The sequence below is a fragment of the Amycolatopsis tucumanensis genome (assembly GCF_021654135.1).
Classification (GTDB): domain Bacteria; phylum Actinomycetota; class Actinomycetes; order Mycobacteriales; family Pseudonocardiaceae; genus Amycolatopsis_E; species Amycolatopsis_E tucumanensis.
This window is the reverse complement of record NZ_JAKGSD010000017.1, coordinates 39706-95150: the sequence shown is the minus strand read 5'-3', so window position 1 is coordinate 95150 and position 55445 is coordinate 39706. Positions and strand designations below refer to the sequence as shown.

The 55445-nt window shown below is 72.7% G+C and carries 55 protein-coding genes; 32 read left to right on the top strand and 23 right to left on the bottom strand.

What is annotated here, in order from left to right:
* Positions 1 to 305 precede the first annotated feature (305 nt).
* Positions 306 to 923 carry an FMN reductase gene (locus L2C96_RS18695; protein ID WP_237337160.1) on the top strand — a complete coding sequence of 206 codons (618 nt, stop codon included), beginning with the start codon at positions 306 to 308 and terminating at the stop codon, positions 921 to 923.
* Here the strand turns inward: L2C96_RS18695 and L2C96_RS18690 are convergent.
* From L2C96_RS18690 to L2C96_RS18675, 4 genes are read right to left on the bottom strand one after another with little or no spacing between them, the layout of a single operon-like run.
* Positions 907 to 2067, bottom strand: a complete 1161-nt coding sequence (locus L2C96_RS18690; protein WP_020421342.1) for an acyl-CoA dehydrogenase family protein — start codon at positions 2065 to 2067, stop codon at positions 907 to 909. The genes L2C96_RS18695 and L2C96_RS18690 overlap by 17 nt on opposite strands.
* Before the next feature lie 14 nt (positions 2068 to 2081).
* Positions 2082 to 3584 carry a 3-hydroxyacyl-CoA dehydrogenase gene (locus tag L2C96_RS18685; protein WP_237337159.1) on the bottom strand — a complete coding sequence of 501 codons (1503 nt, stop codon included), beginning with the start codon at positions 3582 to 3584 and terminating at the stop codon, positions 2082 to 2084.
* Positions 3581 to 4336 (bottom strand): CoA-transferase subunit beta, encoded by a 756-nt coding sequence (locus L2C96_RS18680; protein ID WP_020421340.1) that lies wholly within the window; start codon positions 4334 to 4336, stop codon positions 3581 to 3583. The genes L2C96_RS18685 and L2C96_RS18680 overlap by 4 nt, the downstream gene beginning before the upstream one ends.
* A gap of 1 nt (position 4337) precedes the next feature.
* Positions 4338 to 5267: a CoA transferase subunit A gene (locus L2C96_RS18675; protein ID WP_020421339.1), complete on the bottom strand. Its 930-nt coding sequence runs from the start codon at positions 5265 to 5267 to the stop codon at positions 4338 to 4340.
* 107 nt (positions 5268 to 5374) lie between these two features.
* Between L2C96_RS18675 and L2C96_RS18670 the strand changes: the two genes are divergently transcribed.
* Entirely contained in the window at positions 5375 to 6268 is an 894-nt protein-coding gene (locus L2C96_RS18670) for a LysR family transcriptional regulator (RefSeq protein WP_020421338.1), read from the top strand.
* Here the strand turns inward: L2C96_RS18670 and L2C96_RS18665 are convergent.
* A complete protein-coding gene (locus L2C96_RS18665) occupies positions 6255 to 6893 on the bottom strand; it encodes a TetR/AcrR family transcriptional regulator (protein ID WP_237337158.1) in 639 nt (212 codons plus the stop codon). The genes L2C96_RS18670 and L2C96_RS18665 overlap by 14 nt on opposite strands.
* Before the next feature lie 112 nt (positions 6894 to 7005).
* Here L2C96_RS18665 and L2C96_RS18660 point away from each other — a divergent pair, with 112 nt between their 5' ends.
* The 9 genes from L2C96_RS18660 (at position 7006) to L2C96_RS18620 (ending at position 13886) form a co-directional block, all read left to right on the top strand.
* Positions 7006 to 8019 carry a quinone oxidoreductase family protein gene (locus L2C96_RS18660; protein WP_237337157.1) on the top strand — a complete coding sequence of 338 codons (1014 nt, stop codon included), beginning with the start codon at positions 7006 to 7008 and terminating at the stop codon, positions 8017 to 8019.
* Between the two features lie 56 nt (positions 8020 to 8075).
* On the top strand, positions 8076 to 9386 hold the full coding sequence (locus L2C96_RS18655) for an MFS transporter (protein WP_237337156.1): 1311 nt from the start codon (positions 8076 to 8078) through the stop codon (positions 9384 to 9386).
* A 14-nt stretch (positions 9387 to 9400) separates the two neighbouring features.
* On the top strand, positions 9401 to 9859 hold the full coding sequence (locus L2C96_RS18650; protein WP_237337155.1) for a MaoC family dehydratase: 459 nt from the start codon (positions 9401 to 9403) through the stop codon (positions 9857 to 9859).
* A 278-nt stretch (positions 9860 to 10137) separates the two neighbouring features.
* The gene (locus tag L2C96_RS18645; RefSeq protein WP_237337154.1) at positions 10138 to 10530 is read left to right on the top strand and encodes a M15 family metallopeptidase; all 393 of its coding nucleotides are present in this window, start codon (positions 10138 to 10140) and stop codon (positions 10528 to 10530) included.
* A gap of 48 nt (positions 10531 to 10578) precedes the next feature.
* Complete coding sequence (locus L2C96_RS18640; RefSeq protein WP_020421332.1) at positions 10579 to 11253, top strand: response regulator transcription factor; 675 nt, start codon at positions 10579 to 10581, stop codon at positions 11251 to 11253.
* The gene (locus L2C96_RS18635) at positions 11246 to 12310 is read left to right on the top strand and encodes a sensor histidine kinase (RefSeq protein WP_237337153.1); all 1065 of its coding nucleotides are present in this window, start codon (positions 11246 to 11248) and stop codon (positions 12308 to 12310) included. The genes L2C96_RS18640 and L2C96_RS18635 overlap by 8 nt, the downstream gene beginning before the upstream one ends.
* 36 nt (positions 12311 to 12346) lie before the next feature.
* Complete coding sequence (locus tag L2C96_RS18630) at positions 12347 to 12820, top strand: GNAT family N-acetyltransferase (protein ID WP_237337152.1); 474 nt, start codon at positions 12347 to 12349, stop codon at positions 12818 to 12820.
* A 79-nt stretch (positions 12821 to 12899) separates the two neighbouring features.
* The gene (locus L2C96_RS18625; RefSeq protein ID WP_237337151.1) at positions 12900 to 13415 is read left to right on the top strand and encodes a lytic polysaccharide monooxygenase auxiliary activity family 9 protein; all 516 of its coding nucleotides are present in this window, start codon (positions 12900 to 12902) and stop codon (positions 13413 to 13415) included.
* 60 nt (positions 13416 to 13475) lie between these two features.
* Entirely contained in the window at positions 13476 to 13886 is a 411-nt protein-coding gene (locus L2C96_RS18620) for a RidA family protein (RefSeq protein WP_237337150.1), read from the top strand.
* A 3-nt stretch (positions 13887 to 13889) separates the two neighbouring features.
* Here L2C96_RS18620 and L2C96_RS18615 read toward each other — a convergent pair whose 3' ends face one another.
* Positions 13890 to 14624 (bottom strand): IclR family transcriptional regulator, encoded by a 735-nt coding sequence (locus L2C96_RS18615; protein ID WP_237337149.1) that lies wholly within the window; start codon positions 14622 to 14624, stop codon positions 13890 to 13892.
* Between the two features lie 83 nt (positions 14625 to 14707).
* On the opposite strand from L2C96_RS18615, the gene L2C96_RS18610 reads away from it, so the two are divergent.
* The 6 genes from L2C96_RS18610 to L2C96_RS18585 all read left to right on the top strand — a co-directional run bounded on the left by L2C96_RS18610 (position 14708) and on the right by L2C96_RS18585 (position 24793).
* Positions 14708 to 15781 (top strand): cupin domain-containing protein, encoded by a 1074-nt coding sequence (locus tag L2C96_RS18610; protein WP_237337148.1) that lies wholly within the window; start codon positions 14708 to 14710, stop codon positions 15779 to 15781.
* Complete coding sequence (locus tag L2C96_RS18605) at positions 15778 to 16605, top strand: fumarylacetoacetate hydrolase family protein (protein WP_237337147.1); 828 nt, start codon at positions 15778 to 15780, stop codon at positions 16603 to 16605. Before L2C96_RS18610 ends, L2C96_RS18605 begins: the two co-directional genes overlap by 4 nt.
* A complete protein-coding gene (locus L2C96_RS18600; RefSeq protein ID WP_237337146.1) occupies positions 16598 to 17179 on the top strand; it encodes a maleylpyruvate isomerase family mycothiol-dependent enzyme in 582 nt (193 codons plus the stop codon). Before L2C96_RS18605 ends, L2C96_RS18600 begins: the two co-directional genes overlap by 8 nt.
* 9 nt (positions 17180 to 17188) lie before the next feature.
* Entirely contained in the window at positions 17189 to 18361 is a 1173-nt protein-coding gene (locus tag L2C96_RS18595) for an FAD-dependent monooxygenase (protein ID WP_237337145.1), read from the top strand.
* A gap of 97 nt (positions 18362 to 18458) precedes the next feature.
* Entirely contained in the window at positions 18459 to 19064 is a 606-nt protein-coding gene (locus L2C96_RS18590; protein ID WP_237337144.1) for a dihydrofolate reductase family protein, read from the top strand.
* Positions 19065 to 19309: 245 nt separating this feature from the next.
* Positions 19310 to 24793 (top strand): ATP-binding protein, encoded by a 5484-nt coding sequence (locus tag L2C96_RS18585; protein ID WP_237337143.1) that lies wholly within the window; start codon positions 19310 to 19312, stop codon positions 24791 to 24793.
* A 232-nt stretch (positions 24794 to 25025) separates the two neighbouring features.
* Here L2C96_RS18585 and L2C96_RS18580 read toward each other — a convergent pair whose 3' ends face one another.
* A complete protein-coding gene (locus L2C96_RS18580) occupies positions 25026 to 26579 on the bottom strand; it encodes an alpha/beta fold hydrolase (RefSeq protein WP_237337203.1) in 1554 nt (517 codons plus the stop codon).
* Positions 26580 to 26938: 359 nt separating this feature from the next.
* Between L2C96_RS18580 and L2C96_RS18575 the strand changes: the two genes are divergently transcribed.
* Positions 26939 to 27361 (top strand): hypothetical protein, encoded by a 423-nt coding sequence (locus L2C96_RS18575; RefSeq protein WP_020421319.1) that lies wholly within the window; start codon positions 26939 to 26941, stop codon positions 27359 to 27361.
* 52 nt (positions 27362 to 27413) lie between these two features.
* On the opposite strand, the gene L2C96_RS18570 is transcribed toward L2C96_RS18575, so the two are convergent.
* Complete coding sequence (locus tag L2C96_RS18570; RefSeq protein WP_020421318.1) at positions 27414 to 28061, bottom strand: response regulator; 648 nt, start codon at positions 28059 to 28061, stop codon at positions 27414 to 27416.
* Positions 28058 to 29239 carry a sensor histidine kinase gene (locus tag L2C96_RS18565; RefSeq protein WP_020421317.1) on the bottom strand — a complete coding sequence of 394 codons (1182 nt, stop codon included), beginning with the start codon at positions 29237 to 29239 and terminating at the stop codon, positions 28058 to 28060. Before L2C96_RS18565 ends, L2C96_RS18570 begins: the two co-directional genes overlap by 4 nt.
* 646 nt (positions 29240 to 29885) lie before the next feature.
* Here L2C96_RS18565 and L2C96_RS18560 point away from each other — a divergent pair.
* Positions 29886 to 30902, top strand: a complete 1017-nt coding sequence (locus tag L2C96_RS18560) for an NAD-dependent epimerase/dehydratase family protein (protein WP_237337142.1) — start codon at positions 29886 to 29888, stop codon at positions 30900 to 30902.
* On the opposite strand, the gene L2C96_RS18555 is transcribed toward L2C96_RS18560, so the two are convergent.
* The 4 genes from L2C96_RS18555 to L2C96_RS18540 all read right to left on the bottom strand — a co-directional run bounded on the left by L2C96_RS18555 (position 30892) and on the right by L2C96_RS18540 (position 34959).
* Positions 30892 to 32979: a bifunctional polysaccharide deacetylase/glycosyltransferase family 2 protein gene (locus tag L2C96_RS18555; RefSeq protein WP_237337141.1), complete on the bottom strand. Its 2088-nt coding sequence runs from the start codon at positions 32977 to 32979 to the stop codon at positions 30892 to 30894. The two genes, L2C96_RS18560 and L2C96_RS18555, sit on opposite strands and share 11 nt — an antisense overlap.
* The gene (locus L2C96_RS18550) at positions 32976 to 33470 is read right to left on the bottom strand and encodes a hypothetical protein (protein WP_237337140.1); all 495 of its coding nucleotides are present in this window, start codon (positions 33468 to 33470) and stop codon (positions 32976 to 32978) included. The genes L2C96_RS18555 and L2C96_RS18550 overlap by 4 nt, the downstream gene beginning before the upstream one ends.
* Positions 33471 to 33550: 80 nt before the next feature.
* Positions 33551 to 33847 carry a MoaD/ThiS family protein gene (locus L2C96_RS18545; protein WP_020421313.1) on the bottom strand — a complete coding sequence of 99 codons (297 nt, stop codon included), beginning with the start codon at positions 33845 to 33847 and terminating at the stop codon, positions 33551 to 33553.
* Positions 33844 to 34959: a WD40/YVTN/BNR-like repeat-containing protein gene (locus tag L2C96_RS18540; protein ID WP_237337139.1), complete on the bottom strand. Its 1116-nt coding sequence runs from the start codon at positions 34957 to 34959 to the stop codon at positions 33844 to 33846. The genes L2C96_RS18545 and L2C96_RS18540 overlap by 4 nt, the downstream gene beginning before the upstream one ends.
* Before the next feature lie 125 nt (positions 34960 to 35084).
* On the opposite strand from L2C96_RS18540, the gene L2C96_RS18535 reads away from it, so the two are divergent.
* Positions 35085 to 35375: a 4a-hydroxytetrahydrobiopterin dehydratase gene (locus L2C96_RS18535; protein WP_237337138.1), complete on the top strand. Its 291-nt coding sequence runs from the start codon at positions 35085 to 35087 to the stop codon at positions 35373 to 35375.
* A gap of 42 nt (positions 35376 to 35417) precedes the next feature.
* On the opposite strand, the gene L2C96_RS18530 is transcribed toward L2C96_RS18535, so the two are convergent.
* The gene (locus L2C96_RS18530; RefSeq protein ID WP_051123626.1) at positions 35418 to 36245 is read right to left on the bottom strand and encodes an SDR family oxidoreductase; all 828 of its coding nucleotides are present in this window, start codon (positions 36243 to 36245) and stop codon (positions 35418 to 35420) included.
* Between the two features lie 29 nt (positions 36246 to 36274).
* The gene (locus L2C96_RS18525; RefSeq protein ID WP_237337137.1) at positions 36275 to 37438 is read right to left on the bottom strand and encodes a S1C family serine protease; all 1164 of its coding nucleotides are present in this window, start codon (positions 37436 to 37438) and stop codon (positions 36275 to 36277) included.
* Positions 37439 to 37559: 121 nt separating this feature from the next.
* On the opposite strand from L2C96_RS18525, the gene L2C96_RS18520 reads away from it, so the two are divergent.
* The 5 genes from L2C96_RS18520 to L2C96_RS18500 all read left to right on the top strand — a co-directional run bounded on the left by L2C96_RS18520 (position 37560) and on the right by L2C96_RS18500 (position 41204).
* Positions 37560 to 37997, top strand: a complete 438-nt coding sequence (locus L2C96_RS18520; RefSeq protein ID WP_237337136.1) for a hypothetical protein — start codon at positions 37560 to 37562, stop codon at positions 37995 to 37997.
* The gene (locus L2C96_RS18515) at positions 37994 to 39226 is read left to right on the top strand and encodes an NRAMP family divalent metal transporter (RefSeq protein WP_237337135.1); all 1233 of its coding nucleotides are present in this window, start codon (positions 37994 to 37996) and stop codon (positions 39224 to 39226) included. Before L2C96_RS18520 ends, L2C96_RS18515 begins: the two co-directional genes overlap by 4 nt.
* A complete protein-coding gene (locus tag L2C96_RS18510) occupies positions 39223 to 39618 on the top strand; it encodes a hypothetical protein (RefSeq protein WP_020421307.1) in 396 nt (131 codons plus the stop codon). Before L2C96_RS18515 ends, L2C96_RS18510 begins: the two co-directional genes overlap by 4 nt.
* Positions 39605 to 39883 (top strand): PRC-barrel domain-containing protein, encoded by a 279-nt coding sequence (locus L2C96_RS18505; protein ID WP_020421306.1) that lies wholly within the window; start codon positions 39605 to 39607, stop codon positions 39881 to 39883. The genes L2C96_RS18510 and L2C96_RS18505 overlap by 14 nt, the downstream gene beginning before the upstream one ends.
* An 832-nt stretch (positions 39884 to 40715) precedes the next feature.
* On the top strand, positions 40716 to 41204 hold the full coding sequence (locus L2C96_RS18500) for an AMIN-like domain-containing (lipo)protein (protein WP_237337134.1): 489 nt from the start codon (positions 40716 to 40718) through the stop codon (positions 41202 to 41204).
* A gap of 30 nt (positions 41205 to 41234) precedes the next feature.
* On the opposite strand, the gene L2C96_RS18495 is transcribed toward L2C96_RS18500, so the two are convergent.
* From L2C96_RS18495 to L2C96_RS18465, 7 genes are all read right to left on the bottom strand, one after another.
* The gene (locus L2C96_RS18495) at positions 41235 to 42464 is read right to left on the bottom strand and encodes a styrene monooxygenase/indole monooxygenase family protein (protein WP_020422164.1); all 1230 of its coding nucleotides are present in this window, start codon (positions 42462 to 42464) and stop codon (positions 41235 to 41237) included.
* Positions 42457 to 43071: a GTP-binding protein gene (locus L2C96_RS18490; protein ID WP_020422163.1), complete on the bottom strand. Its 615-nt coding sequence runs from the start codon at positions 43069 to 43071 to the stop codon at positions 42457 to 42459. Before L2C96_RS18490 ends, L2C96_RS18495 begins: the two co-directional genes overlap by 8 nt.
* Entirely contained in the window at positions 43046 to 43426 is a 381-nt protein-coding gene (locus L2C96_RS18485; protein WP_020422162.1) for a DUF742 domain-containing protein, read from the bottom strand. The genes L2C96_RS18490 and L2C96_RS18485 overlap by 26 nt, the downstream gene beginning before the upstream one ends.
* 26 nt (positions 43427 to 43452) lie before the next feature.
* On the bottom strand, positions 43453 to 43884 hold the full coding sequence (locus L2C96_RS18480; RefSeq protein ID WP_020422161.1) for a roadblock/LC7 domain-containing protein: 432 nt from the start codon (positions 43882 to 43884) through the stop codon (positions 43453 to 43455).
* Positions 43881 to 45092 (bottom strand): sensor histidine kinase, encoded by a 1212-nt coding sequence (locus L2C96_RS18475; protein ID WP_237337133.1) that lies wholly within the window; start codon positions 45090 to 45092, stop codon positions 43881 to 43883. The genes L2C96_RS18480 and L2C96_RS18475 overlap by 4 nt, the downstream gene beginning before the upstream one ends.
* 203 nt (positions 45093 to 45295) lie before the next feature.
* The gene (locus L2C96_RS18470; RefSeq protein ID WP_237337132.1) at positions 45296 to 46042 is read right to left on the bottom strand and encodes an MSCRAMM family protein; all 747 of its coding nucleotides are present in this window, start codon (positions 46040 to 46042) and stop codon (positions 45296 to 45298) included.
* Positions 46039 to 48573 carry an MFS transporter gene (locus tag L2C96_RS18465; RefSeq protein ID WP_237337131.1) on the bottom strand — a complete coding sequence of 845 codons (2535 nt, stop codon included), beginning with the start codon at positions 48571 to 48573 and terminating at the stop codon, positions 46039 to 46041. The genes L2C96_RS18470 and L2C96_RS18465 overlap by 4 nt, the downstream gene beginning before the upstream one ends.
* A 196-nt stretch (positions 48574 to 48769) precedes the next feature.
* Between L2C96_RS18465 and L2C96_RS18460 the strand changes: the two genes are divergently transcribed.
* Complete coding sequence (locus L2C96_RS18460) at positions 48770 to 49645, top strand: amidohydrolase family protein (RefSeq protein ID WP_237337130.1); 876 nt, start codon at positions 48770 to 48772, stop codon at positions 49643 to 49645.
* A complete protein-coding gene (locus tag L2C96_RS18455; protein WP_237337129.1) occupies positions 49642 to 51177 on the top strand; it encodes an AMP-binding protein in 1536 nt (511 codons plus the stop codon). The genes L2C96_RS18460 and L2C96_RS18455 overlap by 4 nt, the downstream gene beginning before the upstream one ends.
* A gap of 4 nt (positions 51178 to 51181) precedes the next feature.
* Here L2C96_RS18455 and L2C96_RS18450 read toward each other — a convergent pair whose 3' ends face one another.
* Complete coding sequence (locus tag L2C96_RS18450; RefSeq protein ID WP_237337128.1) at positions 51182 to 51739, bottom strand: carboxymuconolactone decarboxylase family protein; 558 nt, start codon at positions 51737 to 51739, stop codon at positions 51182 to 51184.
* A 75-nt stretch (positions 51740 to 51814) separates the two neighbouring features.
* Here L2C96_RS18450 and L2C96_RS18445 point away from each other — a divergent pair, with 75 nt between their 5' ends.
* From L2C96_RS18445 to L2C96_RS18425, 5 genes are all read left to right on the top strand, one after another.
* Positions 51815 to 52153 (top strand): winged helix-turn-helix transcriptional regulator, encoded by a 339-nt coding sequence (locus L2C96_RS18445; RefSeq protein WP_237337127.1) that lies wholly within the window; start codon positions 51815 to 51817, stop codon positions 52151 to 52153.
* An 87-nt stretch (positions 52154 to 52240) separates the two neighbouring features.
* A complete protein-coding gene (locus tag L2C96_RS18440; protein WP_237337126.1) occupies positions 52241 to 53287 on the top strand; it encodes an aromatic ring-hydroxylating dioxygenase subunit alpha in 1047 nt (348 codons plus the stop codon).
* Positions 53284 to 53502, top strand: a complete 219-nt coding sequence (locus L2C96_RS18435; RefSeq protein ID WP_020422152.1) for a hypothetical protein — start codon at positions 53284 to 53286, stop codon at positions 53500 to 53502. Before L2C96_RS18440 ends, L2C96_RS18435 begins: the two co-directional genes overlap by 4 nt.
* Positions 53499 to 54461 carry a PDR/VanB family oxidoreductase gene (locus L2C96_RS18430; protein WP_237337125.1) on the top strand — a complete coding sequence of 321 codons (963 nt, stop codon included), beginning with the start codon at positions 53499 to 53501 and terminating at the stop codon, positions 54459 to 54461. Before L2C96_RS18435 ends, L2C96_RS18430 begins: the two co-directional genes overlap by 4 nt.
* 24 nt (positions 54462 to 54485) lie before the next feature.
* Positions 54486 to 55271 carry an IclR family transcriptional regulator gene (locus L2C96_RS18425; protein ID WP_237337124.1) on the top strand — a complete coding sequence of 262 codons (786 nt, stop codon included), beginning with the start codon at positions 54486 to 54488 and terminating at the stop codon, positions 55269 to 55271.
* Positions 55272 to 55445 lie beyond the last annotated feature (174 nt).

Here is a 55445-nt window from a genome sequence, read left to right as displayed (position 1 = left end):
CCCCACTGTCAGGGCGGGCCCTTCTCGTCCCACTCGATGCGGGGATCCCACCTGAACCGGTTCGGTTCGTCGGACCCGATGGGAAAGTGCCGGACCACGCGACCGACCGGTCCGGCCGCTTTCGGGTCGCCGCTCCGCTTGGCCACCGCCTCGCCCCGGCCTCGGCGCAGGCGCTCGTAGGTCTGGGGTGATCAGGCACGAGTCGGCGGTGCGTGCCGAGCACCCGTGACCGCCGGAATATCCGACCCTGCCCAGCCGTTGGCGTATCTAGTTGAACGCACAACTACCTGAGCAGGGTGAGGTCCATGTCCCGCACACTCGTGGTCGTTTCGGCCGGCCTGAGCAGCCCTTCCTCGACGCGGCTGCTGGGTGACCGCCTGGCGCAGGCCGCCGCACGCGAGACCGGCGCCGCCGTCGAGGTCGTCGAGCTGCGCGACCTCGCCACCGAAGTCGCGAACAACCTGGTCACCGGCTTCCCGAGCCCGAAGCTGGGGGACGCCGTCGAGACCGTCACCCGCGCCGACGGGCTGATCTTGGTGACGCCGATCTTCAACGCCTCCTACAGCGGCCTGTTCAAGTCGTTCTTCGACGTGATCGAGGCCGGCTCGCTGCAGGGCAAGCCGGTCCTCATCGCCGCGACCGCGGGCACCGCCCGGCACTCGCTCGCGCTGGAGTTCGCGCTGCGGCCGCTGTTCGCCTACCTGCGCGCCGACGTCATGCCGACCGCCGTCTTCGCCGCCTCGGAGGACTGGGGCGCCTCCGACGGGCCGGACGGCGACCTGACCGCGCGCATCGAGCGCGCCGCCGGTGAGCTGGCCGCCGCGGTGAGCGGGCGGCCCGCCACGCCGGCCGTGGCCGCGGAGGACGAGTTCGTCCCCTTCGACCAGCAGCTGGCGCGGCTGGGCATCACGTCATCGCGTTGACACCGGTCAGGTCCCGGCCGATGATCAGCTTCTGCACCTGGCTGGTGCCTTCGTAGAGGGTGAGCACGCGGGCGTCGCGGACGTACTTGCCGACCGGGTACTCGTCGATGAACCCGTACCCGCCGAACACCTGCAGGCAGTTGTTCGTCACGCGCACCGCGGTCTCGCTCGCGTGGTACTTCGCCGCCGAAGCGTCGGTGGCGTACTCCTTCGGCTTCATCCCGGCGTCGGCCATGCGCGCGACCTGGTGGGTGAGCAGCCGCGAAGCCTGCACGTCCACCGCCGCGTCCGCGAGCAGCTCCTGGACCAGCTGGAACGACGCGATCGGCTTGCCGAACTGCTCCCGCTCGGTCGCGTAGCGGGTGGCCGCGTCCAAGGCCGCCTGCGCCACGCCGACCGCGCCCGCGGCCACCGAGATCCGGCCGCGGGACAGCGTGCCGAGCGCGATGCCGAGGCCCTTGTCGACCTCGCCGAGCCGCGCCGAATCGGGCACGCGGACGTTGTCGTAGGTCAGCTCGGCGGTCGCCTGGCCGCGCAGGCCCAGCTTGCCCTTGATCTCCGTCGCCGTGAAGCCGGGGGAGTCGGTGGGCACCAGGAACGCGGTGATGCCGCGGTCGCTGGTGCGTGCGAAGGTCAGCGCGACCTTCGCCCACGTGCCGTTGGTGATGAACATCTTGCTGCCGTTGATCACCCAGTCGGAGCCGTCGCGCTTGGCGCGGGTGCTCAGCGACCCGGCGTCGGAGCCGGTGCCCGGTTCGGTGAGGCCGAAGCAGCCCAGCGCCTCACCGCTGATCAGCCGCGGCAGCCACTCCTGCTTCTGCTCGTCGGTGCCGTGCGCGGCGATCGTCTTCGACACCAGGCCGAGCGACACCGACACGATCCCGCGCACCGCGGAGTCGCCGCGGCCCAGCTCCTCGGTGACCAGGACGTAGGACAGCATGTCGGCGTCCACCCCGCCGTACCGCTCGTCCAGGGTCAGGCCGAGGAACCCCAGCTCACCGAGCCGCCGCACCACGGACTGGTCGACGTGCTCGGCGCGGTCCCACTCCCGGGCGTTGGGCGCGATCTCGGCGTCCACGAACTCCGCCGCCATCCGGCGGAAGTCGCGCTGGGTCTCGGTGAGACCGAAATCCCGTGCCAGCATTGGCTTTCTCCTCCTCAGACGTCTTCGGGCGCGGTGCCCGCGGCGGTCAGCGGCAGGCCGAGCTGCGCGCGTTCGGCCAGCCACCGCGTCGGGCGGTAGCGCGGGTCGCCGGTGGCTTCGTGCAGCGCGCGCTGCAGCGTGAGCAGCCGGGCCGGACCGACCTCGTCGCCCCAGGCCAGCGGCCCGCGCGGGTAGCCGAGCCCGAGCCGCACGCCGAGGTCGATGTCGGCGGGCGCGGCGATGCCCTGCTCGGCGATCGAGGCGGCCACCGAGACGATCGACGACACCAGCCGTTGCGCCACACCGCCTTCGACGTCCCGCACCACCGACACGGCTTTGTCCCCGCGGGCCAGCACGGCTCGCGCGTCCCGGGCCGCGGCCGGGTCGGCGGCCGGGGTGATCGCCAGCACCCGGCGCGCGGTCCGGATCGACAGCGGGTCGACGCCGAACGTCCGCTCCGGCGGCAGCCCCTGCGCGGCGATCGCGGTGGCGACCGTGGTGCCCCACGTGGTGACGAGCGCGACCGCGTCCTCGGCGAGCGTGTCGGCGACCTTCGCCCCGGCCTCGCTCAGCGCGGCGCGCAGCTCGTCGTCGTCCGTCCACACCGGACGATCCGCGTCCCCGGTGATGGGCTTCTCGACGGGCTTTTCGGCGCCCTCGGTGTAGTCGAACCAGCCCTGCTTCGTCTTGCGGCCGTGCAGGCCGGCGGCGACCCGGTTCGGCGTCAGGAAGGACGCGCGCAGACGGTCGGAGTAGCGGAACCCGGCCCAGATCGACTCGATGACCGTCGCGGTGACGTCCAGCCCGGTGAGGTCCATCAGCTCGAACGGGCCCATCTTCAGGCCCAGCACGTCACGCGCGATGCGGTCCAGCTCGGCCGGCTCCGCGGCCTGGCGCTCCAGCAGCGCGAGCGCCTCGGTGACCAGCCCGCGGCCGGCGTGGTTGATCAGGAAGCCCGGCGTGTCCGACACGACGACCGCGCTGTGCCCGGTGTCCCGGACCAGGGCGGACACCGTGTCCACCACCTCAGGCCGGGTCCGGGCGCCGGGGATCACCTCGACGATCTTCATCAGCGGCGCCGGGTTGAAGAAGTGCAGCCCGACCAGGCGGGACGGATCGGACAGCCGCGCCGCGATCTGCGTGACCGGCAGCGATGAGGTGTTCGTCGCGAACACCGTGGTGGCGGGCAGCGCCTTCTCCAGTTCGGTGAACAACGCGGCCTTGGTGTCCAGGTCCTCGCGGATCGCCTCGATCACCAGGTCCGCCTCGCCCGGCTGGGCGGGGGAGTCCAGCGGCACCAGGCGCGCGCCGATCGCGGCGGCCTCCTCGGCGGTGCTGCGGCCCTTCGCCACGGCCCGGTCGAGCATGCCGCGGACGAACTCCACGGCCTCGCCGACCGACTCCGGCCGGGCGTCGGCCAGCTCCACGGTGTGCCCGGCGGTCGCGGCCCACTGGGCGATCCCGCGGCCCATCACCCCGGTCCCGACGATCCTGATGCGCACGGTCCTCTCCTTCATCGCAGATACACCCGCTCCGGGTCGACATCTTCGCGCAGCAACCGTAGTTCGGCCTCGCTCGGCGGTTCGATCACCGTCAGATCGCCGCCCACCTCCAGCGGCCAGCCGGTGCACTCGCGCGCCTGGTCCACGGTGACGCCAGGGTGCAGCGCGACCAGCTTCAGCTCCTCTCCCGGGCCGCTGCGCGCGAGGATGCCGAGTTCGGTGATCACCCTGGTGACGCCGAGCCCGGCCGGCCGCACACCGTCGGCGAGGGCGCGGTCGGGGCCGGGCGAGGTGCAGAAGTCCAGCTCGTCCACAAAGGACCGGGGGTCGTGGCGGCGCATCACCACGAACACCTCGCGCGAGTTCGCCATGACCTCCATCGCGCCGCCGGAACCGGGCAGCCGCACCTTCGGGGAGTGCCAGTCGCCGATCACCGAGGAGTTCAGGTTGCCCCAGCGGTCGATCTGCGCGGCGCCGAGGAACCCGACGTCGATGTGCCCGCCCTGCAGCACGTAGCCGAACAACGCGGGCATCGACAGCACCGCCTCGGCACCGGTGATCAGCACGGCGTCGGCGATGGTCTCCGGCAGGTGCGACGGGTGCGCCCCGCACACGCCCGACTCGTAGACGATCTCCAGGTCCGGCGCGACCGTCAGGTGGGCCAGCGACGCGGCCAGCGTGGGCAGGCCGATGCCGGCGAACACCGTGCGCTTGCCCGCCAGCTCGCGGGAGGCGACGACGGACAGGATTTCACTCGAGGTGGTCATGTCAGAGCCTCCGTCCGTAGTTCACCGGTTCGCTCAGCGCTTCGCCGACCGCGAGGCCGGCCCAGAACTCCTCGCCCAGCTTGGCGACGTACTCGGCGTGGTCGGCCGTGCCGTGCACCCACTCCGCCATCCACGCGGCCAGCTTCTCCTTGTCCCTGCTGATGCCCGACCACGCGCGGTAGAAGGCGTTGTCGCGGTCGTAGTAGCCCTGCGCGAACGACGGGTGGGCCCCGCGCGGGACCTCGACCACCGCGTCCACGGCGTGCGCGGGCACCACCGTGCGGTTCGGGTCGGAGCGGACCACCTCGTCGGCCACGATCTCCTCGACCACGACGATCGCCTTGTCCGCGGCGAACACCGCCTCGGCCTGGATGCCGGTCAGGCCCCAGATCTGGGTGTTGCCCGCCCGGTCGGCGCGCTGGGCGTGGATGATCGTGACGTCCGGGTTGACCGGCGGGACGACGTAGATCTGCTCGTCGCCGTAGGGGGAGGCGACCTTGCGGATGTTCGGGTTGACGCCAGGCAGGTCGGAGCCGGCGTAGGAGCGCAGCGGGTAGAACGGCAGGCGCTGCGCCCCGGCGAGGTAGCGGCAGATCAGGCCGTAGTGGCTGTACTCCTCGAACTCCAGCGGCTCGGGGTCGGCGTGCTCGATCCGGCGGCGCAGCTCGCCCAGCGACCCGGCGGAGGAGTTGCCGACGAACGAGGACACCAGCTTGCGCACGCACCCGCCGGCGAGCATCTGGTCGACGACGATGTCCGCGGTCATCCGGACGACGGTGAGGTCGCGGCGGCCCTGGCGGATGATCTCGTGCCCGGCCGCGGTGGGGATGAGGTGCGTGAACCCCTCCAGCGCGACGGTGTCCCCGTCGTGCACGAAAGCCGCGACCGCGTCGCGCAGGCTCATCGTCTTGTCCGGACCCGGGCGGGGCATCGTCGCGCTCCTGTGCTGCTCGTGGATGGGGCGGTCTTCACCGTGCCACCGAGATTGATTAGTGTCCAATACCGAATCAGAGTCAGATCAAGACGGAGCTGGTAATAATGGAGCTGCGTTACCTCACGTCCTTCCTGGCCGTGGCCGAGGAGCTGCACTTCGGGCGCGCCGCCAAGCGGCTGCAGATGGCGCAGCCGCCGCTGTCGCAGCAGATCCGGCAGCTGGAGAAGGAGCTGGGGGTCCAGCTGTTCGAGCGCAACACCCGCTCGGTGCGGCTGACCAGCGCGGGGGAGTCGTTCCTCGCCCCGGTCCGGCGTGTGATGGAGGACCTGGACATCGCCACGAAGGCGGCGCGCGCGGCCGGCCGGGGCGAGTACGGGCGCGTGACGGTGGGGTTCGCGGGCGCGTCCAGCCACGAGAGCCTGCCGCTGCTGACCCGCGCCGTGCGGGCCGCGCACCCCGGGCTGGAGCTGGTGATGCGCGGCCAGACGTACGCGAACGTGGCGCTGGCGCGCGTCGCGGACGGCTCGCTGGACCTGGGGTTCGTCCGGCTGCCGATCACCCAGCCCGGCGTCGAGGCACGGGTGATCGACGAGGAGGAGATGATCTGCGCGCTGCCGTCGGACCATCCCCTGGCGCGACTGGACGAGGTGCCGGTGGAGGCGCTGGCGGAGGAGGCGTTCGTGAGCTTCCCGGCCAACGCCGGGTCCAGCGTGCGGGACGCGACGGTGCGGGTGTGCGTGTCGGCCGGGTTCAACCCGCGGGTGGTGCAGGAGGCGCCGGACTCGTACACGATCCTCGCGCTGGTGGCGGCCGGGGTCGGGGTGACGCTGACGGTGTCGTCGTGCCAGCACATCCAGCAGACGGGGCTGGCGTACCGGCCGCTGGCGGGTGAGCCGGTTCGGTTGCAGGCCGCGCTCGCCTGGCGGCCGGACAACCCGTCGGCGGCGTTGCGGACGGTGCTGGCGATCGCGGAGCAGGCCTTGCCTACGCCTGCTTAGCGTTCCTGGTGGATTGCGCGCCGTGGGGTGACACGCCGAGCAGGGGAAGCCACACGGTGTCCACGATCTCGACGATCGCCTCGTCCGGGACCGCGCCCATGCGCATCAGCATGTCGTGGCGCAGCAGGTCGAAGGGCAGGTTCACCAGGCGCGCGGACCGCGGCTCGTCCGCGAGCTCGCCGCGTTCGACGGCGCGCTCGACGAGCGCCGCGAAGGGCGGCGTCTGGTCCGCGGGGCGGAGGCGGCCGCGCAGGTCGTCGAAGGTGGTTCCGGTCTCGCGGAAGTAGTCCGCCAGCTGGATGCGCAGGAGCACCACCGCGCGGGACCGCTCGGCGTTGATCGTGCGCAGGAGGGTGAGGGCGTCCTGGCGCAGGCTGCCGGTGTCGGGAGGGACGTCGAGTGGACGCCAGTACCGGGCGAGCGTGGCGACGAGGAGGTCCTCGCGCTGCGGCCAGCGGCGGTAGAGCACCGGCTTGCTGGTGCCCGCGCGCGCCGCGACGACCTCGTAGGTGAAGCCGTGGTAGCCCTGCTCGACCAGAACCTCCCAGGCGGCATCGGTGATCGCGTTCTCCAGGGTGGCCCCCCTGCGTCGCGTGGCAATGCCCTCCGTCCGCCGCTCACTCATCACTGCCCCCTGTCGTCAGCCATTCGGTTAGATCCGCTTGCGTATCTTAACCCCTCGACGTAGTCTCGGAGTCATAAGATACCAAGTCGTTTCTAAACGAGGGGAGACCCGCATGTCCACGATCAACGCCGCGCTGGTGGAGTCCTTCGACGAGCCGCCGCACTTCCGCTCCGTCCCGGCTCCTGAGGCTGGTCCCGACCAGGAGGTGGTGGACGTCCTCGCCGTCGGCGTGCACCCCGCCACGCGCGGCATCGCCGCCGGCAAGCACTACACGAGTCCCCAGGCGCTGCCCGCCCTGGCGGGTGCGGACGCCGTCATCCGCCGGGCGGACGGCAGCCTCGGCTACGTCATGCTCATGGGCGCAGGCACACTGGCCGAGCGCATCGTCGTGGATCCGGCCGCCGTCATCCCGGTTCCGGACGGAGCCGATCCCGCACTCGTGGCCGCCACCATGAACCCGGCGCTGTCCTCATGGACTGCGCTGCGCACCCGCGTGCCGTTCCAGGCCGGGCAGTCGGTCCTGGTGCACGGCGCGACCGGCAACGCGGGCTCGACGGCCGTCAAGGTCGCCAAGCACCTCGGCGCGGGGCGGGTGATCGCCGCCGGACGCAACCGCGCCCGCCTCGACGAACTCGTCGACCAGGGCGCGGACGCCGTCGTGCAGCTCCGCCCCGACGAGGACGCCACCGCGGCCGCGCTCGCCGAGGCCGCCGCCGAGGTCGACGTGGTCCTGGATTACGTGTGGGGGCAGCCCACCGAACTCGCCATGCGTGCCGTCCTCGGAGCGCGGACCCAGCACACCCGCCTGCTCGACTGGGTGCAGATCGGTGGCATGGGCGGTGACGGGATCACTCTGTCCGGGCACCTCCTGCGCTCCAACGCTTTCCGGATCCTGGGCAGCGGCTTCGGCGCCGTGGACACGCAGGTCATGCAGGCGGAGTTCACCGAGCTCGTCGCCGCGATCGCGGCGGGCGGCATGGCCGTGCGCCCGCACCCGTTCCCGCTCGACCAGGTCGAGGCGGCCTGGGCCCACCGGGACGCGCCCGGGGAGCGCACGTCATCCTCCTGCGTGATTGAGACGACCGCCGTCTTACCGGCCCCGCGATTCGGTATTGGACTCTTCTAGGTCCCGTTTGGCACGGTGTCCGAGCAACACGGGATCTCAAGGGAGAGAAAATCACCATGAGCACGGCCACGGCGGCCAGACGAGCGGGCATCGGGTCGTTCATCGGCTCGACCATCGAATGGTTCGACTTCTACATCTACGGCACCGCGTCGGCGCTGGTCTTCGACGAGGTCTTCTTCCCCGAGCTGGACGGGGCGCTCGGCACGCTGGTGGCCTTCGCGACGTTCTGGGTCGGCTTCCTCGCCCGCCCGCTGGGCGGGGTGATCTTCGGCCACTACGGCGACCGCCTCGGCCGCAAGAAGACACTGGTCATCACGCTGCTGATGATGGGGATCTCGACCACGCTGATCGGCGTCCTGCCCTCCTACGCGCAGATCGGCGTCGCCGCGCCGTTGCTCCTCATCGCGATCCGCATGGTGCAGGGCATCGGCCTCGGCGGGGAGTGGGGCGGCTCCGTCCTCATCGCCTCCGAGCACGCGCCCAAGGGCAAGTCGATCCTCTACGGCGCGTTCGCCCAGCAGGGCTCGCCCGTCGGCAACACCCTGAGCACCGTCTGCTTCCTGGCGATCAGCCAGCTGCCTGACGACGCGTTCACCTCGTGGGGCTGGCGCCTGCCGTTCCTGTTCTCCGCGCTGCTGGTGATCGTCGGCCTGTTCATCCGGCTGCGGGTCGCCGAATCGCCGGCGATGGCGAACCTCATCGAGAAGAAGGAGGTCGCCAAGCTGCCGTTCACCGAGGTGCTCCGCACGCAGCCGCTGCTGATCGTCCTCGGCATCGGCGCCTGCACCATCGGCCTGTCGGCCACCTACTTCAAGTCGACGTTCGCCTTGTCCTGGGCCACCTCGGACCTCAGCTTCGACAAGAGCTCGTTCCTGACGATCATCCTGGTCGCCAACATCACGCAGATCCTGGTGCAGCCGTGGGGCGCGGTGATCGCGACGAAGATGCGCAGCTGGTCCCGCGCCGTGATCGTGATGCTGGTGCCGGAGATCCTGCTGATGCCGCTGATGTTCCTGTTCATCGGCACCGAGAACTACGTGCTCGCGATGATCGGCACCGCGGTCGCGACCGTGCCGCACTGCCTGTACTACGCGGCGCTGGCCGGGATGCTCGCCAGCCGCTTCCCCGCGAACGTGCGCTACACCGGCATCTCCCTGTGCTACCAGCTGTGCGGCACCCTGCTCGGCGGCACCACGCCGATCGTGGGCCAGTTCCTGCTGAACCAGACCGGGTCGATCGTCGCGGTGATCGTCTACGCGGTGTTCCAGGTCGTGCTGACGCTGGGCTGCATGCTCGCGTTGCTGCGCAAGCCCAACTACGACGAGCGCGCCGGCGAGCCGACCGGTGCGCAGGCCGTCGCGGCCTGAGGGGAGTGACTTCGATGCCGGTGGTGGCGAACGGGATCCCGGAGATCCTGGCGCTCGCGGGACGAGACCTGGGCCGCTCGTCGTGGCGGGAGGTGACGCAGGAGCTGATCGACGCCTACGCCGAGGTGTCCGGGGACCACCAGTGGATCCACACCGACCCCGCCCGCGCGGCGGACGGCCCGTTCGGCCGCACGATCGCCCACGGCTACATGACGCTGAGCTGGGGCATCCCGATGGTCGCCGAGCTGCTCCAGGTCACCGGCGTCGGCATGGCGCTGAACTACGGGGTCAACAAGGTCCGCTTCCCGGCGCCCGTCCCGGTCGGCAGCCGGGTGCGGCTGCACGCCGTGATCGCCGCGGTCGAGGAGGTCGGCCGCGGCGGGGTGCAGGTGACGCGGAACTTCACCTTCGAAATCGAGGGCTCGGCGAAACCGGCCTGCGTGGCGGAATCCCTGACCCGCTACTACCCGTAAGACATATCGCGGGCGTATCGGAAAGCGCAGACGCCGTGGCAACAGCCTCCCGCCTTCAGTGGAGGTATGAACCACACCCTGCCACTTCCCGCGCCCGCCCGGCGCGTCCGCCGGATCGTGCTCGCCGGCCTCGCGATCGCCGGGGTGGTGATCGCCGCACCCGGGGTGCGGCGGCTGTTCGTGGCGCCGCGCCGCCGGTTCCGTGGACCACCCTCGGCGAGGCCGACGGCGTCGTCCCGGACGGCGCGCCGGTCTCGGTGTGGGACGAAACCCCGGCGGTGGGCAAGCTCGACGCCGACCTCCTCGACGCGCTGCGGCGTGCGGCGAAGGCCGCCGAAGCGGACGGCGTCCGGCTCCGCGTCAACAGCGGCTGGCGCTCGCCCGAGTACCAGGAGGAGCTGCTGCGGCGCGCGGTCGCCCGGCACGGCTCCCTGCAGGAGGCCGCGCGCTGGGTCGCGACCCCGGAAACGTCGCCGCACGTGGCGGGCGAAGCCGTCGACATCGGCCCGGCCCGCGCCGCGGCGTGGCTGTCCGCGCACGGCGCCGCGTACGGGCTGTGCCAGATCTACCGCAACGAGCCCTGGCACTACGAACTCCGCCCGGACGCGGTGCGCCACGGCTGCCCGCCGATGTACCCGGACCCGTCGGAGGACCCGCGGATGCGGCCGTGATCCGCTCCGGATATGCGGGCGATATGCCGCGCTGCCTACGCTGCCGATATGCGCGTGCTGATCGTGGAGGACGAGCCCTACCTGGCCGAAGCAGTCCGGGACGGCCTGCGGCTGGAAGCGATCGCCGCCGACATCGCCGGTGACGGGGACACCGCGCTGGAGCTGCTCAGCGTCAACTCCTACGACCTCGCGGTCCTCGACCGCGACATCCCCGGCCCCTCCGGCGACGAGATCGCGCGGCACATCATCGCCTCCGGCAGCGGCACCCCGATCCTCATGCTCACCGCCGCCGACCGGATCGACGACAAGGTCTCCGGGTTCGAGCTCGGCGCCGACGACTACCTCACCAAACCGTTCGAGCTGCGGGAACTGGTCCTGCGCCTGCGGGCGCTCGACCGCAGGCGCGCGCACGCCCGGCCGCCGGTCCGCGAGATCGCGGGCCTGCGGGTGGACCCGTTCCGCCGGGAGGTCTACCGCGACGGCCGCTACGTCGCGCTCACCCGTAAGCAGTTCGCCGTGCTGGAGGTCCTCGTCGCGGCCGAAGGCGGGGTGGTGAGCGCCGAGGAGCTGCTGGAGCGGGCCTGGGACGAGAACGCCAACCCGTTCACCAACGCCGTCCGCATCACTGTGTCCGCGCTGCGCAAACGGCTCGGCGAGCCGTGGCTCATCGCCACCGTGCCCGGCGTCGGCTACCGGATCGACACCGGCGGAGACCGTGGATAGGCGTCGCGGGCTGAGCCTGCGGCTGAAACTCACCCTCAGCTACGCCGGGTTCCTCCTGCTCGCCGGCGCGCTGCTGATGGTCTTGCTCTGGGTGCTGCTCGCGCGCTCGTTCCCCGACCGGGCGCCCGGGCCGCCCCGGCGCCCTCCCGGCCTGCTCGCCGTCGGCGGGCCCGCCGCGGCCACCGCGGTGGCCTTCCTGCTGTTCTTCGGCCTGCTCGGCGGATGGGTGCTCGCCGGGCGGATGCTGGCGCCGCTGAACAGGATCACCGACGCGGCGCGGCGGGCGTCCGACGGCTCGCTGTCCCACCGCATCCGCATGGACGGCCCGGACGACGAGTTCCACGAGCTCGCCGACGTGCTCGACACGATGCTGGAACGGCTCGAATCCCAGGTCACCGAGCAGCAGCGGTTTGCCGCGAACGCCTCGCACGAGCTGCGCACCCCGCTGGCGATCTCGCAGACGCTGCTCGACGTCGCTCGCAAGGACCCGACGTGGGACCGGGACGAGCTCATCGAACGCCTGCACGTCGTCAACACGCGGGCCATCGACCTGACCGAGGCGCTCCTGCTGCTCAGTCGCAGCGACCGGCGCAGCTTCACCCGCGAGCCCGTCGACCTGTCCCTCGTCGCCGAAGAAGCCGCCGAAACGCTGCTGCCCCTCGCCGAACGACGCGGGATCAAGCTTGGCGTCGCGGGCGAGGCGGCGCGGGTCACCGGTTCGGCCGAGCTCGTCCTGCGGATGGTGACGAACCTCGTCCAGAACGCGATCGTGCACAACCTCCCCGCCGGCGGCACCGTGACCATCCACACCGGACCGGACGGGGACGCGAGCGTCGTGCGGGTGGAGAACACCGGGCCGCCGCTGCCGCCGGACCTGGTGCCGACGCTGACCGAACCCTTCCACCGCGGCACGAAACGCATCCGCACCGGGGAGCACGCGGGGGTCGGCCTCGGGCTCGCCATCGTGGCGAGCATCGTCCGCGCCCACGACGGAACGCTCGAACTCGCTGCCCGGCCGGAAGGCGGGCTCGTCGCCACCGTCCGGCTGCCCCGCTGACCGGTCCGACGGGGAGGTGCTGCGAGGATCGGGGGTGTGATCGAAGTACGCGCTGCCCGCCCGGAGGAGTTCGAGGCCGTTGCCGCGTTGCGGTGGCGGTGGGTGGCCGAGCGGGACGGACCGCCGCCGGGGGTGGACCGCGGCCGGTTCGTCCGGGAGTTCGCCGTGTGGGCGCGGGAGCACGCGACCACTCACCGGTGCCTCGTCCTGGTGCGGGAGGGTGCGGTGATCGGGATGGGGTTCCTCGCGATCACCCCGCGCGTGCCGGCGCCTCAGTCGTTCTCGCGCACCTCCGGTGACGTGCAGTGCGTGTACGTGGTGCCCGAAGCGCGGGACGCCGGCCTCGGCGGACGGCTCATCGACGGGCTGCTGGAGCTGGCCGTGGAGCTGGGGGTGGAACGGGTGACCGTGCATTCGTCGTCGCGCGCGGTGAGGGCCTACGAGCGGCACGGTTTCGCCGTTTCGCCGCTGTTGCTCCAGAAGGTGGTGCTTTTCCGACCGCGCCGTTGACCGCGAACAAACTTCACGTTATGGTCCATATCACGTGGTCTAGACCAAAAGTCATCCGGGTTCACCGCAAGGAGCCGACATGACCATCAGACGACGCATCGCGACCATCGCCGCCGGGGCGGCCCTCGCTCCCATCGCCCTCGTGGCCCTCCCGGGCACCGCCAGCGCCCACGGCTACGTCAACTCCCCGCCGAGCAGGCAGGCCCAGTGCGCGCAGGGGATCGTGCCCTGCGGCGACATCAAGTACGAACCGCAGAGCGTGGAAGGCCCGAAGGGGCTGCGCAGCTGCAGCGGCGGCAACACCCGCTTCGCCGAGCTCGACGACGACAGCAAGGGCTGGCGCGCGACCCCGGTCGGCAACACGGTGACCTTCACCTGGAGGCTGACCGCCCAGCACCGCACCAGCACGTGGGAGTACTACATCGGCGGCACCCGCGTCGGGTTCGTCGACGACGGCGGCGCGCAGCCCCCGGCGACCGTCTCGCACCCGGTCGACCTCAGCGGCTTCAGCGGGCGGCAGAAACTCCTGGCGGTGTGGAACATCGCCGACACCGCCAACGCCTTCTACGCCTGCGTGGACCTGCAGGTCGGCTGACGGCGCGTCTGTCCACCCCGGACGGTTGCCGCGCACCCGCCCGGGGTGGATCATGGCGGGGTGAACCGCTGGAACCCCGACACCGTCGCGCCGCCCGCCGGGCGCTACAGCCACCTCGCGTCCGTGCCCGCGGGGCACGAGATCGTCTACCTCGCCGGGCAGCTCGGCGTGCGGCCGGACGGCACGCTCGCCGGGCCGGACGCGCGGGCCCAGGGCGAGCAGATCTTCGCCAACATCGAGGCGCTGCTGTCCGCCGCCGGTGGCGGGCCGGAACACCTGGTGAAGCTGCTGACGCTCGTCGGCGGGGTGGAGCACCTCGACGGCTACCGCGCGGCGCAGGCCGAAGCGTTCAAGCTCTGGTTCCCCGGCGACGACTTCCCGGCGCAGTCGCTGGCCGTGGTCGCGGCACTGGCCGCGCCGCAGTACGTCGTCGAGGTCGAGGCGATCGCCGCGATCCCGCGGAAAGGCTGACCCTCAGCCCAGGTCGTTCGCGATCGCCGTCGCCGCCGCCGACAGCGCGCCGACCCACGTGGGCAGCAGGTCGTGGTCGAACCGGGCCGACGGCAGGGCCACCGACAACGCGGCCGCGGGCTCGGCCCCGGCGGGCCACGGGATCGCCACGCCGACCGCGGTCAGGCCGGTCTCCGTCAGCTGGTCGTTGACCGCGAAGCCGCGCCGCCGCACCAGGCCAAGCTCACGCCGCAGGCGGACGAGGTCCACGTCCGTCCCGGCGTACCGGCGCGTCAGCTCGGCCGGCGGCAGCGCGGCCAGCAGCGCCTTGCCGCCGGACACCTGGTGCGCGGGCAGCGCCCGGCCCGCCCGGTCGCCCACCCGCAGGATCTGGTCGCACTCCACCGACGCCACGAACCGCGTCTCCGTGCCTGCCAGGACCTGCAGGTTCACCGTCTCCCGCACCCGCGCCACCAGCGCGCGCAGGTGGGGCATCGCCGCCTGGCGCAGCAACGCCACCGGCGCGCCGGCCGGATCCGCGGGCCGCAGCACCGGCCCGGCCTGGTAGCGGCGGTCCGGGCCCTGCTCGGCGAAGTCCCGGTACACCAGCATCTGCAGCAGCCGGTGCGCCGTCGAACGGGACACGCCCAGCCGTGCGGCCGCCTCGGACACCCCCATCGGCCCCTCCTGCTGCAGCACCGTGGCCAGGTGGAGCGCGTGGTCGACCGAGTCGATCGCGTAGGACGGCTTGTTCTTCACAGCAGAATTCTAGATCCCTGCTGACAGAACATCGCCTAGCGTCCTCCTCGACCCGCCGTCCCCGAGGAAGGAGTGGCCAGGCGATGACCGCCAACCAGCCCGATCCGTCCCCCGAGCTCGACGAGCTGTACCGGGGGTTCGCGGAGGAACTGCTCGTTCCACTGTGGACCGAGATCGGCGACCTGATGCCGATGAGCCCGTCCCCGGCGATGCGCCCGCACGCCTGGCGCTGGAAGACCCTGCTGCCGCTGGCGGAGAAGGCCGGCGAGCTGGTGCCGGTCGGCCGCGGCGGGGAGCGGCGCGCCATCGCGCTGGCCAACCCGGGCCTCGGCGGCGCGCCGTACGCGACGCCGACCCTGTGGGCCGCAATCCAGTACCTCGGCCCCGGTGAGAACGCGCCCGAGCACCGGCACACCCAGAACGCGTTCCGGTTCGTCGTCGAGGGCGAAGGCGTGTGGACCGTCGTGAACGGCGACCCGGTGGCGATGCGCCGCGGCGACTTCCTGCTCACCCCCGGCTGGCACTTCCACGGCCACCACAACACCGCCAGTGAGCCGATGGCCTGGATCGACGGCCTGGACATCCCGTTCGTGCACTACACCGGCTCGGCGTTCTTCGAGTTCGGCCCCGAGCAGGTGTCCAGCACCGAAACTCCGGAGCGCTCCCGCGCCGAGCGGCTGTGGGCCCACCCCGGCCTGCGCCCGGTGTCGCAGACCGCGCCTGCGGTGAACTCGCCGATCGCCGCCTACCGCTGGGAGCACACCGACGCCGCGCTGACCGACCAGCTCGCGCTGGAGGACGAGGGCCACCCGGGCGTGGTCGAGCCGGGTCACGCCGCGGTCCGCTTCACCAACCCGACCACCGGCGGCGACGTCATGCCGACCATCCGCGCCGAGTTCCACCGGCTGCGCGCCGGCGCCGAGACCGCGCCGCGGCAGGAGGTCGGGTCGGCCGTGTGGCAGGTCTTCGACGGCTCCGGCACGGTCCGCGTCGGCGATCAGGAGTGGACCGTCGACCACGGCGACCTGTTCGTCGTGCCGTCCTGGGCCGAGGTGACCCTCGCCGCCGACACGCAGCTGGACCTGTTCCGCTTCAGCGACACCCCGATCTTCGAACGGCTGCACGCCGACCGCGTGCGGGTGGGAGGGCAGCGGTGAAGCTCGCGACCCTGCGCACCGCCGAGGGCACCCGCGCCATCCGCGTCGAGGGTGAGCGCTACGCCGAGCTCGGCGCGCCCGACGTCGGCGCGTTCCTGGCCCAGGAGGACTGGCGCGCCCAGGCCGAGACGGTCACGCCGGAGCGGCCGCTGGCCGGTGCGGACCTCGCCCCGGTCGTGCCGCGCCCGGGCAAGATCCTGTGCGTCGGCCTGAATTACCGCAACCACATCCTGGAGATGGGCCGCGAACTGCCGCGGTACCCGACGCTGTTCGCCAAGTACCCGGAGGCGCTCGTCGGCCCGGCCGACCCGATCGCGCTGCCGCCCGAATCGGACGCGGTGGACTGGGAGGCCGAGCTGGCGCTCGTCGTCGGCGCCACCGTGCGCCGCGCGAGCGAGACCGAGGCGGCCGCGGCGATCGCCGGGTTCAGCGTCCTCAACGACGTCACCACCCGCGACTGGCAGTACCGGTCGCCGATGTGGTTGCAGGGCAAGACCTTCGAGGGCACCACGCCGTTCGGCCCGTACCTGGTGACCCCGGACGAGCTGCCCGGCGGCACCACGCCCGAGCTGGACCTGAGCTGCGCGGTCGACGGCGAGCAGGTGCAGAAGGCCAACACCGGCGACCTGGTGTTCGACCCGGTCGAGCTGGTCCGCTACGCCTCCACGATCCTCACGTTGCGGCCCGGCGACGTCATCGCCACCGGCACCCCCGGCGGGGTCGGCCACGCGCGGAAACCACCGCGGTACCTGTCCCACGGCGCCCGGCTGGTCACCGAGATCAGCGGACTGGGCAGGCTGGAGAACGTGGCCCGCGATGAGTGACTGGATGGACGACGGCACGCGGCTCGTCCTCCGGGCGATCGACGAGCTGCCCGACGACGCGTTCGACGCGCCGACGCTGCTGCCCGGATGGACCCGCCGCCACCTCGTGGCGCACCTGCACTACAACGCCGAAGCGCTGCGGCGCCTGCTGAGCTGGGCCCGCACCGGCGTCGAGTCGCGCATGTACGAAAGCGCCGAGCACCGCGCCGCCGAGATCGAGGCGGGGGCGAAGCTGCCCGTGCCCGAACTGCGGCGGCTGGTGCACGGCTCGGCGGACGCGCTGGCCGCCGACGTGGCGGCCCTGCCCGCGGACGCCTGGGCCAACGAGGTGGTCACCGCGCAGGGCCGGACCGTGCCCGCCACCGAGATCGTCTGGATGCGCACCCGCGAGGTCGCCGTGCACGCCGTCGACCTCGACTGCGGCGTCGGGTTCGAGGACCTGCCCGCGGACCTGGTCGAGGCGCTGATCGCCGACGCGCTGCGGCGGCGGACCGCGCAGGGCCACGGCCCCGCCCTCGCGCGCTGGCTCACCGGACGTGCCGAGCAGGCCCCCGAACTCGGCCCCTGGCTGTAGGAGGAAGACATGACCGACACCGATGTCGTGGTGGTCGGCGGCGGGATCGGCGGGCTCGCCAACGCCCTCGCCCTCGCCGCGGCCGGGCAACGGGTCCGGGTGCTGGAGCGGGCCCCGGCGTTCGCCGAGGTGGGCGCCGGGCTGCAGCTGGCCCCCAACGCGACCCGGATCCTGCGTGAGTGGGGTCTGCTGGACGAAGTGGTCGCGCGCGGCGTGCTGCCGCGGCGGCTGGTGCTCAAGGACGCGCTCGACGGCGCCGAGCTGACGTCGATGGACCTCGGGCAGGGGTTCGTCGAACGCTACGGCGCGCCGTACGTGGTGATCCACCGCAGCGACCTGCTGACCATCCTGCACGACGCTTGTGCCGATGCCGGAGTCGAGTTGCTGGCCGATCACAAGGTCGACGACGTCGAGGTGTGGCCCGACGGCGTCCGGCTGCGGGTGGGGGAGCGGGAGTTCGCGGCGGGCGCCGCGCTGGCGGCCGACGGGCTGTGGTCGTCGCTGCGGTCGCGGCTGTCCGGCGACCAGCCGGTGTGCTCCGGGTACGTCGCCTACCGCGGCACCCGCCCGGTGTCCGAGGTGACCGGGCTGGATGCTGATGTGCTGACCGACGTGGTCGTCCACTTCGGACCGAAGTGCCACCTCGTGCAATACCCGTTGCGGGGTGGGGAGTTGCTCAACACGGTCGCGGTGTTCGCCTCGCCCGCCTACGAGCGCGGCGAGACCGAGTGGGGCGGCCCGGAGGAGCTGGACGCGGCGTTCGAGCACACTTGTGACGCGGTGCGGCGCGGTCTGGCGTGGCTGTGGCGGGACCGGCGGTGGCCGATGTACGACCGGCTGCCGGTGCCGCGCTGGGTCGACGGACGGCTGGCGCTGACCGGCGACGCGGCGCACCCGATGCTGCAATACCTCGCGCAGGGGGCGTGCCAAGCGCTGGAAGACGCGCACAGCCTCGCCGGCGAGGTCGCCAAGCAGCAGGCCGCCGCCGCGCTGGACTGGCCGGCCGCGCTCGCGGCGTACGAGCAGGCCCGCACGGCGCGGACCGCGCGCGTGCAGTCCAGCGCGCGGGTCTGGGGCGAGCTCTGGCACTGCGACGGCCTGGCCCGGCTGTTGCGCAACCAGTACCTGACCGAACGCCCCCTGGACGACTACCGCTGGACCGACTGGCTCTACCAGCCGTGAGGCGCTGACGGGGCACCTCCGCCGTGCAGGTGCCCCGCCGGGGCGGTTGCGCCCGCACGGCCCCTGGGGGACGCTGGTCCCCCTGGGAGGAGCGACGATGGGGACGACCTACCTGCACGCGGTGGCCTCGCTGGACGGCTACATCGCCGACGAGAACGACGACGTGGGACCGCTCCACGACTGGTACTTCAACGGCGACCACCCGCTCGTCGACGAGGACCACCCCGACATCCACGGTTCGCCGTTCCGGGTCTCGGCGGCCTCCGCCGAGTACGTCCGCGGCATGTGGTCGCGCCAGAAGGTCCTGGTCATCGGGCGGCACCAGTTCGACCTGACCAACGGCTGGGAAGGCCATCCGCCCGCGAGCGAGCACGTCGTGGTCGTGTCGCACCGGCCGCGGCCGGAAGGCTGGCACCCGGAGGCGCCCTACCACTTCGCCGGCTCGGTGGAGGAGGGGATCGCGCGAGCGCAGGAACTGGCGGGCGACGGCGAAATCGGGGTGGGCGCGGGCGACGTCGGCGGGCAGGCGCTGGCGCTCGGGCTCATCGACCACGTGGCGATCGACGTCGTGCCGGTCGTCTTCGGCCGGGGGAAGCCGTACTTCGGACCGCTCGCCGGCGGCGACCTCATGCTCGGCGACCCCGAGGTGGTCGTCCAGGGCGACGGCGTGCTGCACCTGCGCCTCCCGGTGCGCCGCGGCTAGCCGGCCGTTGGCCGTCTTCTACAAGGGCGAGTGACCAGGCTCTCACGATCCGCGCGGTCCCGCGTGCGCGCGAGCCGTGGGCATAGTCCCGGGTCAGAGCGGTCCTTTGGAGGGTTCCGACAAAAAACCGCCGTCGGCACGGTGCGGGTGCGACGATCACACTACCGGTGGGTACGCGCGATGCTGGACCAGCGGCCAGGGGAGGCCGCGCAGTCCAACCACCACAACTTGTGAGGCTCGATTCGGTGTTCAGTCGTGTCGCGATCGTCAACCGGGGAGAAGCCGCGATGCGGCTCATCCACGCCGTCGGTGAGCTCAACGCGGAGGGCGGGCCGCGCATCGAAACGGTGGCCCTCTACACCGACGCGGACCGCAACGCCACGTTCGTGCGGGAAGCCGACATCGCCTACAACCTGGGTCCCGCGGCCAACCGCCCCTACCTCGACCTCGCCGTCCTGGAACGCGCGCTGACCGAGACGAAGGCCGACGCCGCCTGGGTCGGCTGGGGCTTCGTCGCCGAGGACCCGGCCTTCGCCGAGCTCTGCGAGAAGATCGGCGTCACCTTCATCGGCCCGAACCCGGAGGCGATGCGCAAGCTGGGGGACAAGATCGGCGCCAAGCTGATCGCCGAAGAGGTAGGCGTGCCGGTCGCGCCGTGGAGCCGCGGCCCGGTCGAGGACCTCGACGCCGCGCTGCGCTCCGCCGAGCAGATTGGCTACCCGCTGATGCTCAAGGCCACCGCAGGCGGTGGCGGCCGCGGCATCCGGGTCATCCACAACGCCGACGAGCTGCGCGACGCCTACGAGCGCACCAGCCAGGAGGCCGCGCGCGCCTTCGGCAGCGGCGTGGTGTTCCTGGAGCGCCTGGTCACCGGCGCCCGGCACGTCGAGGTCCAGGTCATCGCCGACGGCCAGGGCACCGCGTGGGCGCTGGGCGTGCGCGACTGCTCGGTGCAGCGCCGCAACCAGAAGATCATCGAGGAGTCCTCCTCGCCGCTGCTCGCGCCGGACCAGGTGGCCGAGCTGAAGGCGTCCGCCGAGCGGCTGGCCGTCGCGGTCGGCTACCGCGGCGCCGCCACCGTGGAGTTCCTCTACCACCCCGGCGAGAAGCTGTTCGCCTTCCTCGAGGTGAACACCCGCCTGCAGGTCGAGCACCCGATCACCGAGGCCACCACCGGCATGGACCTGGTCAAGGCCCAGCTGCACGTCGCGTCCGGCGGCAAGCTGGAGGGCGCCCCGCCCGCCGAGCTGGGGCACGCCATCGAGGCCCGGCTCAACGCCGAGGACCCCGACCGCGACTTCGCGCCCGCCCCGGGCCGCATCGCGCTGCTCGACCTCCCGGCAGGCCCGGGCATCCGCGTCGACACCGGCGTCAGCGAGGGCGACACCATCCCCGCCGACTTCGACTCGATGATCGCCAAGATCATCGCCTACGGCCGCGACCGCGACGAGGCGCTGTCCCGCCTGCGCCGCGCGATGCGCGAGACCACCGTGCTCATCGAGGGCGGCACCACCAACAAGAGTTTCGTCCTCGACCTGCTCGACCAGCCCGAGGTGATCGACGCCAGCGCAGACACGGGCTGGATCGACCGCGTCCGCGCGCAGGGCCGCCTGGTCTCGCACGCCCACTCCGGCATCGCGCTGGCCGCCGCCGCGATCGAGGCCTACCAGGACGAGAAGCAGGTGGAGCTGCAGCGCCTGCTGTCCACCGCGCACGGTGGCCGCCCCCAGGTGCAGCACGAGGTGGGCCGCCCGATCGACCTCAAGCTGCGCGGCGCGACCTACCGGCTGACCGTCGCCGAAACCGGGCCGGGCCGCTACCGGATCGGGTTCGTCACCGGCGACGACGTGCAGACCGTCGACGCCGAGCTGGAGCGCTACGACTCCCACACCGGCCAGATCCACGTCAACGGCCGCCGCTTCCGCCTGGTGACCGGCACGCACGGGCCGATCCACCTGGTCGAGGTCGACGGCGTCACGCACCGGATCAGCCGCGACGAGGGCGGCGTGGTCCGCTCGCCTGCCCCGGCCCTGGTGGTCGCCACGCCGCTCGCCGTCGGCGACGAGGTCGAGGCCGGCGCACCCGTGCTGGTGCTGGAGTCCATGAAGATGGAGACCGTCCTGCGCGCGCCGTTCAAGGCGCTGCTCAAGGAGTCGATGGTCTCCGTCGGCAGCCAGGTCGAAACCGGGGCCGCACTGCTGCGCCTGGAACCGTTGGCCGAGGATGCCGACGCGGCCCCGGAGACCGCCGGGGTGGACCTGGACCTGCCGTCCGAGCCGGACGGGCTGGCCGCGGCCCACCGCGTCGAGCGGGGCCTGGCCGACCTGCGCAGCATGCTGCTCGGGTTCGACGTCGACCCGCGCGACGGCGGCCGCACCCTGGCCCGGTACCTGGCCGCGCGCGCCGAACTGCCGCAGCGGCCGCTGGAGGCCGAGACCGCGCTGCTGGAGGTCTTCGCCGACCTGTCCGAGCTGTCCCGCAACAAGCCGGACGGCGAGGAGACCAAGGCCGAGACGCGGGTGCACAGCCCGCGCGAGCACTTCCACACCTACCTGCAGAGCCTGGACGCCGAGCGCGCCGGGTTGTCGGAGACCTTCCAGGGCCGCCTGACCCGCGTGCTGGGCCACTACGGCGTCGAGGGGCTGGACCGCACGTCCGAGCTGGAGGAGGCGGTCTTCCGCGTCTTCCTCGCCCAGCAGCGCGCGGCTTCCGACGTCGCCGTGATCACCGCGCTGCTGCAGCAGTGGCTCACCGAGGCCCCGCCGCACAACGGGCTCCGGCAGACCGTCGGCCAGGCGCTGGAGCACCTGATCCGCGCCACCCAGCTGCGGTTCCCGGTGGTCGGCGACCTCGCCCGCAGCCTGGTGTTCCGCTGGTTCGCCCAGCCGCTGCTGCGCCGCACCCGCGCCGAGGTCTACACGAAGGTGCGCCGCCACCTCAGCTACCTCGACGCCAACCCGGAGGCCCCCGACCGCGAGCAGCGCATCGCCGAGATGGTCGCCAGCCCCGAACCGCTGGTGCGGCTGCTCGGCCAGCGCATCGGACGGCCCGGCCTGGACCCCGGCCCGCTGCTTGAGGTCCTCAGCCGCCGCTACTACCGCGAGCACGGCCTGGAGGGCGTGGAGACCGGCACCGCGGGCGGGCACGCCTTCGTCACCGCCGGGTACGACCTGGACGGCCAGCGGCAGCGGCTCATCGCGACCGTCGCCGACTTCGACGACCTGGCCGACGCGGTCCGCACGGTCGCCGAGGTCGCCGCGAAGGCCGAGCCCGGCGCGCTGGTCGCCGACATCTACCTGACCTGGACCGGCCAGCCCGCCGACGCGGACCTGATGGCCGCGGAGCTGCGCGAGGTGCTGTCCCGCGTCGCAATGCCGGGCAACCTGCGCCGCGTCACCACGACGGTCGCCGGGCGCAGCGGATCGGCGATGCACCACCACTTCACGTTCCGGCCGTCGTCGGCGGGCCTGGCCGAGGAGCGGCTGATCCGCGGCCTGCACCCGCTGATCGGTCAGCGGCTGCAGCTGCGGCGCCTGCAGAACTTCGACCTCACCCGGCTGCCGTCGGCCGACGAGGACGTCTACCTGCTGCGCTGCGTCGCACCGAAGAACCCGTCCGACGAGCGCCTGGTGGCGATGGCGCAGGTCCGCGACTTGACCCCGCTGCGCGACGACGAGGGCCGCATCCTGGCCCTGCCCGCGGTCGAGGGCGCGCTCGGCGCGTGCCTGGACGCGATCCGCAAGGTGCAGGCCCAGCGCCCGGCCAAGAAGCGGCTCGACACCAACCGGATCTTCCTCTACGTGTGGCCGCCCAGCGACCTCACCGCCGAGGACCTGAACACGGTCGCGCAGCGCGTGGTGCCCACCACCGCGGGCGCGGGTGTCGAGGAGGTGCTGTTCCTCGGCCGCCAGCGCGACAAGGAGACCGGCGAGCTGCGGCCGATCGCGGTGCGGGTGACCTACGACGTCGCCACCGGTGTCCGGCTGACCATCACCGACCCGCCGACCGAGCTGATCCAGCCGCTGGACGACTACGGCCAGAAGGTGCTGCGCGCGCGGCGCCGCGGCACGGTCTACCCGTACGAGCTGACCGGCATGCTGGCCGGGGATGGCGGTTCGTTCACCGAGTACGACCTCGACGACTCCGGCGCGCTGGTGCCGGTCGAGCGCGAGCGGGGCCTGAACAAGGCCGGGATCGTCGCCGGCGTGGCGACCACGCCGACCGAGCGGTACCCGGAGGGCGTGACCCGCGTGGTGCTGCTCGGTGACCCGACGAAGGCGCTGGGCGCGCTGTCCGAACCGGAGTGCGCCCGCGTGATCGCCGCGCTGGACCTCGCGGAGCGGTTGCGGGTCCCGGTCGAGTGGTACGCGCTGTCGGCCGGCGCGCGGATCGCGATGGACTCCGGCACCGAGAACATGGACTGGATCGCCGCGGCGCTGCGCCGCATCGTCCAGTTCACCCAGGACGGCGGCGAGATCAACATCGTGGTCGCCGGCATCAACGTGGGCGCCCAGCCGTACTGGAACGCCGAAGCCACGATGCTCATGCACACCAAGGGCATCCTGGTGATGACGCCGGACTCGGCGATGGTGCTGACCGGAAAGCAGTCGCTGGACTTCTCCGGTGGTGTGTCGGCCGAGGACAACTTCGGCATCGGCGGGTACGACCGCGTGATGGGGCCGAACGGGCAGGCGCAGTACTGGGCGCCGAACCTCGGCGCCGCGCACGGCGTGCTGATGACCCACTACGACCACACGTACGTGCTGCCGGGCGAGAACGGCCCGCGCCGGGCGACCACGACCGACCCGGTCGACCGGGACGTGTGCGACTACCCGCACGCGATCGTCGGGTCCGACTTCACCACGGTGGGCCAGATCTTCTCGCGGGAGACCAACCCGGACCGCAAGAAGCCGTTCGACATCCGCACCGTGATGCGCGCGCTGGCCGACCAGGACCACGCGATCCTGGAACGCTGGGCAGGCATGGCGGACGCGGAGACCGCGGTCGTGCAGGACGTGCACCTCGGCGGGATCCCGGTGTGCCTGCTGGGCGTCGAGTCGCGGTCGGTGCCGCGGCGCGGGTTCCCGCCCACCGACGGCCCGGACACCTACACCGCCGGCACGTTGTTCCCGCGCTCGTCGAAGAAGGCGGCGCGCGCGATCAACGCGGCGAGCGGGAACCGGCCGCTGGTGGTGCTGGCGAACCTGTCCGGTTTCGACGGTTCCCCGGAGTCGATGCGCAAGCTCCAGCTGGAGTACGGCGCGGAGATCGGGCGGGCGATCGTGAACTTCCGTGGGCCGATCGTGTTCTGCGTCATTTCGCGCTACCACGGCGGGGCGTTCGTGGTGTTCTCGAAGACGCTGAACCCGAACATGACGGTGCTCGCCGTGGACGGCTCGTACGCGTCCGTGCTGGGCGGTGCCCCCGCGGCGGCCGTGGTGTTCGCGCAGGAGGTCAACGCCCGCACGGCGAACGACCCGCGGGTGTCGGAGCTGGAGGCGCGGATCGCGTCGGCGGACAGCGCTTCGCGGGCCGCGCTGGTGACGCAGCTGGCGGACGTCCGGGCGTCCGTGCGGGCCGAGAAGCTGGGCGAGGTGGCCGCCGAGTTCGACGGGGTGCACTCGATCCAGCGGGCGCAGCGCGTCGGCTCGGTCGACGCGATCATCCGCCCGGAGGAGCTGCGGCCACAGATCATCGCGGCGGTGGAGCGGGGTCTGGCGCGCGCTTGATGCCGGGGGCGCCCGGCGTTGGCTGGGCGCCCCTTCGGTTTTTCGACGCTGGCCGGGCGCCTCTGCGGCTTCGGCGTTGGCTGGGTGCCCCTTCGGCTTCGGCGAGGTTGCTGGCGGCGGTGCCGCCCTCAGGTTCCCTACGCAGCACGAGCCGCGCACCGCGCGGGCGGCCGCCGTCTCCAGGGTTTCCTCTCGCAGGTGCTGCCCCAGCGCACGAGCCGCCGGGGTGGCGTCAGATTCCCGCGTGGCGGTTGCGGGCCACGGCGCGCAGCACGCGCCGTGCGGCGCGCTCCGGGGAGCCGTCCCCGGCCACGATCACGTTCAGGCCGGGGAAGTCCCGTCGCAGGCGGGCGGCTTCCGCGGGGTCGTGCAGCACGAGCTGCCCACCCTCGCCGCGGGCGGCCATCCGCGCCGCGAAGTCCCGCGCCGTGCCCCGGCTGTCCACCACTACGTCCGGCACGTCCGGCCCGTCGCCGCGCACCTCGGCTCCGGCCCCCGCGAACGCCGCGGCCGCCGCCCGAGCGAACCGGCTCTCCCCGGTGATCACCACCAGGTAGCCGTCGAATCTGGCTGTCCGCCTTTCCGGTGCCCTCGCAGCGGAACCGACCAGCTCCGCGCGCCGCAGTGCCCGGCTTTCCGGTGCCCCCGCGACGGAATCCACCGGCTCGGCCCCGCCTGACCGTGCACGCCGCAACCCCCGGCTCTCCGGTGCGCCCGCGGCGGAATCCGCTACCTCGGTCCCGGCCGCTCGCGCCCACCTTTCCGGCGCTCTGTCGGCGGAATCCACCGGCTTGGCCCCGCCTGACCGCGCGCGACGCCGCGCCCTGCTCTCCGATGCCCCGTCGGCGGAATCCGCCGCCTCAATCCCGCCAGCCCGCGCCCCATCGGCGGAATCCACCACCTCGGCCCCGCCCGCACGCGCGCGCCGCAGCCCCCGGCTCTCCGGCGCTCCCTCGGCGAAATCCACCAGCTCGGCCGCGCACCGCGCGATCACGTCCGGCCTCTCGCGCGGGATCCAGTGCCCGCCGGGCAACCGGCGCACCCACAGCCGCGGCGCCCACCGCGCCACGTCCGTCTGCAGCGCGGGCGTCACGTACGGATCACCCAGCGGCGCGAGCACCTGCACCGGCACCTCCGCGGGCCGCGGCCGCGGGCGCGACAGCCGCATGCCGACGTTCGCCCGGTACAGCTCCAGTCCGTGCACCGCGTCCGCCACCGCCGGGCGGCCCGCCGCACTGCCCGAAAGCCGCCGCAGCACCCGGCGGCCCACCCCGGACCGCCAACTCAGTTCAGGAACCAGCGGGATCTGGAAGAACACGATGTAGCTCGAATGCACCAGCTGCCGCAGCGCGGGCCCCCACCCCGACGGCCGCCGCAACCGCGTGCGGAACCAGTGCCCGGCGTGGTCGAGCGACGGCCCGGAGATCGACGTGAACGACGCGATCCGCCCGCGCAGCCGGTCCCCGGTCACCGCGTGCCAGCTCTGGATCGACCCCCAGTCGTGCGCGACGAGGTGCGCCGGGCGGTCCGGGCTGACCTCGTCGAGCACGGCGGCCAAGTCCTCGGTCAGCCGATCGAGCGCGTACCCGTCGCGCCGCGGCGGCCGGTCCGACTCGCCCGCGCCGCGGACGTCGTAGGTGACCACGTGGAACCGTTCCGCGAGCCGGGCCGCCACACCGTCCCAAACGGACCGGTCGTCGGGGTAGCCGTGCACGCACACCACGGTCGGCGCGGCCGGATCACCGGCTTCCGCGACCGCGATGCGCGTGCCGTCCCGGGACACCACTCGCCGGACCACGCCGCCTCCTCGCTGAAGCTATTACCCGAAGTAACAGTTACTGCGATGAGCATCGGCGGCCGGGCGAGCCTTGTCAAGCGCCGCGGTCTGGTCCAGTCCACACGCGTGAGTGACGCACCAAGGGTGGATGCGCTGCGCGGCAACGGAATTCGCGACGTCCGCCGTGACGGATCGGTTTCGCGGGGCCGACCAGCGGGAGTTCGCCTGTCACGTCGCCACGCCGTGATCGCAACGTGTCCTGCGTCACATCTGCGTGCCGGATTTGCCCCAGCCGTCCCGGGCACCCGGTCCGCGGAGCCGCAGAGGTTCCGGCCCGGAATCCGTTGATACGAAGGGAATTCAGAACAATGAACGTTCGTCGCTTCGCGATCGCCAGCCTGCTGGCCATCCCGCTGTCGTTCGGTGCCGCGGGCATCGCGTCGGCTGACAGCTACGGCGACTCCGCCGCGTCCGCCGGCCCGGACGGCGCCGCGATCTCCAGCACCGGCTCGGTCGCGGGCCACCACTACGGCTACGACGACGACGGCTACGGTCACGGTCACGGCTGGGGCTACGCGGGCTACTACGACGCCAACCTGTCGGCAGGCCCGGAGGGGGCGGGTGGCGACTACACCGTTTCCGGCACCAACGGCCACACCTCCTTCTACGGCGAGGGCTGCCAGTGGGCGGGCCCGGAGGGCGCGCACTCGAGTGAAACCTGGTCGGTCGCGGGTCACCACCACCACGACCACGACTGGGACGACGACGAGGACGAGGGCGACGACGACTGACGTCACCCGCACCGCCTCTCTCCCTGACGGTGACCCCCGGTCCGGCCGGGGGTCACCGTTTCCCGGTGTCCGGGGTCAGGTCGTGGCGCACCGCGAGGATCGCCAAGTGCACGCGGCTGGGGCTGCCGGTCTTGTCCATCAGGTTCGCCACGTGCGTCTTCACCGTGGTGACGCCGACGTGCATCCGCGCCGCGATGTCCGCATTGGACAGTCCCATCCCGACCAGCCCGAGCACCTCCCGCTCGCGCGGGGTCAGTGGCAGGTCCGGCCGTTCCGCCCTGGACCGCACCGCCTGCCCGACCAGGCGCCGCAGCACGTCGTCGCTGAACGGGCTGCCGCCCGCGGCCGCCCGGCGGATGCCGTCGAGCAGTTCGGCGGGCGTGGCGTCCTTCGCCAGGAACCCGCACGCGCCCGCGGCCAGCGCCGGGTACAGGTGCTCGTCGTCGTCGAAGGTCGTCAGCACCACGATCCGCGTCGCGGGCCGTTCGCCCAGGATCGTCTTCGTCGCGGTGATCCCGTCCGTGCCGGGCATCCGCAGGTCCATCAGCACCACGTCCGGCTTGACCCGGCCGGCCAGCCGGATCGCCTCACCGCCGTGCGGCGCCTCGCCGACGACCTCGATGTCCGGTGTGGACTCGCACAGCATGCGCAGGCCGGCGCGGACGAGTTGCTGGTCGTCGACGAGCAGGGTGCGGATCACGGGACCTCCGAATCGACCGGGGCGGACGTCTCCGCCGGGAACAGCGCACGCACCCGCCAGCCGTCGCCGTGCGGGCCCGCGTCGAGGGTGCCGCCGACCAGGTCGACGCGTTCCCGCAGGCCCACCAGTCCGTAGCCCGGCTCGCCGTCGCCGTCCCGCGCGCCACCCGTGTCGGTGACCTCGACGAGCACCTGCCCGGCGCCGGCGTCCACCCGCACGCTCGCCCGCGCGCCGGGGCCCGCGTGCTTGGCGACGTTGGTCAGGCTCTCCTGCACCAGCCGCAGCACGGCCAGGCCGCGCAGCGAGTCGAGCGCCGCGATGGCGGGGTCGACGCGGCAGTCGATCGCCAGCCCGGCCTGCCTGCTGCGCCCGATCACCGACTCCACCGCGGCGGGCAGCGAGGCGGTCTCGATGAGCACGCCGTGGTCGCGCACGCTGGCCGGGTCGCGCAGCGCGGACACCAGCTCCCGCAGGTCCGCCAGGGTCCGGGTGGCCGAGGCGTGCACGTCGTCGAGCACCTCGCCCACCCGCGGATCCAGGTCCGGCACCACCGCCCGCGCCACACCGACGCGCAGCGCCATCGACGCGACGTGGTGGGCGACCAGGTCGTGCAGCTCGCGGGCGATCTCGGTGCGCTCGGTCAGGCGGGCGCCGCGCGCGGCCAGTTCCCGGCGCGCCTCGGCCTCCGCGGCCCGCGCGCTCGCCTGCGCCACCGCTCGCACCCCGGCCCGCAGGTAGGCGCCGAGCAGAAGCGGGCCGCCGACGACCGTGAGGACCCGGTAGCCGACGGCGAGCACGCCGGTCAGCACGTGGTCGTAGGTGCCGAGCACGAAGTACACCGCGGTGAGCACCCCGGCGCCGACCAGGGCTTCGCGCATCGGGCGGCGGATGGCCAGCTCGAACACCGCGACGCTGGCCAGCACCTTCACCGCCACCGGTGTGGCGTCGGCCCACTGGTGCGCGGCCAGGATGAGCAGGGACTCCACCCCCGCGACCGCCAGCGGCCACACGCCGCCCGCGAGGAACACCCCGGCCGCGGCGAACACGACCACCCAGTCCGCCGGCGTCGGCTCCGGCCGCTGCACCAGGAGCAGGTAGCCGGGGCCGATCACGAGCGGCAGCAGACGCGCGGGCCCGAACCGGTCGCCGACCGCCCGCCCAACCCACGCCAGAAGCACAGAACCGACACTAACGGGCGGGCGCACCGGGCGGCTCCTCCCTGGGAAGGAGGTTCCGCCGATTTCGGATGGCTGGTGCGCGGGGTGGTGGCGGTCGGGTGGTCGGGCCGGGTGGTTCCTCTGGGGGAGGGGATCCGCCTGGGCTGGGTGGCTGGTGCGCCGGAGTGCGGTGGGGCCGAGGTTGGTGTGCGGCGGTGGTTGTGCGGCGGTTGGGCCGGGTGGTTCCGCTGGGGAGGAGGGTTCGGCTGGGCTGGGTGGCTGTGGGGCCGGGGTTGGTGTGCGGCGGTTGGGCCGGGTGGTTCCGCTGGGGGAGGAGGGTTCGGCTGGGCTGGGTGGCTGTTGGGCCGAGGTTGGGGCGGGGCGGTGGCTGTGCGGCGGTCGGGACGGGAGTTTCCTCCTGGGGGAGGGAGGTCTGCCTGGGCTGGGTGGCTGGTGCGCCGGAGTGCCTGGGGCTGTCCGGTAGCGCCGGGCGGCGCCTCCAACGGAGATCCGGCCTCGGGTGGCCGCCGGGCTCGGCGCGTGGCGGCGTTCCAGAAAACCCCGCCGAGCGCCTCCTTCCCGGGAACGAGCGACCATCCGCCGCGAGGCCACCGCCTCCGGCGCGCGGGACGAGGCCGCCACCTGCTCACACACGCAGCCTGGAGGGGTGACCGACGAAACCGTCCTCGTGACCGGCGGCACCGGCTACCTCGCGAGCTGGTGCATCGACCTCCTCCTCACCCGCGGCTACCACGTACGGACCACCGTCCGGGACCGCTCCCGCCGTCCGGTGGTGGCGGCCCAGCTGCCGCCCGGGCACCCCACGGCCCGCCTCACCGTCGTCGAGGCCGATCTCGGCTCCGACGCCGGCTGGGCGGAGGCCGCGGCGGGCTGCGACTTCGTCCTGCACGTCGCCTCGCCGTTCCCGGCCGTGCCGCCGCGGGATCCCGCCGCCCTGGTCGGCCTCGCCCGGGACGGCACCCTTCGCGTCCTCGCCGCCGCCCGGACGGCGGGCGCCCGGCGGATCGTGGTGACCTCGTCGTCGTCCGCGGCCGCCTACCCGGCAGGCCCCCGGCCCGACCCGATCACCGAGGACCACTGGACCGACCCCGGCCACCCGCTGGCCCGCGCCTACGTCCGCTCCAAGACCCTCGCCGAGCGCGCCGCGTGGGCGTACGCCCGCGAGCACGGCATGACGGACCGGCTGACCGTGATCGCGCCCGGCACGCTGCTGGGACCCGTGCGCGGCCGCCCGTCCTACTCGCTGTCGGTGGTCGAGCGGCTCGTGACCGGCCGGATGCCCGGGCTGCCGCGCCTGGGTTTCCCGTTCACCGACGTGCGCGACGTCGCCGCACTGCACGTCGCCGCCATGCTCAGCCCGGACGCGGCGGGGGAGCGGTTCCTCGCCACCGGGCCGTTCCACTGGATCGAGGACGTCGCGGCCATCCTGCGCGGGCAGCCCGGCGCACGAGTGCCGTCCCGGCGGCTGCCCGGCCCGCTCGTCCGCGCCGCCGCCCTGTTCGACCCCGCGCTGCGCCAGGTCGTGCCCGAGCTCGGCGAGGAGTTCCGCTTCGCCACCGGCAAGGCCCGCGACGTGCTGGACTGGAACCCGCGGCCGCTCGCGGACACCGTGCTCGACTGCGCCCGCTCGTTCGTTATGGCCCGCTCGCTCGTCAAGGCCTGAGCAGCCCGCGCCGCGGCAGTTTGTGCCACGGCAGCCGCGCCCCGGCGAGCGCCGTGCTCAGCGACTGCAGCACCACGAGGTACATCAGCTGCCGGTAGACGAACTGCTGCAGCGGCAGCGCGAGCAGCGGCCGCAGCGGTTCCCGGTCCAGCCGGAACGCCACCACCGCCGGGATCGCCTGCAGCGCCAGGAACGCCAGCCACGCCCCGAGCACCAGCCACCGGTCGCCGGTGAACAGCCCGAACACCGCGGCCACGTCGACGAGCGGCGCGACGATCGGCAGCAGCACCTGGAACAGCAGCAGGTACGGCAGCCCGCGCCGCCCCAGCCGTCCCGCGCTGCCGCGCTCGGCGACCGCGTGCCGGTGCTTCCACACCGACTGCAGCGTCCCGTAGCACCAGCGGTACCGCTGCTTCCACAGCTCCGCCAGCGTCGCCGGGGCCTCGGTCAGCGCCCGCGCCTCCTCCTCGTACACCACGCGCCACCCGCCGCGCTCCAGCGCCATCGTCAGGTCGGTGTCCTCGGCGAGCGTGTCCGTGGGCACCCCGCCGACACGCAGCACCGCCGACCGCCGGAACGCGCCCACCGCGCCCGGCACCGTGGGCATGCACTCGAGCACGTCGTAGAGCCGCCGGTCCAGGTTGAAGCCGCACACGTACTCGATGTGCTGCCACCGACCGAGCAGGCGGCCGCGGTTGCCGACCTTGGCGTTGCCGGACACCGCGGCCACGGCCGGATCGGCGAAGTTGCGCACCAGCGCGGGCACCGAACCCGGCTCCAGCACGGTGTCGCCGTCCATCAGCACGACCAGCTCGGTGCGCGCGGCGGCGAGACCGGTGTTGAGCGCGGCCGCCTTGCCCGCGTTGGCCTGCCGGATCAGGCGCACGCTCGGGCGGCGGCGGGCGATCCGCTCCACCAAAGCGTCGGTGCCGTCGGTGGATCCGTCGTCGACCACGATCACCTGCACGCGCGGACCCGCGGCGAGCGCCGAGCGAACAGCCCACTCGATGCCTTCGCGTTCGTTGTAGGCGGGGATGATGACGGTCACCGGCTGGTCCGGCGCCTCCCGCGGACGCCGCCGCCGCACGTGCAGGCTCGTCGTCACGCCGAGCAGAACCGTGCGCAGCAGCGCCAGCACGGTCGCCACCACCGTCAGCGCGAACAGCGCGCCGGCCACGAACTCCCCGGCGCCCACGGCGAACACGAGCAGCCAGCCGCCGATCCGCGCGCGGACCGGCGCTGCCGCCTGGGTGCCGGACAGCCCGACGGACTCGCTGACCGTGCCGAACGTCCAGCCGCGCGACCGAAGTTCCGGGATCAGCCGGTCGAGCGCCTCGGCGGTCTGCGCGCGGTCCCCGCCGCCGTCGTGCATCAGGACCACCGCGCCGGCGTTCCCGGCCGGGGTCGCGCCGCCGACGATCGCGTCCGCGCCGGGGCGGCGCCAGTCCTGCGAGTCCACATCGGACAACACCACGAGCTTGCCGTCCGCGCCCAAGCGCTGTGCCGCGGCCCAGTCCCGGTCGTCCAGACTGTCCGGAGTGGACGAATAGGGCGGCCGCACCAGGGCCGGGAGGACGCCCGCGGTGCCGGCGAGGACGAGGTCCGTCGTGCGGATCTCCAGATCGGCCCGGAAGTCGCTCGCCGCGCTCAGGTCGGTGTGGCTCGCGGTGTGGTTGCCGATCTCGTGGCCGCGGGCCAGGATCTCGCGGACCAGGTCCGGGTGCTGCGCGGCGCGCGCGCCGGTCACGAAGAACGTCGCCTTCGCGCCGTTCCGGTCCAGCGCGTCGAGGATCCGCGGCGTCCACACCGGATCCGGCCCGTCGTCGAAGGTCAGGGCGATCGTGTGGTCCCGCGCCCGCGCGGTGGCTGGGGAAGGCGACCGCGGGTCGATCACCGCGCCGCCGCCGCGCACCTGCGCGGGCACGGTGGTCGCGGGACCCGGCGGTGACGTGTCCTCGCCGCCGTCCGCGCCCTTGACGACCGTGTCGAGCGCGAGCAGGCCGGCGACGACCGCGAGGATCGCCGACAGCAGCAGCCAGTGGGCCTTCGGCGGGCTCGGCCGCCGGTGCCGGGTCACCGGCCGGGTTCCGGCTGGCCGTCCTGCCCGCGCCCCGGTGGATCGGGGCGGGCACGCGGGTTGCGCGGCTGCTCGGAGAACACCGGCGGTTGCGGCGTGGCCGTCGTGGTCACGGCCGGAGCCTGTGGCGGCGGTGCCGTCGAACTCGACTCCGGGGCCTTCGACGCCCGGTCGGTGCCGCGTGGGGTGGTGGTGTCATCGGCGACCGACGGGCCACCCTGTGGCGGTGTCGTCGGCGACGCGGCAGGCGCGTCGGGTGCCGGCAGGAGCACGGAGGCTGGGATCGGCGCGCCCAGCAGCGAAGCCACCAACAGCACGGCGTAACCGCTGACCAACGCGCACGCCGCGATGCTCACGCGGCGCACGATACGGCGTCTTCGCCCGGACGGATCGACGAAAACGGGTTTCTCCCGCGGAATTTCGACAGTGTCGTCGCTAATTGTCTTCATCACCAGGGCATCGCGTCGAGGGGACCGGTCGGGGGCCTTCACCCTAGACACATCCGGTGCGCCGACCAAGCCTCACCCCGGTGGTGAATGTTCCGCGGTTTCCGTGCGGGGCCAGGGAAAAGTCAACCGCCCGCCATCGCGCCCATCACGAGGAACGGTTCGGTGCCCGCGACCACCGGCGCGGGCAGGGGGGCGTCCGGCTCCTCGTGCGACAGGTCCTCCTCGCAGGCGAAGAACCGGACGAACGCCCGTCGTTTCCCGGTGCCGTGCTCGCGGATCGTGCCGCGCAGCATGGGATAGCGCTCTTCCAGCGCGTCCAGCAGGGCACGCTGGGTGACGGCGCCGTTCAGGTCCAGTTCGACCTCGCCGTCGATGTGGGCGATGGTGCGCAGGTGCGCGGGCAGGTGGACGCGGATCATGGCAGCGTCTGGACCTCCACCGACAGGACCGCGGGCAGGTCGCGCACGATCGGCGCCCAGGTGTCCCCGGAATCGGCCGACGCGTACACCTGACCGCCGGTCGTGCCGAAGTAGACGCCGCACGACTCCAGCGAATCCACCGCCATCGCGTCGCGCAGCACGTTGACGTAGCAGTTCTCCTGCGGCAGCCCGGCCGTCAGCGGCTCCCACTCCTCACCGCCGCCGCGGCTGCGGTACACGCGCAGCCGCCCGTCCGGCGGGAAGTGGTGCTCGTCGCTCTTGATCGGGACCACGTAGACGGTGTCGGGCTCGTGGGCGTGCACGTCGATGACGAACCCGAAGTCGGTCGGCAGGTTCCCGCTGATCTCGTACCAGTTGTCGCCGCCGTCGTCGCTGCGCATCACGTCCCAGTGCTTCTGCATGAACAGCACGTCCGGGCGCTCCGGGTGGCGCGCGATGTGGTGCACGCAGTGGCCCACCTCGGCGTCCGGATCGGGAATCTGGCCGGACTTCAGGCCGTGGTTGATGGCCTGCCAGGTCTTGCCGCCGTCCTCGGTGCGGAACGCGCCCGCCGCGGAAATGGCGATGATCAGGCGGTTCGCGTCGCGCGGGTCCTGGATGATCGTGTGCAGGCACAGCCCGCCCGCGCCCGGCTGCCACTTGGGGCCGGAGCCGTGCCCGCGCAGGCCCGGCAGCTCCTGCCAGGTCGCACCCGCGTCGTTCGAGCGGAACAGCGCCGCGTCCTCCACCCCGGCGTAGATCAGGTCCGGGTCGGTCAGCGACGGTTCGAGGTGCCACACGCGGGCGAACTCCCACGGGTGCGGTGTGCCGTCGTACCACTGGTGGGTGCCCGGCACGCCCTCGTAGGCGAACTCGTTGCCCACCGGCTGCCACGTCTTCCCGCCGTCGTCGGAACGCTGGATCAGCTGGCCGAACCAGCTCGTCGACTGGGCGGCGAAGATCCGGTCCGGATCGGCGGGGGAGCCCTTGAGGTGGTAGATCTCCCAGCCCGGGAAGTGCGGGCCGGTGACCTCCCAGTCGGCGCGCCGTTCGTCGGACGTCAGGACGAAAGCACCCTTGCGTGTGCCGACCAGCACGCGAACCCCGCTCATCGCCGCTCCTTCCCGTGTCAGGTGGTTAGACCGTAAGGAGCAAGGGGGCCGCGCGTCTTCTCCAATCTTGCGCGGTTCGCCGGGCGGGCCACGGGTACCCGCCCGGGAAACGGAAGGAGGACGTCGTGCCGGAGACGTTGTCGGACACCGAAATCGCCCGGGGGCTGGATGGGCTCGCGGAGTGGCGCGGGGACGCCGGCCACCTCTCGCGCACCGTGCACGTGCCGGAGCAGGCGCACGGCGCGCTGATCGGCCGCGTGCAGCGGGACGCGGCGGAACTGAGCGACCACGCGCAGTTCGAACGCCGCCGGGGCGAGCTGACGTTCACCGTCACCACCGGCTTCCCGGGCCGGGTCACCGAGCCGGATCTGTGGCTGGCGCGCCGCATCGAAGCGGTGCTGGCGGAACTGGCGTGACGCCGCGAGTCCCACGTTCACGCCCGCGGAACACGGGCCGCGTCAGATCTTGCGCCAGCTGTTGTCGCCGAGGCCGGAGGCGCCCTGGGGGCCCATGAGGAGCATCCCGCCGTCCACCACGTACGACGATCCGGTCACGTAGCCGGCCGCGGGGGTGGTCAGGAACGCCACCACGGCGGCGACCTCGTCCGCGTGCCCGGTCCGGCCCAGCGGCACGCCGGGGCGTTCCTGGTCGCGCGGGTTCACGTCGGTCTGGCCGGTCATCGGCGTGGAGATCTCGCCCGGCGCGACCGAGTTGACCGTGATGCCGTGCTCGGCCAGCTCCAGCGCCAGCACCTTGGTCAGCATGCCCATCCCGGCCTTCGCCGCGCAGTAGGGCGCCGCGCCGACCTTCGGGGCGTGCTCGTGCACGCTGGTGATGTTGACGATCCGCCCGCCGCCACCGGCGTCGATCATGTGCCGCGCCGCCCGCTGCGCGCACAGGAACGCGCCGTCCAGGTCGACGCTCAGCACGTGCCGCCAGGTGTCGAAGTCCATGTCCATCACCCGCTGGCCGGTGCCCGTGCCGGCGCAGTTGACCAGCACGTCGACGCCGCCGAGCGCCTCGGCGAGCTCGTCGATCGCGGCCGCCGCCGTGGGCAGGTCGCCGAGGTCGAGCTGCCGCACCTCGGCGCGTGCGCCGGCTTCGCGCACCTGCGCGGCGGTCGCGTTGGCGCCCTCTTCGTCCCGGTGCCAGGTGATGCCGACGTCCACGCCGCCACCACCGAGCGCGACGGCGATCGCCCGCCCGATACCGGAGTCGGAACCGGTCACGATCGCGGTCCTCGGCCGTCCGCCCTGCTCCGCGGGCAGGGGAGCTGTGTTCGTCATACCTCCCAGCTACCCCGGCCCCGCGGGGGCTAACCCACCGGCCCCTCGACCAGGGTGGCGGTCGCGCTGCGCTGCTGCCCGGACTGGTCCAGCCACGTCACCGCGACCCGGTCGCCGGGGTGCAGCGTGTCCATCACCGCGGTCAGGTCGGTCGCCGAGCCGACCGCGCGGCCGTCCAGGGCGACGATGACGTCACCGGCGACGAGCCCGGCGTCGTCCGCCGGGCCGCCGGGCACCACCTGCTGCACCAGCGCGCCCGAGCCGCCCGCGTCGCTCACCGACACGCCGACGAACGCCGACGGTCCGATGTGGACGGTGTCGGAGCCCTGGCCGGCCTCGATGCGCTGGGCCAGGCTCAGCGCGTCGTCGATCGGGATGGCGAACCCGCTCACCCCGGCGGTGCGCCCGTTCTGCCCGAACTGGTAACCGGTCGAGGCCGCGGTGTTCATCCCGATCACCCGGCCCTCGGCGTCGGCCAGCGCGCCGCCGGAATCGCCGGACTGGATGTTCGCGTCCACCTGGATGAGCCCGGTCAGCTGCTCGGAACTGCCCGTCGACTCGTCCGTCGCGGTGATCGACTGGTTCAGCGCGGTCACCTTCCCGGGTGACACGCTGGGCTCGCCGCCGTCGCCGCCCGCGTTGCCCAGCCCCACCACCGGATCGCCGACGGACACCTCCGACGAGTCTCCCGTGGTGACGGTGCCCAGCCCGGAGGCGTTCTGCACCTGCAGCAGCGCCACGTCGCGCGATCGGCTGTACCCGAGGACCTCGGCGCGGTAGGTGCGGCCGGTGTCCACGTCGGTCACCTTGATGCTGGTCGCGCCCGCGACGACGTGGTTGTTCGTGAGGACCTTGCCGTCCCCGGTGAGCACCATCCCGGTGCCCGCGGCCTGCTGCCCGGAGTACCCGAGCGTGGAGTACACGTCGACCAGCCCGGGCTCGACCTTCTCCGCGACGTCGGCCACGTCGAGCGTCGAGTTGCCGGTCTGCTCGTTGCGCAGGCTCCGCTCCAGCGGCGACGAGGCGCTGCCCGGCGACAGGGACCCGCGGCCGAGGTCCCACGCGACGAATCCCAGCACGACCAGCACCACCAGGCCCAGCGTGGCGAGCACCGTGCCCAGCCCGCGCTTCCGGCGTGGCGGCGGCGGGGGTGGCGGCGCCCAGGGGTCGTACTGCGGTGGGTAGTAGCTCATGAGTGCCCCTCCTCCGCCGTCCAGTGAACCCCGCTTCTCTGAGAATCGCCTGCGGCGCGGCCGTGAAACCCCTGAGAAGCACCCCTGTTTGCGGAGTTGACCAAGGGGTACACCGCCCTTGATGCGGAAGAGGACGGCTTTCGCGGGTCTCGCGCTCGCGGTCACGCTCACCGCCTGTTCCGGCAGCTCAGCAGCGAGCTACGAGGACAGTGCGGTCGTCCGCGCGCAAGAGGGCCTCTCCGCCGTCGGCACCCTGCACCAGATCATCCGCGCCCACACCGAGGGCAGGCTGTTCCCCACCTACGCCACCGCGGCCACCGACGACGTGCTCGCCACCGCCACCAAGGCGCTCGACGAGCTGGACAGCCGGCCGCCCACCAGCCCGGAGACCCAGCAGCTCTACGACGAGCTGCACCCCCGCCTGCAGGACGCGGTCGCGCGCGTCACCGAGGCCAGGGATGCGCTGGACTCGGGCGACACCGGCCGGATCGCCGCGGCGGACACCCAGCTGGTGCGGGCCGCCGACGAGCTGACCACGTTCGTGACGAGCCACCAGTGAAGAAGCTCATCGCCGTCACGCTGGGCATCCTCACCGCCATCGGGGGGTTCGTCGACATCGGCGACCTGGTCGCCAACGCCCAGTCCGGCGCCCGCTTCGGCATGCGGCAGGCGTGGATCGTGGTCGTCGGCGTCGTCGGCATCTGCGTGTTCGCCGAGATGGCAGGCCGGGTCGCCGCGGTCAGCGGCCGCGCCGTGTTCGACCTGGTGCGCGAGCGCCTCGGCCCGCGCATCGCGATGACCAACCTCGTCGGGTCCTACCTGGTCACGCTGCTGACCCTGACCGCGGAGATCGGCGGCATCGCGCTGACCATCCAGCTCGCCAGCGGCCTGCCGCACGTGCTGTGGGTGCCGCTGGCCGCGTTCGCCGTGTGGATCGTGCTGTGGCGCGTGAAGTTCCAGGTGATGGAGCAGGTGTTCGGCGTGTTCGGGCTGGCGCTGGTGGTGTTCGTGGTCGCCCTGATCGCGCTCGACCCGCCGTGGGGCACTTTCGCCGAGCAGCTCACGCACGCCGGCCCGCCGCAGGGCGAGAACTGGGGCACCTGGGGCTACCTCGCCGTGTCGCTGTTCGCCTCCGCCCTCACCCCGTACGAGGTGTTCTTCTTCAGCTCCGGCGGGGTCGAGGAGAAGTGGACGACGAAGGACCTGGCGACCGAGCGCAGCAACACCTTCGTCGGCTTCCCCCTCGGCGGGCTGCTCGGACTGGCGATCATGGGCTGCGCCGCGACGGTGTTCTTCCCCGCCGGAGTCCAGGTCGACCAGCTCAGCCAGACCGCGCTGCCGGTCGCGCTGGCGCTGGGGAAGCTGGGCCTGGTCGTGGTGATGATCGGGTTCTTCGCGGCCACGTTCGGCGCCGCGCTGGAGACCGGGCTGTCCACCGGGTACTCGATCGCGCAGTACTTCGGCTGGCAGTGGGGCAAACTGGTGAAACCCCGCGAGGCGGCGCGGTTCCACACCGTCGTGCTGGTCAGCGTGCTGCTCGGCACGGCGGCGCTGCTGACGACGATCGATCCCGTGCAGATCACCGAGCTGTCGCTGCTGTTCAGCGCGGTGGTGCTGCCGCTGACCTACCTGCCGATCCTGGTCGTCGCCAACGACCGGGACTACCTCGGCGACCACGCGAACGGGCGGGTGCAGAACTTCCTCGGCGTGACGTTCCTGATCATCATCGTCACCGCCGCGGTCGCGGCCATCCCGCTCATGATCATCACCGGGATGGGGCAGACATGACCCACGGCCGCCCGGACCCGCTGCGGGTCGAATTCCACCTGCTGGACCGCCAGATCGTCGACGTCGACGGGCACCCGGTCGGCAAGGTCGACGACGTCGAACTGGCCCGCGGCCCCGACGGCACCTACCACGTCGTCGCGTTGCTGGTCGGGCAGTACGCGCTGGGGCAGCGGATCGGTGGCCTGCTCGGGAAGGTGCTGTGCGGGCTGGCCGCGCGGCTGGGCGGCGGGCGGACGGAGCCGCTGCGGATCACCTACGACCACGTGAAGCAGGTGAGCAGCGAGGTGACGCTGTCGCTGCGCGCGGAGGTGCTGGAGGTGCCGCCGCTGGAGAAGTGGTTGCGGGACAAGCTGATCTCGCGCATCCCGGGAGCCGGACATGCCGGGGGATGAGGTGCGGGCGAGCGACCTGCTGGGACGCCGCGTGTACGACGCGAGCGGCCGCCCGCTCGGGAAGGTGACCGACCTGATCACGCGGCTGGACGAGCTCGGCCGGGAACGGACCGTGGCGGTGCTGGTGACTCCTCGCCGGCGGGGCCGGTTGCTGGGGTACGAGCGGTCCAGCCAGCGTGGGCCGTGGCTGCTGGCGTGGCTGGCGAAGGTGCTGCACCGGGGCACGCGGGAGGTGCCCTGGGCGGAGGTGCGCTGGGAACGCTAGGCCCGTGCCCGGTGGTTCCCGCCCGCGGGGCGGAAGGGGAGCGGCCGGGTGGTGGTTCGCGTCGGGCGGTGGGACGGTGGGGCGCGGTGGCGGGGCGGGAGGGCCCGCAGGTGCTTTGCGGCCGGCGGGCGCGGTGGCGGCCGGAGGGGTGCAGCTGGGTGGTGATTTCCGCTGGTGGGGGTAGGTGCCCAGGCGTGCGCTGGGCCGCGGTGATCGGCCGAAGGGGCCGCGCGATGGCGGCTGCGGGCGCAAGGTGCCCGGGGGCGGTGGCCCGGCCGGCCGGGTGCGAACCGGGCGCCGCCGCCCACGGGCCTCCGGCCCCGTCCGGCGGGGCCGTCCGGACCGCGGCGGTGCCGCCGCTCATGGGTCTCCGGCGCGCGGGGCCAGGCGGGGCGTCGGAACCGCAGCGGTGCCGTCGCTCACGGGCCTTCGGCCCCGTTCGGCGGGGCCGTCCGAACCGCAGCGGTGCCGCCGCCCACGGGGCTCCTGCCCCGTCCAGCGGGGCCGTCCGGACCGCAGCCGTGCGCCGCCCATGGGTCTCCGGCGCGCGGGGCCAGGCGGGTCGTCCGAACCGCAGCGGCGCCACCACCCGCGGGCCTCCGGCCTCGTCCGGGGGTGCCGTCCGAACCGCGGCGGTGCCGCCGCTCATGGACCTCCGGCGCGCGCGGCCCAGGCGGGGCCGTGCGGAGTCGCGGGCCTCCGGCCCGGCCGGCGGGCGCGCCGGGCGCGGTGTCCGTTCCGAGACCGAACCCGGACAACCTCCACCCCACCGGGCACGTCTCTTGAGGCACCAGCGCTGGGAACCCCATCCCCTCCCGGCAGGAGGTCACCGATGACCCTCACCCCACGGCGGCTGTTCGCGGTCTGCGCCGCCGCCTTGCTCGCGCTCTCGGGCGCCGTCGTCGCGGCGGCGCCGGCCGGTGCGCAACCGGGTGTCGCCACCATGACGAACATCCGCACCGGCCTCAACACCGGCTTCGACCGGGTCGTGCTGGACATGACGGGCCCCGCGCCCCAAGCGTCCTACGAGTGGGTCGACGAGCTGATCGCCGACGGCTCCGGCGACATCGTGTGGCTCACCGGCGAGCACTTCGTCGCCGTCAGCACCACGCCCGCCCGCGCCCACGACGACAACGGCAACCGCACCTATCCGGGTCCCGACAAGTTCCGCACCCGCAACCTCCGCAACGTCATGGCCGTCGCGGTGACCGGGGACTACGAAGGCTACGTGTCGATCGGCCTCGGCACACGCTACAAGTCCTGGGTGCGGGTGTTCACGCTCACCGCACCGACCCGCGTCGTCATCGACGTGGGCCACTGACACGGGCGCCGGGCGGCCCCGGCCGCCCGGTCACACCGAAGCCAGGTACTCCTCCGTCTTGGCGGGGTCCAGCAGCCAGTGCTGGAAGTCCGTGGGGTTGTTGAAGCCGTTCACGAACCGCTTCGCCACGGCCGGGTTCGTCTGCGCCGCCCCGAGGATCTGCTGCACGTGCGGCGGTGGCGGCTGCAGCATCGCGTTGGTGAACATCGTGACCCACTGGGCGTGCTCCCAGTACCGGTCGAACGCCCGCTGCATCCACTCCCGGTCGAAGGGCCGGTCCCCGTTCTCCAGGATGCTGCCCAGGTACGACTCGGCGCACTTGGCCGCGTTGTTCGCGCCCTGACCGGTGATCGGGTCGTTCGCCACCACCACGTCCGCCATGCCGAGCACGAACCCGCCGGACGGCAGCTCGCCCACCGGGCGCCGCACGACCGGCGGGTACCCGCCGACCAGCACCGCCTTGCCGTCGGTCAGCTCGGCGTTCTTCGCCCGCTCGTACTCCCACGGGATGTACTGCCGGAACAGCTCCAGGTGCCGCCGCAGCTGCTCCTCCGCCGGAGGCCGGTCGGCGAACGCGTCGAACGGCCCGCCCGGAATGCCGGACACGTAGAAGATGTCGCACGGCCCGGACAGCGTGTAGCCCGGGATGTTGATCAGCTCGCCGACGCCCGGGATGATGTTCATCCACACGTCGGTGGTGCCCGGCCGCTCCGGACGCGACTCCTGACCGTGCACATAGGACACCGACAGCCGGCGCTGCGGCTTCGTGTAAGGGGATCGCGACGGGTCGCGGTCGAACAGCTGCACCAGCTCGCCCTTGCCAGCCGCGACGATCACCAGCTCGTAGAGCCGCGCCAGCCCGTTCAGGTCGGCCGTGGTGACGCCGTGGATCACGACGTTGCCGCCGCGCTCCTCGAACAACTCGAGCCACGCCGCCATCTTCACCCGCTGGTCGATGGACTGCGCCGGTCCGCCGTCCCACGAGGCGATCCAGTTCAGCGCGCGCTGCCCGTCCGGTCCGGCCATCGAAAACCCTTGCCCCGCGACACGGGGAGCGACGTCGTCCCACAGGTTCAGCCCGTGCTTGCGCTCGATGGCGAGCGCGTCGGCGAACATGCACTGGGTCGAGGTGACCCACCCGGCGCGGATCTCGTCCGGCGTGCGCGCGGACATCACGGTCACGTCGTAGCCGTGCTCCTGCAGGCTCAGCGCGAGCTGCAGGCCCGACTGGCCCGAACCGACGATCAGGATCTTACGCATGGGCGCGGATCCGGCCCCCCTCCGAGACTTCGGCCAGTGACAGCGTGTAGGACACCAGTTCCTGCAGGGTCTCCAGCACCGACGCCTTGTCGCGGGCGTCGCAGGTGACCAGCGGGACGTCCGGGCTCAGCGCCAGCGCCTCCCGGACCTCGTCGACGTCGTGCGCGAGTTCTCCGTCGAACCGGTTGATCGCGACGATGAACGGCAGGTCCGAGTCGTTCTCGAAGTAGTTGATCGCGGCGAACGACTGGTCCAGCCGCCGGGTGTCGACCAGCACGATCGCGCCGAGCGCGCCACGCGAGAGGTCGTCCCACAGGAACCAGAACCGCGCCTGCCCCGGCGTGCCGAACAGGTACAGCATCAGGTCGTCGTACAGCGAGATCCGGCCGAAGTCCATCGCGACGGTCGTGGTGGTCTTGGCGCCGTCCGGCGGCAGGTCGTCGACACCCTCGCCGGCCTCGGTCATCCACGCCTCGGTGTTCAGCGGCGGCACCTCGGACACGGACCCGACCAGCGTCGTCTTGCCCACCCCGAACCCGCCCGCGATCACGATCTTCGCCGAGATCGTCAGCAGGCCCGGATCAGACGGGGAGCTGCTTGAGTCCATTGAGGATCCTCTCGAGCATGTTCCGGTCGTGGGAGTAGGCGTGGGCGGTCGGGTGGATGAACACCGCCCCCTGCGCGGCCAGGTCGCTGACCAGCACGCGGACCACCCCGAGCGGGATGGTCAGCAGGGAGGACAGCTCGGCGATCGAGACCTGGGAGCGGGCCCGTTCGTAGAGAGCCCGCGACTCCGGCATGAGCTTCTCCGCCAGGGCCGGGTCGTACTGGGGCACCGAGATGAGCGTTTCGACCAGCAGCTGGTGCCGTGCCCTGGTGCGGCCGCCGGTCAGGGTGTACGGCCGGATCCGCTTGCTGCGCGGCTTGACCGCCCGCTCGTCCGGCCCGGTGTCCTGGGACATCGCGAATCACATCCTGTCGGGAGTGCTCAGGCCTGGGGCCGGCGGCCGGTGAGCACGCGGCGCAGGTCCGCGCGCATCTCGGGGGTCAGCGCGTGGCCGGCGCTGGAGACGAACTGCGTCATCTCGTAGGCGACGACCTTCATGTCGCAGTCGGAGGTGGTCAGCACCGCCAGCCCGGCGTGCGCGTCGATGCCCATGAACAGGAAGTACCCGTGGGTGAGCCGGATGATGATCTGCTCGCAGGTGCCCTTGTGGAACAGCGCCGCGCTGTTGCGCGCCAGGCTGAGCAGCCCGCTGGCGATCGCGGCGAGCTGCTCGCGCTCCTCGGTCGACATGTCGTCGGAGGCGGTGAGCGGGAACCCGTCCGAGGACATGATCAGCGCGTGCGACACGCCGTGGACCTTGCGGACGAAGTCGTTGATCAGCCAGGTGAAGTCCTGGCCGGTGTCGGCGGTCACTGCTGCTGCTCCCCGGATTCGTCGGTGCCCTGCTTCTCGCGCGCCGCACGTTCGCCGTCGGTGAAGGCGCCGAGATCGGCGAGCAGTTTCTCGTGCCCGGCGGCGCGGTCCTCGGTGGGGGTCGGCTCCGCCGCGGGTGCCTGCCCCTGGGGGTTCTTCAGGCTGTGCGAGACGCGGCGCGGCAGACCGCTGGCGGTGGTGCCGCCGACCATCGACTCCGGCTGCGGGCGGCGCGCGGGCGCCGGCCTCGGCGGCGCCGGCTCCCGCTTGGGCAGCCCGGAGCGGTGGCGGGGCTGGGCGGGCGCCTCGGCCACCGCGGTGCCGCGCGGCGCCTGCGGGAACACCACCGTCTGCGTGCCGGACCAGTTGGCCTCCGGCAGATCGGCGACCAGACCCGCGGGCAGCAGCACCGACGCGGTGGTGCCGTGCGGGACGCGGCGGTCGAGCCGGGTGCGCATGCCGTGGCGGGCGGACAGCCGCCGCACCACCGCCAGGCCCATGTGCCGCACCGAGGAGTCGTCCAGCACCGGCTCGCCGGAGAGCCGGTCGTTGAGTTCCTGCAGCCGGTCCGGCGGCAGCCCGATGCCCTCGTCCTCGATCCGCACCAGCACGCTGCCCGCCTCGGTCAGGTGGGCGCTGACCCGCACCGGGGTGTTCGGCGGCGAGGACTTCGTCGCGTTGTCCAGCAGTTCGGCGATCAGCCGGCTGAGGTCCTCGCTCGCGAAGCCGACCACGCCCAGCGACACGATCCGCCCGATGTTGACGCGGGCGTACTGGTCGATCGACGACATCGCGCCGCGCACGACGTCGACCAGCGAGGTCGTCTCGGTCGCGGTGTCGGTGGCGTCGCGGCCGGCCAGCACGCGCAGGTTCTCCGCGTTGCGGCGCAGCCGGGTCGCCAGGTGGTCCAGCCGGTACAGCTCGCCGAGCCGCTCGGTGTCCTCCTCCCTGGCCTCCATCTCCTCCAGCTGGGAGAGCAGGGAGTCGACCAGGTTGAGGTCGCGCAGCGCCACGTTCGCGCAGAGCGCGGCGAGCGCCTCTTCGTTGGCCCGCTCGCGCTCCGCCTGGGACGGGGACTGCACGATCACCGGCGGCCGCCGCGGTGGCGGCTGCGCGGGTGGGGGGCCGAAGAGCTGCGAGGCCGCTTCCCTCGAGCGGTCCAGCAGCGCGCGTGAGCGGTTGAGCAGTTCTCGAGCCCGCGTCGCCATGTCGTCCTAACTGCCTGGGTTCGTCACGTGCGGCGGCTCAACCGTCGCGGGGACCCCTTCCCCCGCGTGTGGCCGAACCCGCGCCGGTGAACGCTATGCAACCACTCCGACCCCGCCCGTGTCCACCACTCTCCGCGATCTTGACGCACCGTGCCCGGGTGGTCGACGGAAGGTGGTTCGCCTTGTCCCGCCGGGGGAAACGCTCAGGTGAGCCGCACGTCCAGCCGGGTGTCGCCGCCGCCGACGCGCGCCGCTTTCCTTACCGGTGCGTAACTCGTAGCGACGACGGTGTAGGTGCCGGGTTCGAGGTCGTGGAAGGCGTAGTGCCCGTCCTCGCCTGCGAACGTGCGCCGGGCGAGGACGCCCGATTCGTCCAGCAGGCTCACCGTGATCCGCGGCCACGGCCGCGGCAGGTCGCGCACGTTGACCGTGCCGTGGATGACCGCGGCCTCCGCCAGCTCCAGGTCCTGTCGCACGCTCGCGTCGGTCATGTGCACCGCCACCGCGGACGGCCGGTACCCCGGCGCGTTCACGGCGAGCGTGTAGGTCCCGGCGGGCAGGGCGCCGAAGGAGTATTCGCCGCCCTGGCCGGAGATGTAGGACCCGACGACCTCGCCGCGGGCGTCGGCCAGCGTCACGGTCGCGTCCGCGACCGGCGCCCCGGTGGCCGCGGAGCGGACCACGCCGCCGAGCCCGGTCGCGCTGTCCAGCACGAGGTCCAGGACGGCCGCGGTGTCGCCGACGGTCAGGGTGACCGCCTCCGGCCGGTACGCCGGCGCCGAGGCGATCAGGACGTGGACGCCGCGGCCGGGCGCGGGCAGGCGGTAGCCGCCGTCCGGCCCGGTGGCGCCGCGCGCGATCTGCTGCCCGCCGGAGTCGACGAGCGTGACCGCCGCGCCGGGCACGGGTGCGTCCCGGGTGTCGCGCACCCGTCCGGTCACCTCGGTCATGAGCGGGCCTGCTCGGGACGGCCGGCGTGCAGGTCGACGTCGACGGTCGCCGATTCGCCGCCGCTCAGGTCCACCTGCCGCACCACGGGCTCGAACAGGCTGGTCACCACGGTGTAGTCGCCGGGCGCGAGGTCGTCCACCGCGTAGCCGCCGTGCTCGTCCGTCACCGCGGCCGCGGCGAGTTCGCCCGCGGCGGTGCTGACGGTGACGCGCGCGCCGGGGACCGGGCGGCCGTCCGGCCCGGTGACGGTGCCACGCAGCGCCCCGGCGGCCTGGACCAGCAGGTCGGCCACGGCCGGTTCGGTGCCGGTCACCACGACGGTCGCCGCTGCCGGGCGGTGGCCGTCCAGGTGCGCGGTCACCGTCATCTCCCCGGCGGGCAGGCCGGCGAGCTGGAACGTGCCGTCGTCGAGGGTGCGCGTCTGCCCGACGACCTGGCCGCCGCCGTCGGTGGCGACCACCGCGGTGTCGCCGGCTCCTGCGCCGCCGGGGGCGCGGCGCACGATCCCGGTCACGGTCCCGCCGCCGGACACGACGAAGTCGCGCACGGCGCCGGACCCGTTGAGGGCGACCGCGGCCGCCTCCGGCTGGAACCCGGGCGCGGTGACGATCAGCGTGTAGGTGCCGGGGCGCAGGCCGGACACCGCGTAGCCGCCGTCCGCGCCGGCCCTGGTGCGGCCTGCCTGCCTGCCGTCGGCGCCGGTCACGGTCACCACGCCGCCGGCGAGCGCGTTGCCGCCCGCGGTGCGCAGACGGCCCGCGATGCGGCCGGGGCCCGTGGCGACGGTGTCCTGCTCGCTCACGTCGACCAGGTCGCCCACCGCGGCGGCGAGCTCGGAGCCGACGGTCTCGTGCGGCTGCCCCGGCGCGGGCTTGCGGGCCGGGCCGGTGAACCACGACGCGAGCGCGGCGACCACGGAGGCGATGATCGCGAACCAGAACGCCGCGGTCAATCCGTCCGCGAACGGCCCGGAGATCAGCTGCGGGAAGAAGCTGCGGCCGGTCAGGTAGGCGGCCTGGTCCGGCGGCAGGGTGTGCAGGACGCCGCCGAGGAGCTGCTCGATCGGGTTGTAGCCGAGGAACGCGGCGAACAGCACGCCGACCGGCGGCAGCGACGCGATCTGGTTCGCGTCGGCGGCGGGCACGCCGTTGGCGGTCAGGCCCTGCGCCATCGCCGACGGCAGGTGGTCGGCGAGCCCGGCGATCATCAGGCTGAAGAAGAAGCCGATGGACAGCACCATCGCCGAGTTCTGGAAGGTCGCGGTCATCCCGGCGCCCGCGCCGCGCGCGTTGTTCGGCAGGCTGTTCATCACCTCGGCCCGGTTGGGCGAGGTGAACAGGCCCATGCCGAGCCCGTTGAGGAGCAGGATCGCGGCGAAGGCCCAGTAGCCGAAGTCGACCGGCAGGACTTCCAGCAGGACGAAGCTGACGGCGGTGATCAGCATGCCGCCGGTGGACAGCAACCGCCCGCCGATGCGGTCGGAGATGATGCCGGACACCGGCGCGGAGACGAGGAAGCCGATCGTCAGCGGCAGCATGTAGATGCCGGCCCACAACGGGGTCTTCTCGAAGCTGTAGCCGTGCTGCGGCAGCCAGATGCCCTGCAGCCAGATGATCAGCACGAACTGCAGGCCGCCGCGGCCCAGCGAGGCGAGCAGGTTCGCCAGGTTGCCGAAGGTGAACGCGCGGATCCGGAACAGCCCGAGGTTGAACAGCGGGTTCGCGACCCTGGTCTCGATGACGCAGAAGACGACCAGGACCACGACGCCGCCGATGAGGCAGGACAACACGAACGGACTGGTCCACCCCATGGTGTGCCCGCCGTAGGGCTGGATGCCGTAGGTGATGCCGACGAGCACGGCGATGAGGCCGACCGCGAAGGTCAGGTTGCCCCACCAGTCCATCTTCGCGCGGTGGCGCTCACTGGTGTCCTTGAGCTTGAGGTAGGCCCAGATCGTGCCGAAGACGCCGAACGGGACGGAGACGAGGAAGACCAGCCGCCACTCGACCGGGCCGAGCAGGCCGCCGATCACCAACCCGAGGAAGGACCCGGCGATCGCGGCGACGCCGTTGATGCCCAGCGCCATGCCGCGCTGCCGCCTGGGGAAGGCGTCGGTGAGGATCGCGCTGGAGTTGGCCATCAGGAACGCGCCACCGATGCCCTGGACGATGCGCCAGGCGATCATCCAGATCGCCGCCGCGCCGCCGTTCATCCACGTGATCGCCAGGAAGATGGACGACACCGCGAAGACGGCGAACCCCAGGTTGTACATGCGGACGCGGCCGTACATGTCGCCCAGCCGGCCGAAACCGACCACCAGCACCGCGGTGACGACGAGGAAGCCCATCATCATCCACAGCAGGTAGCTGGTGTTCGACGGCTCCAGGGGGTTGATGTCGATGCCGCGGAAGATGTCCGGCAGCGCGATGAGCACGATCGAGGAGTTGATCGTGGCCATGAGCATGCCCAGTGTCGTGTTGGACAGCGCGATCCACTTGTAGCGGGGACCGAGCGCAGGCTGCACTTCCATCACTCCAACCAGCGAAAATTAGTTGACCTATGCTAACTGATTTCGCCGGATCGGATGACCAAGCTCTCACGGTGTGAGCGGTGATCCGGATCGCATTCGGCTGCGAAATTCCGGAGGATGTGCAACGAAGCGGACACTTCCGGCGAGCAGAAGCGGCATTGACAGCGCCGGATGCATATCAGTAGACCTGACAAGTATGGATCCCAGCCAGCTCGAGGCGATCGACGTGCACGTCCACGTCGAGACCGACGACCACGGGCACCTGTCCCTGCCCGACGACTTCGTCGAGGCGTCCTCGGCCTACTTCGGCGCCGACGCCCGGCGCCCCACCATCGACGAGATCGCGGACTACTACCGCGAGCGCCGCATCGGGGCGGTGCTGTTCACCGTCGACATCGAGGCGTTCACCGGGCACCCCGCGCTGTCCAACGAGGAGATCGCCGAGGCGGCGGCCAAGCACCCGGACGTGCTCATCCCGTTCGCCAGCATCGACCCTGCCAAGGGCAGAGCGGGCGCCCGGCAGCTGGAGCGGCTGATCGCCGACCACGGCGTGCGCGGCCTGAAGTTCCACCCGAGCCTGCAGGACTTCGCGCCCAACGACCGCAGCGCGTACCCGCTGCTGGAGATCGCGCAGGAGCACGGCCTGCCCGCGCTGTTCCACACCGGCCAGACCGGCATCGGCGCGAACATGCGCGGCGGCGGGGGAGTGCGGCTCGGCCTGTCCAACCCGATGCTGCTCGACGACGTGGCCATCGACTTCCCGGACCTGACGATCATCATGGCCCACCCGTCGTTCCCGTGGCAGGACGAGGCGCTCGCGGTGGCCACGCACAAGCCGAACGTGTACATCGACCTCTCCGGCTGGTCGCCCAAGTACTTCCCGCCGCAGCTGGTCCGCTACGCCAACACCCTGCTGCAGGACAAGGTGCTGTTCGGCTCGGACTACCCGCTCATCACGCCGGACCGGTGGCTGGCCGACTTCGCGCGGCTCGACATGAAGGACCACGTGCGCCCGAAGATCCTCAAGGACAACGCCGTCCGCGTGCTCGGCCTGGCGCAGGAGCGGGGATGATCCACCGCAGCCCGCTGCCGGACGTCGAGATCCCGGACGTCACGCTCACCGAGTTCGTGATCGGCGGCGCGGCCCGGTTCGGCGACGCGACCGCGCTCGTCGACGGCCGCACCGGCGAAAGCCTGACCTACGCCGAACTGCGCTCGGCGGTCACGGCCGGGGCGGCGGGCCTCGCGGCGCACGGCGTCGGGCCCGGGGACGTCATCGCGCTGATGAGCCACAACCAGCCGTCGTTCGTGGTCGCCCTGCACGCGGCGATCGCGGCCGGGGCCGCGGTCACCCCGATCAACCCGGCGCTGACGCCGGGGGAGATCGCCAAGCAGCTGCGGCTGGCCGGCGCGCGCCTGCTGATCGCCGCGGAGCCGGTGGTGGACAAGGCGCTGGAGGTCGCGGGCGAGGTGTTCGTGCTGGGTGAGCACCCGCGTGCCCGCTCGTTCACGTCGCTGTTCACGGACGGGCCCGCGCCGGAGCTGGACCTGGACCCGGCCACGAGCGTCGCGGTCCTGCCGTTCTCCAGCGGCACCACCGGGATCCCGAAGGGCGTGCGGCTGACGCACCGCAACCTCGTGGCGAACCTGGCGCAGACGCGGGCCGGGTGGCGGATCGGCCCGGACGACGTGCAGGCCGCCGTGCTGCCGTTCTTCCACATCTACGGCTTCACGATCATCCTCAACTCCGGGCTGCTCGGCGGCGCGAAAGTGGTGACGCTGCCGCGGTTCGAGCTGGACGAGTACCTGCGGACGCTGGCCGCGCACCGGGTGACGCGCGCCTACTTCGCGCCGCCGATGGTGCTGGCGCTGGCCACCGCCCCGCACGTGGAGGACCACGACCTGTCCAGCCTGCGGTTCGCGCTGTGCGGGGCCGCGCCGCTGGATGTGGAGGTGACCGAGCGCGCGGAACGGCGGCTGGGCTGCCTGATCCGGCAGGGCTACGGCATGACCGAGGCCGGCCCTGGCACGCACCAGGTGTTCGACGACGACTTCACGGAGACCCCGCCGGGCAGCGTGGGACGGCTGTCGCCGAACACCGAGGCGCGGATCGTGGCGCCCGGCACGGACTCGGACGTCGCCCCCGGCGAGACCGGCGAGCTGCTGATCCGCGGCCCGCAGGTGATGGACGGCTACCTGGACGACCCGGCCGCCACCGCCGCGACCATCACCGGCGGCTGGCTGCACACCGGCGACCTGGTGCGCGTCGACGACGACGGCGTGTTCTGGGTCGTCGACCGGCTCAAGGAGCTGATCAAGTACAAGGGCTACCAGGTGGCGCCCGCCGAGCTGGAGGCCGTGCTGCTGACTCACCCGGCCGTGCTGGACGCCGCGGTGGTCGGCGTGCCGCACATCGAGGGCGGCGAGGCGCCGAAGGCGTTCGTGGTCACCGGGGACACCGAGGACACCGTCGGCGCGGACGAGCTGATGGCGTTCGTCGCCGAGCGCGTCGCGCCGTACAAGAAGGTGCGCGAGGTCGAGTTCGTGGAGCGGATCCCGAAGTCCCCGACGGGCAAGATCCTCCGGCGGCTGCTCAGGACTTGACGGCTCAGGGCTTGATCTGATCCGGGAAGCGCGCCGCCCAGGGTTCGGGTGGCAGGGCGAGGGCGTTGGCGAGCCCGCTGATCGTCCGGTACCAGCCGGCCAGCACCAGGAACTCCAGCAGCTGGGTGTCGGGCAGGTGCGCGGCCAGCTCGGCCCACCTGACCGGCGAAACCGTCGCGGTGTCGTGCAGGTCGTCCACCGCCCCCACGAGCGCCCGCTGCCGCGGTGACCAGACCGGGGCATCGGCGCCGTCGTGCACCGTCGCGGCCAGCTCGTCCGCCGTGAGCTCGGGGAACACCACCGCGTGCACGCCCCACTCGTACTCGCACCCGGAGCGCGCGCAGGCCCGGGCGATGACCAGTTCCCGGTCGGCGGCGGGGAGTTCCCCGTGGGCGAGCAGGCCGGCGCCGAGCACGCGCATCCGCGACGCGAGCTCCGAGTGCCGGTGCAGCACGCGGAAGAGCACCAGCGGATCGTGCGCGACGTGCGGCGCCATCCAGCGCCGCAGCGCGTCCTCGATGTCCGGCGGATAGGGCGGGGTCAGTGGCGCGATCCGGGTCACGGGACCTCCTGCGAGTGCTGCTTCGATTTTCGAACCACTATGCTGCTTCGAGAATCGAAGCGCAAGGAGTGAGGCATGGCGGACCAGTCCGTTCCCCGGCCGGGATCCCCAGTCCGCGGCTCGACCACCGGACGTCCCGTGATGGCGGCGCTCGACCTGCTCGGACGGCGCTGGACGCTGCGCGTGATCTGGGAGCTCCACCGGGCGCCCGCCGGCTTCCGCGAGCTCCAGCGGCGCTGCGACCGGATGTCCTCCAGCGTCCTGACCACCCGGCTGGCCGAGCTGACCGACGTCGCCCTCGTCGAGGAGGGCGCCGACGGCTACCGGCTGACCCGGCTCGGCCGCGAACTCGTCGAATCGCTCCAGCCGCTGGACACCTGGGCCCGCCGGTGGGAGAAATCGCTCCGCCGGTGAGCTTTCACCTGCTGAAAACACGGCTGGTCCCGGCCCGGCCCCGGCAGCGAAAGTGTGGTCGTCGCATCTACACCGAAGGAGCTGCAGATGACTGCGTTCGTGCGCGACCAGTGGTACGTCGCCGCCTACGGGAGCGAGGTCGGGCGGGAGCTGCTGGCGAGGACGATCCTGGGCGAGCCCATCGTCTTCTACCGCACCGAAGCCGGGGAAGTCGTCGCGCTCGCCGACCGCTGCGTGCACCGCCGCTACCCGCTGTCGGAGAGCCGCCTGGACGGGGACCGCATCGTCTGCGGCTACCACGGCTTCACCTACGAACCCTCCGGCAGCTGCGTGTTCGTGCCCGGCCAGTCCCGGATCCCGCGCACCGCGCGCGTGCCGTCCTACCCGGTCGTCGAGCAGGATTCGTTCGTGTGGGTGTGGATCGGCGACCCCGCCCGCGCCGACACCACGCAAATCCCGCGCGCGCCGTGGCTCGCCGACCCCGCCTACACCACCGTGTGCGGCATGGAACCGCTCGCCGCGCGCTACGACCTGCTCGTGGACAACCTGATGGACCTGTCCCACGAGACCTACCTGCATGGCGGCTACATCGGCACGCCGGAGGTGGCGAACACCCCGATCACCACCGAGGTCGACGAGGACCGGCGGATCATCTACGTCAGCCGCCACATGGACGACGCGGCCTGCCCGCCGTTCTACGCGAAGTCGACCGGCATTCAGGGCCGCATCACGCGCTGGCAGGACATCGAGTACCACCCGCCGTGCCTGTACCTTTTGCACAGCCGCATCGCACCGGTCGGCGTGCTGCCCAACGCCGACGGCACCGACCCGGACGGGTTCCACGTCGAGGTCGTCTACGCGATCACCCCGGAGACCGAGCACTCGACCCACGACTTCTGGGCCGTGGCACGGGACTTCGCGCTCGGCGACCAGGAGGTGTCCGACTTCCTCGCGCAGAGCAACCGGACCGTGGTGCTGCAGGACGTGGAGGCGCTCGACATCCTGGAGCGGGTGATCCAGGCCGAGCCGCAGGGCTACCAGGAGCTGTCGGTCAACATCGATACCGGCGGCCTCGCCGCGCGGCGCATCCTGAAGAAGATGGCGGGCGAACCGGAGAAGGCCGCCACGCGATGACCGAGCGGACCGCGATGCTGCACGGCGACACCGTGTACCGCATCCACTGGAAACTGGGCACCGACGTCCTCGTCGGCGTCTGCCACTGCGGCGCCGAGCACGAGTCGGAGGACCCGGTCGAGCTGTGGGAGTGGCTGCTGGCCCATCCCGACGGCCACGACGACCCGGCGCCCGCCGGCGACCCGGTGCTCGCCGGAGCGGGGAGTGCGCGATGACGGCGGTGCTGACCGAAGTGGAACTCGACGTTCTCCTGGAGCGCAAGGAAGAACTCGCCGCGGGCGTGGTGCGGCTGACCCTGCGGCACCCCGCAGGCGAGCCCCTGCCGGAGTGGGAGCCGGGGGCGCACCTGGACCTCCTGCTCGGCGAGGGGCTGGTGCGGCAGTACTCGCTGTGCGGCGATCCGGCGGACCGGAGCGTGCTGCAGGTCGCGGTGCTGCGCGAGCCGGACGGGCGTGGCGGATCGGCCTGGGTGCACGACCGGCTGTCCACAGGGGACACCGTGCGGATCCGCGGGCCGCGCAACCACTTCCGGCTCGTGGACTCGCCGCGGTACCTGTTCGTCGCGGGCGGGATCGGGATCACGCCGATCGTGCCGATGATCGCGCGGGCCGAGGCGTCCGGCGCGGACTGGCGGCTGGTGTACGGCGGGCGGACGCGGGCGTCGATGGCGTTCCGCGAGGAGCTGGTGGCGCGCTACGGCGACCGGGTGGAGATCCGGCCGCAGGACGAGACCGGGCTGCTGGACCTGGACGCGCTGCTGGGCTCGCCGCGCGACGACGTGGCGGTGTACTGCTGCGGGCCGGAGCCGTTGCTGGCGGCGGTCGAGCAGCGCTGCGCCGCTTGGCCGCCCGGGTCGCTGCACGTGGAGCGGTTCTCCCCGAAGGCGGGCGCGGACGCGGGGGAGCGGACCACGTTCGAGGTGGAGCTCGCCGCGTCCGGCCGGACGGTGACCGTGCCCCCGGACAAGTCGATCCTGGCGGCGGTCGAGGAGGCCGGGGTGAGCGTGCTGTCGGCTTGCCAGGAGGGCACCTGCGGGACGTGCGAGACGCCGGTGCTCGACGGCGTGCCGGACCACCGGGACTCGCTGCTCACGGAGTCCGAGCGCGCCGCGAACGACACGATGATGATTTGCGTGTCGCGCTCGTGCGGTCCGCGGCTCGTGCTGGATCTGTAGGCCGGCGCGGGGCAGGATGATCGGATGGACGGCGAAGTCCGGACGGTGACCGGCAAGGTGCTCGCGCTGCTCGGCGCGTTCACCCCGGAATGTCCCGAGCTGACGCTGTCGGAGCTGGCGCGCCGGGCTGGGCTGTCGCTGGCGACCGCGCACCGGCGGGTCGCGGAGCTGGTCGCGTGGGGCGCGCTGGAGCGCGGCGCGGACGGCCGGTACCGCGTCGGGCTGCGGCTGTGGGAGGTCGCTTCGCTGGCGCCGCGCGGGCTGGCCCTGCGCGAGGCGGCGATGCCGTTCCTGGAGGACCTGTACGAGGTGACGCACGAGAACGTGCAGCTCGCCGTGCGGGAGGGCCTGGAACTCGTGTTCGTGGAGCGGATTTCCGGCCGCAAGGCGGTTCCGGTGTGGACGCGGGTGGGCGGCCGGTTCGCCCTGCACGCGACGGGCGTCGGGCTGGCGCTGCTCGCGCACGCGCCGGTGGAGGTGCAGGAGGAGGTGCTGGCCGCGCCGCTGCAGGCGTACACACCGAAGACGGTGACGAGCCCGGCCCGGCTGCGCGAGATGCTCGCCGCGGTGCGCCGCAACGGCTACGCCGTCAGCGACGGCCAGGTGACCACGGACGCGGTCTCGGTGGCGGCGCCCGTGCGGGACGCTTCGGGCGCGGTGATCGCAGCCGTGTCGTTGGTGGTGCACGCCGATGGTGCCCAGCCGGCGGCGCTGGCGCCACTGGTCCAGGCGGCGGCGCGGGGTATTGGCCGGGCGTGTGGTTCTCCGGGTGGGGCGAGGGTGTTTCCGCGGGAGCCGATTGCGCGGTGAGGTTTCGCCGCCCGCGTGCTGCCTGGTGAGGTATCGCTGCGCGGTTTGGGATGGCTCGGGCGCAGGCCCTGGCGCCACTGGTCCAGGCGGCGGCGCGGGGGATCGGCCGGGCGTGTGGTTCTCCGGGTGGGGCGAGGGTGTTTCCGCGGGAGCCGATTGCGCGGTGAGGTAATC

Excerpts from the sequence above, each read along its gene's own strand:
- L2C96_RS18520 (WP_237337136.1), top strand. The coding sequence starts at position 37,560 with ATGCGGAAGAGGACGGCTTTCGCGGGTCTCGCGCTCGCGGTCACGCTC.
- L2C96_RS18540 (WP_237337139.1), bottom strand. The coding sequence starts at position 34,959 with ATGAGCGGGGTTCGCGTGCTGGTCGGCACACGCAAGGGTGCTTTCGTC.
- L2C96_RS18485 (WP_020422162.1), bottom strand. The coding sequence starts at position 43,426 with ATGTCCCAGGACACCGGGCCGGACGAGCGGGCGGTCAAGCCGCGCAGC.
- L2C96_RS18650 (WP_237337155.1), top strand. The coding sequence starts at position 9,401 with ATGCCGGTGGTGGCGAACGGGATCCCGGAGATCCTGGCGCTCGCGGGA.
- L2C96_RS18460 (WP_237337130.1), top strand. The coding sequence starts at position 48,770 with ATGGATCCCAGCCAGCTCGAGGCGATCGACGTGCACGTCCACGTCGAG.
- L2C96_RS18600 (WP_237337146.1), top strand. The coding sequence starts at position 16,598 with ATGAGTGACTGGATGGACGACGGCACGCGGCTCGTCCTCCGGGCGATC.
- L2C96_RS18500 (WP_237337134.1), top strand. The coding sequence starts at position 40,716 with ATGACCCTCACCCCACGGCGGCTGTTCGCGGTCTGCGCCGCCGCCTTG.
- L2C96_RS18685 (WP_237337159.1), bottom strand. The coding sequence starts at position 3,584 with ATGAAGGAGAGGACCGTGCGCATCAGGATCGTCGGGACCGGGGTGATG.
- L2C96_RS18470 (WP_237337132.1), bottom strand. The coding sequence starts at position 46,042 with ATGACCGAGGTGACCGGACGGGTGCGCGACACCCGGGACGCACCCGTG.
- L2C96_RS18430 (WP_237337125.1), top strand. The coding sequence starts at position 53,499 with ATGACGGCGGTGCTGACCGAAGTGGAACTCGACGTTCTCCTGGAGCGC.
- L2C96_RS18455 (WP_237337129.1), top strand. The coding sequence starts at position 49,642 with ATGATCCACCGCAGCCCGCTGCCGGACGTCGAGATCCCGGACGTCACG.
- L2C96_RS18575 (WP_020421319.1), top strand. The coding sequence starts at position 26,939 with ATGAACGTTCGTCGCTTCGCGATCGCCAGCCTGCTGGCCATCCCGCTG.
- L2C96_RS18660 (WP_237337157.1), top strand. The coding sequence starts at position 7,006 with ATGTCCACGATCAACGCCGCGCTGGTGGAGTCCTTCGACGAGCCGCCG.
- L2C96_RS18610 (WP_237337148.1), top strand. The coding sequence starts at position 14,708 with ATGACCGCCAACCAGCCCGATCCGTCCCCCGAGCTCGACGAGCTGTAC.
- L2C96_RS18675 (WP_020421339.1), bottom strand. The coding sequence starts at position 5,267 with ATGCCCCGCCCGGGTCCGGACAAGACGATGAGCCTGCGCGACGCGGTC.
- L2C96_RS18525 (WP_237337137.1), bottom strand. The coding sequence starts at position 37,438 with ATGAGCTACTACCCACCGCAGTACGACCCCTGGGCGCCGCCACCCCCG.
- L2C96_RS18670 (WP_020421338.1), top strand. The coding sequence starts at position 5,375 with ATGGAGCTGCGTTACCTCACGTCCTTCCTGGCCGTGGCCGAGGAGCTG.
- L2C96_RS18435 (WP_020422152.1), top strand. The coding sequence starts at position 53,284 with ATGACCGAGCGGACCGCGATGCTGCACGGCGACACCGTGTACCGCATC.
- L2C96_RS18505 (WP_020421306.1), top strand. The coding sequence starts at position 39,605 with ATGCCGGGGGATGAGGTGCGGGCGAGCGACCTGCTGGGACGCCGCGTG.
- L2C96_RS18495 (WP_020422164.1), bottom strand. The coding sequence starts at position 42,464 with ATGCGTAAGATCCTGATCGTCGGTTCGGGCCAGTCGGGCCTGCAGCTC.
- L2C96_RS18530 (WP_051123626.1), bottom strand. The coding sequence starts at position 36,245 with ATGACGAACACAGCTCCCCTGCCCGCGGAGCAGGGCGGACGGCCGAGG.
- L2C96_RS18545 (WP_020421313.1), bottom strand. The coding sequence starts at position 33,847 with ATGATCCGCGTCCACCTGCCCGCGCACCTGCGCACCATCGCCCACATC.
- L2C96_RS18475 (WP_237337133.1), bottom strand. The coding sequence starts at position 45,092 with ATGGCGACGCGGGCTCGAGAACTGCTCAACCGCTCACGCGCGCTGCTG.
- L2C96_RS18465 (WP_237337131.1), bottom strand. The coding sequence starts at position 48,573 with ATGGAAGTGCAGCCTGCGCTCGGTCCCCGCTACAAGTGGATCGCGCTG.
- L2C96_RS18445 (WP_237337127.1), top strand. The coding sequence starts at position 51,815 with ATGGCGGACCAGTCCGTTCCCCGGCCGGGATCCCCAGTCCGCGGCTCG.
- L2C96_RS18680 (WP_020421340.1), bottom strand. The coding sequence starts at position 4,336 with ATGACCACCTCGAGTGAAATCCTGTCCGTCGTCGCCTCCCGCGAGCTG.
- L2C96_RS18625 (WP_237337151.1), top strand. The coding sequence starts at position 12,900 with ATGACCATCAGACGACGCATCGCGACCATCGCCGCCGGGGCGGCCCTC.
- L2C96_RS18665 (WP_237337158.1), bottom strand. The coding sequence starts at position 6,893 with ATGAGTGAGCGGCGGACGGAGGGCATTGCCACGCGACGCAGGGGGGCC.
- L2C96_RS18655 (WP_237337156.1), top strand. The coding sequence starts at position 8,076 with ATGAGCACGGCCACGGCGGCCAGACGAGCGGGCATCGGGTCGTTCATC.
- L2C96_RS18440 (WP_237337126.1), top strand. The coding sequence starts at position 52,241 with ATGACTGCGTTCGTGCGCGACCAGTGGTACGTCGCCGCCTACGGGAGC.
- L2C96_RS18510 (WP_020421307.1), top strand. The coding sequence starts at position 39,223 with ATGACCCACGGCCGCCCGGACCCGCTGCGGGTCGAATTCCACCTGCTG.
- L2C96_RS18690 (WP_020421342.1), bottom strand. The coding sequence starts at position 2,067 with ATGCTGGCACGGGATTTCGGTCTCACCGAGACCCAGCGCGACTTCCGC.
- L2C96_RS18590 (WP_237337144.1), top strand. The coding sequence starts at position 18,459 with ATGGGGACGACCTACCTGCACGCGGTGGCCTCGCTGGACGGCTACATC.
- L2C96_RS18640 (WP_020421332.1), top strand. The coding sequence starts at position 10,579 with ATGCGCGTGCTGATCGTGGAGGACGAGCCCTACCTGGCCGAAGCAGTC.
- L2C96_RS18425 (WP_237337124.1), top strand. The coding sequence starts at position 54,486 with ATGGACGGCGAAGTCCGGACGGTGACCGGCAAGGTGCTCGCGCTGCTC.
- L2C96_RS18695 (WP_237337160.1), top strand. The coding sequence starts at position 306 with ATGTCCCGCACACTCGTGGTCGTTTCGGCCGGCCTGAGCAGCCCTTCC.
- L2C96_RS18595 (WP_237337145.1), top strand. The coding sequence starts at position 17,189 with ATGACCGACACCGATGTCGTGGTGGTCGGCGGCGGGATCGGCGGGCTC.
- L2C96_RS18490 (WP_020422163.1), bottom strand. The coding sequence starts at position 43,071 with ATGGACTCAAGCAGCTCCCCGTCTGATCCGGGCCTGCTGACGATCTCG.